The sequence below is a fragment of the Micromonospora sp. DT231 genome, assembly GCF_049847025.1.
Taxonomy (GTDB): Bacteria; Actinomycetota; Actinomycetes; order Mycobacteriales; family Micromonosporaceae; genus Micromonospora.
The window spans coordinates 553258-610928 of the sequence record NZ_JBNCNO010000005.1; the positions used below are offsets into that span (position 1 = coordinate 553258).

Below are 57671 nucleotides of genomic sequence, written 5' to 3' on the forward strand. Positions count from 1 at the left end.
GCCCAGTCCGCTCACCGTGGACCAGGAGCGGATCTGGCTGATTCACCAGTTCGACAGTGACGACCCGGCGTACAACGTCTTCTTCGCCTGGCGCCTGCGCGGTGACCTGCGGCTGGACGCGCTGCGCTGGGCCCTCGGCGCGCTCGTCGCCCGACACGAGGCGCTGCGGACCACGTTCCGGCTCGACGGTCTGCGGCCGGTGCAGGTGGTGCACGACGAGCTGGCGTACGAATACCGCGAGTTCGACCTGACGGACGAGCCTGCCGAGGCCCGGGAACAACGGATGTGGGAGCTCGGCGCCGGCGAGGTGCGCCGGCCGTTCGACATCGTCGCCGGACCGCTGGTACGCATCTCGGTGCTCCGGCTGGCCGCGGACCACACCGTCATGATCGCCACGATCGACCACCTGGTCTGGGACCGGCGGTCGCTCGGCGTCTTCGGCGCCGAGGTCGCCGAGTTCTACAACGCGAAGCTGGCCGGCCGGGAGCCCGAGCTGGGCGCCCTGCCGGTCCAGTACGCCGACTACGCCGAGTGGCAGCCGCGCTGGGTGGACAAGCGGATCAAGGCGCGTGAGGTGCCGTACTGGCGGGAGCGGCTCGGCGGGGCGTCGATGGTGCTGGAGCTACCGGCCGACCGGCCCCGGCCGCCGGTGCAGACGTTCAACGGCGCCCGCTACGAGTTCCACCTGCCGGTCGCGCTCACCGAGGCGGTCCGGGAGTTGGCCCGCCGCGAGGGCACGACCGTGTACGTCGTCGTGCTGGCGGCGTGGCAGTTGCTGCTGCACCGACTCACCGGGCAGCAGGACATCATCGTCGGCACCACCTCGTCGACCCGCAGCCGGTCCGAGCTGGAGGCGCTGATCGGCTATTTCCTGACCATGCTGCCGCTGCGGACGGTCATCCGTCCGGAGATGACGTTCCGGGAGCTGCTGCACTCGGTGCGGCGCACCGTGGTGGACGCGTTCGACCACAAGGACATCCCGTTCGGGACGCTGCTCGACGAGCTGGACGTCGACCGGGATCCGAGCCGCAACCCGGTCTACCAGACGTCGTTCATGTTCGTCGACTTCCACGAGGACCCGGTGCCGTTGTCCGGGCTGCGGCTGGAAGCGCTGATCTTCGACAACCACACGGCCAAGGACGAGTGCATGCTCTGCGTCTTCGACGACGCGGTGCTGGCCGACCACCTGTTCGGGCTCTTCGAGTACAACACCGACCTGTTCGACACCGAGACGATCGCACGGTTGGCCCGCTACCTGCGCCGGCTGCTGGAGCAGGGGGTGACCGACGCCGGCCGGCCGGTCGGCCGCCTGTCGCTTGCCGACGACGCCGAGCTCGCCACGATGCTGACGGCATGGAACAGCACGGCCGTCCCCCGGGAGGCCGGGCTCACCCTGGACGGGCTGATCCGGCGGCAGGCCGCGGCGAGCCCGGCGGCGGTCGCGGTGTCGTCCGGCGACGAGCGGATCACGTACGCCGAACTCGTCGAGCGGGCCGGCGCCCTGGCGACGTACCTGCGCGAGCGCGGCGCCGGGCCGGAGCGCGTGGTCGGCGTCTGCCTGGAGCGGTCCGTCGACCTGGTGGTGGGTCTGCTCGGCGTGCTGATGTCCGGCGCGGCGTATCTCCCCCTGGACCCCGGCCATCCGCCGCAGCGGCTCGCCACCATGTGCGCCGACGCGGGCGCGATGGCGCTGCTGACCGAGGCGGAGCTGCGCCCGGTGCTCGCGGAGTGTGCCGGCGAGGTGGTCTGCCTGGATCTCGACCGGGACGCGATCGCCACCTGCGGGCCGCTCGGGGCCGGTCCGGCGCTGTCCGACGAGCGGCTCGCGTACGTCATCTACACGTCCGGGTCGACCGGGCGGCCGAAGGGCGTCGAGGTCACCCACCGCAACCTGGTGAACCTGGTGCTGGGCATGGCCGACGAGATCGAACTGACCGCCGGCGACGTCCTGGCCGCGGTCACCTCCGTCTCGTTCGACATCGCCGGTCTGGAGCTGTACACACCGCTGGCGCGTGGCGCCGAGGTCGTGGTCGTGCCTCGCGCGGTCGGCCAGGACGGTGTCGCCCTGCGCGATCTGCTCACCGACCGCGGCGTCACCGTCATGCAGGCGACCCCGGCCACCTGGCACCTGCTGACCGGGTCGGGCTGGCGCAACACCGGCGCGCTGCGGGTGCTGGTCGGCGGTGAGGCGCTGCCGCCGGTGCTGGCCGGGGTCCTCGCCGACGGTCCCGCTCCGGTGTGGAACGTGTACGGCCCGACCGAGACGACGATCTGGTCCACCTGCTGGCGGGTCGAGCCGGGCGCGGGTCAGATCTCCATCGGCCGCCCGATCGCGAACACCGAGGTGTACGTCCTGGACGAGCACCTGGAACCGGTGAGTGCCGGGCTGCCCGGCGAGCTGTACATCGGCGGCGCCGGGGTGGCCCGCGGCTACCACGACCGGCCCGGGCTCACCGCCGGACGGTTCGTGCCCGACCACCTCAGCGGTCGCCCCGGCGCCCGGCTGTACCGCACCGGCGACCAGGTCCGCTACCGCCCGGACGGCACCCTGCTCTTCCTCGGCCGCGACGACGGCCAGGTGAAACTGCGCGGCTACCGGATCGAGCTGGGCGAGATCGAGACCCGGCTGGCCGGGCATCCGGAGGTGGCCCGCGCGGTCGCCATGGTGCGCGAGGACCGGCCCGGCGATCGCCGCCTGGTCGCCTATGTCCAGCCGAGCGGTGAGGCGTTCCGGCCCGAGGACCTGCGCGAGCATCTGCGCGCGTTCGTGCCCGACTACATGGTGCCCGCTGCCCTGGTCGCGATGGCCGACTTCCCGCTGACCACCAGCGGCAAGATCGACCGCCGAGCGTTGCCGCCACCACCTGCCGAACGACAGGGCGCGGGGTTCGTCGCGCCCCGCGACCCGGTGGAACTCGCCGTGGCCGCGATCTGGGAGGACGTGCTCGGCACCCGCCCGGTCGGCCTGCACGACAGGTTCTTCGACCTGGGCGGCCACTCGCTGCTGGTGCTGAAGCTGATGACCGAGATCGAGAGCAGGTTCGGCCGGCAGTTGCCGATGGCGGCGATCTTCCAGGGCGCGACCGTGGAACGGTTCGCCCACCTGCTGCGCGACGGCTACGCGCCGGAGCAGGAGGCGCACCTGGTGGAGATCCGGTTCGGGACCGCCGGGCGGCCGATCTTCTTCGCGCACCCGGCCGGCAGCGAGGTGGTCTGCTACATGCCGTTCGCCCGGCTGACCGAGCCACTGCACCGTCCCATGTACGCGATCGCACCCCCACCGCTTGTCGACGGCGAGTTGCCGTACGCGACGTTCGAGCAGCGGGCCGCCGCGTACGTCGAGCTGATCCGCCGGCAGCAGCCGGCCGGCCCGTACACGGTCGCCGGGTGGTGCTACGGCGGCGTCAACGCGTTCGCCATCGCCGCCGAGTTGGAGAGCCAGGGCGAGCAGGTCGAGCTGACGTTGTTCGACTCGCACCCGCCGGTCTACGTCACCGCGGACCAGGAGCCCGACCGGTCGGACATCGTGGCGGCCCTCGCGCAGAACCTGCAGTGGGACTACGGCGACGGTCTGCTCGGCCTCGACCAGCTGCGCGAGATGACCGACGACGAGCACCTGGACTACCTGCTCGACATCGCGCGCAAGGGCGACTACCTGCCGCCGGACGCCGGCCGTGACCGGATGGCGCTGGTGCTCGACCTGTGGGTCGCGAACCTGCACCTGGTGTGGAAGTACCGGCCGCGGCCGCTGACCACGCCGTACACGCTGGTGCTGGCCCGCGACGAGGACCCGGCGCTGTACGCCCGCTGGACCGAGCTGGCCGGCGGCGGGCTCACCGTCCGGACGGTCGACGGCAACCACTACACGATGATGCGCGAGCCGCTGGTGGCCGCGGTCGCAGCCGTACTGAACGAGCCGAGGGAGGACGCCTGATGAGCGTCGAGATCCTGCCCGCGTCCGCGGCACAGCAGCGGCTGTGGTTCATGGCGGAGATGCGGCCGGGCGACCCGTTCTACAACGTGCCGTTCGAGGTGCGGTTCGACGGGCCGCTCGACCCGGCGGCGCTGCGCCGCGCGCTGACCGAACTGGCCCGGCGGCAACCCGCGCTGCGGACCGGGCTGCGCGCCGTCGACGGCCACGTCGAGCAGGTCGTGGCGGCGCCCGGACCGGTGCAGGTGGCGACGGGGCAGGACGACGACGTCGCGGCCTTCCTCGACCGGGGCTTCGACCTCGCCGCCGAGCCGCTCGCCCGGTTCCTGCTGGTCCGGGTGTCCGAGACGGAGCACCGGCTGGTCGGCTGCGTGCACCACGTCGTCTTCGACGGCGTCTCGCTGGACCTCTTCCGCACCGAGCTGATCAGCCTGTACGCGACGTACGCCGCGGGCGCCGAGCCGGCGCCGCGGGAGCCCGCCGACTACGCCGGTTACTCTCGTCGCCGTGCGGCGGCGGCCGGTGACGGCGCGGCGGCGTTCTGGACCAAACACCTGACCGGCGCTCCGGAGGTGATGGACCTGCCGCTGGACCGCTCCCGCCCGGCGGTGACGCGGCACCGGATGGCGTACCTGAGCCGGACGATCGCCCCGGCCGTGGCCGACCGGCTCGCCGGTGTGGCCCGACGGTTCCGGGCGAGCGAGTACATGCTCACCAAGGCGGCCTGCGACGTGCTGCTCCGCCAGCACGGCGTCACCGACGTGGTGACCGCGCTCGCGCTCGCCGGCCGCGACGATCCGGCGACGGCCGAGCTGATCGGCTATCTCGCCCGGCCGGTCGTGGTGCGCACCGAGTTCGGCGACGACCCGTCGTTCGGCGACCTGCTGGGCCGCGTGCGGGGCAGCCTGCTGGACGCGATGGAGCAGCCGGACCTGCCGTTCGAGACGGTGCTGGGGGCGCTCGGCGTCGCCCACGACCCCAGCTACTACCCGTTCTACCAGGTCATGTTCGGTTACGAGGAGGTGCCCGCGCCGGCCAGCGCGGGTGAGCTGACCGTCCGCGTGTCCTATCCGCTGCTCCCGACGGCCAAGGTGGAGCTGGACTTCGCGCTCACCCGTACGGAGCAGGGTCTGCGGTTCCGGATCGGCTACCGCGAGGACCTGTTCGACGCGGTGACCGTGCAACGCATGCTGGAGCGGCTGGAGACGATCCTCGGCCGGATCGTCGAGGATCCGGCGCAGCCGGTCTCCGACCTGATCGCGGCCACCGACGCGGACGTCCGGCTCGTTCTGCACGACTGGAACGACACCACGGGTGAGGTGCCCGACCTGCTCATCCACCAGTTGCTCGAACGCCAGGCGGCGGTCACCCCGGACGCCGTCGCGGCCCGCTCCGGGGACCGGCGGTGGAGCTACCGCGAGCTCGACGCCGCCGCGAACCGCGCCGGTCACCTGCTGCTGGATCTCGGCGTCGTCCCCGAGGCCCGGGTCGGCGTGTGTCTGCCCCGCTCGCTGGAGATGCTCGCCGTCATGCTCGGCATCTTCAAGGCCGGTGGCGTGTGGGTGCCGCTGGACCCGGCACTCCCGCAGCGACGGCTCGACCAGATCGTCGCGGATGCCGGCCTGGCCGTGATCGTCGCGGCGCCGCGGTACGCCGAGCGGGTGGCCGGGTATCCCGCCCGCCACGTCGAGCTGACCGAGGACGATCCGCGGCTGCGCACCGGCCCGGACGGCCCGGTCGACTCGCCGGTACGGCCGGCCAACGCCGCGTACATCCTGTTCACCTCCGGCTCGACCGGCGGCCCGAAGGGGGTGGTGCTGGAGCACCGCAACCTGATCAACATCATCACCTGGGCGCACCGTGAGCTGGGCCCGGAGACCTTCACCTCGGTGCCGCTGATCAGCTCGATGACCTTCGACGTGTGCATGTGGGAGATCTTCACCGCGCTGGCCGGCGGTGGCACGGTGGTGATCGCCGAGGACGCGCTCGCGCTGCCGCGTACACCGGGCACCGACACGTTGTCGCTTGTGACAGCGGTGCCGTCGATCTGGAGCGAGCTGCTGAAGATGGGTGGCCCGCCCGGCTCCCCGCCCACCGTCGTCTCCAACGGCGAGGTGCTGGCCCCGTCGGTGCTGCGAGGGCTCGCCGAACTGCCCGGCGTCGAGCGGATCTACAACATGTACGCCCCGACCGAGACCACCACGTTCTCACTGTTCAACATCGTGCGCCCGGGGGAAGCGATCCCGATCGGGCGGCCGATGCTCAACACCAAGGCGTACATCCTGGATCCGCGCAAGCGTCCGGTGCCGCCGGGGGTGGTCGGCGAGCTGCACCTCGGCGGCGCCGGGGTCACCCGCGGCTACCTGAACCGGCCGGCGCTCACCGCCGAGCGGTTCATCCCCGACCCGTTCTCCACCACCGGCGGCGAGCGGCTGTACGCCACCGGCGACCTCGTCCGGTACGCCTCGGACGGGCGCATCCTCTACGTCGGCCGGGTCGACCACCAGGTCAAACTGCGCGGAGCGCGGATCGAGCTGGGCGAGGTCGAGGCGATCATCCTCACCCATCCGGCGGTCGGCGAGGCCTGTGCGATGGTGCGCCGCGCGGCGTCCGGCGACGAACTGGTGGCGGCGGCCGCACCCCGACCGGGCGCTGCGGTGAGCGATGCCGAGCTGCGCGGTTTCCTGGCCGACCGGCTGCCCGCGTACATGGTGCCCGCGGTGCTGCGGGTGACCGACAGCCTGCCGCTGCTGCCGAGCGGCAAGCTGGACCGTAAGGCGGTGCTGGCCCTGCTCGCGGCCGGTTCCGCCGACCGGCCCAAGGAGGCCACCGTCGGCGAGGCCGAGGAGCGGGTGGCCGCCTGCTGGGCGGAGGTGCTCGGCGGCGCGGCCGGCGCGACCGACAACTTCTTCGACGCGGGCGGCAACTCGCTGCTGATCATCCGGCTGCGGGAGGCCCTGCGCGCCGCGTTCGGTCGTGACGTCCACGTCATCGACCTGTTCCGGCATCCGACCATCCGTGCCATGGCGACGTTCCTCACCGGTGCGGCCGCGCCCGAGTCCGTGTCCACCGGCAGCGAGCGCGGTTCGGCGCGCCGGACCGCCCAGCTCTCCGCCGCCCGCCGGTCGCGGACCACCACCTGATTCCGTCTCGTTCCGTCTTCGGCGCACGGTCATCGATGCACTCGACGAATTCCGTACGCCGTTCGCTCCCGGGGGAAACCGCATGCCGACAACCAGGACCGTCCCGCCCGACCTCGCCGACATTCGAGCGCGCACGCTCGCCGGGCTCCGCGACGCGCTGTCCGCCGAGGACGTCGCGGGCGCCGAGAACTGCGCGCAGCGGCTGTACGCGGCGCTGCCGGTCCGGGAGCGGCCCGGCGACAACGTCGTCCTCGTCGCGTACGGCGGCGGCAAGGACAGCACGTACACGCTGGCGTTCGTCCGGATGGTGCAACTGCTGTTGCACGACCGGTACGGCAGCACGTTCCGGCTCCGCTCGGCCACCAACCGACAGGCGGGCATGCCGCAGGCGGTGATGGACAACATCGACCGGGCGTACCAGGCGCTGGGTTTCGCGGAGGACCCGGACTGCACCGCGATAATGATCGAGGACGACGAGGTGCGCCCGTTCCGCCGCGACGAGCCGGCGTCGCCCCGGGTGCTCGCCCGCAACCGCCTGGACATGCTGATGACCGGGCACCGGACGATGGCCGAGGGCCGGCCCACGTTCTGCAACTCGTGCAACCTCAGCATGGTCAACTCGTTCGGCATCGCGACCGCGTACGACGGCGGGGTCGACCTCGTCATCACCGGCGACTCACCTGCCGAGCAGCGGTCCTACTACCTCTGGGTGAACCGGCTGGCGCGTAACCACGGCCGGCAGCCGCGCCAGACGGGGGACGCCGGTTTCGGCAGCTTCCTGCGCTCCGCCGACGCGATCGCGGGTGTGTACTTCACCGAGATCTTCGGCGCCGACGCGAAAGACGAGGTGGCCGCCCGGGGCGTGGCCTCGGACGTGCCGAAGGAGCTGCGGTTCTTCTCCATCTTCGAGGACACCGGATACTCCTCGTTGCACCACTGGCCGCTGCTGACCGGCTTCCTCGGCTTCGCGTTCGACGAGCTGGCGTTCAGCTTCACCGAGTCCGACTGCGCCAACCCGACGCTGATGGCGCACCTGCGCGGGCTCAAGTGCGAGCGGCTGTACGGCCGGGACTACGGCGAGGGCCTCGACGAGTACGTCGCCTTCGCCACCCGGCTGATGCACACCAAGGAGTTCCCCGACTGGCTTGTCGACCGGGTGCGGCAGCGGTACGACGGCCCGGACGCCGCCGCGCGGATGCGGGAGCGGGCCAACGGCTTCGCCGCCGAAGCGTACGGGCTCGGCGAGGAGCAGTTGATCTGCATGGTCTACTCCCCCTTCGCGGGCAAGGGCGAGCGGCTCGGCGACTATCTGACCCGGGAGCGACCGCATCTGCTGGACCGCCTGGACGAGATCCACGATTTCCTCGCCGGCGGCCCCGATTCGGACGTCGCCGCCGAGCTGAGCGCGGCCAGCGGCCTGGAGCCGCGTCAGTTGCGCACCCTCTACGGTGGCGCGACGCTGCTGGGCGTGAGCGAGGGCCGAAGCAACATCCTGCAGGCGATGCTCGACGGCGACCCGCACAAGGAAGTGATCATGACGCGCCGCTCCCCCGAAGGCCCACTGGAACCCGAGCTGCTCAGCGGCCGCTAGGTCAGCGCCTCGATCAGCTCCCGTTCCCGTTGCGGGCTCAGGCCAGCGCCCCGCTCCCGGTCCAGCCCCTGGTCGCGTTCCCAGGCCAAAATGTCCGCGACCAGGTCCGCGCGGGAGCGGTGGCGCAGCCCGGCCCGGGTCGCCGCCGCACCGTCCCGGGTGGACCAGCCCTCCCAACCGGGCTCGACGAGCCACATGGCCAGCGAGTCGGTGCCGGCCCACTGCGCGACCTTCTGCTCGATCAGCGCGGCGGCCGGCACCCGCCGGACCGGGCCGTCGTGGCCGCCCGTGGTCCGGCACAGCTCCACCCACTCACCGAACGGGACGGTCGGGCCGACCGCGTTGAACGTGCCGGTGAGGCCGTCCTCGGCCGTGGTCACCAGCCACACCGCCAGATCGCGGACGTCGATCACCTGGGTGGGCACCTCGGGGGTGTCGGGCACCAGCATCGGCTCCTGCGGGGCCCGCGCCGCCCGGGCGACCCAGTAGCCGGTGCGGCCACTGTCGTCGCCGGGACCGCCGATCAACCCCGGCCGCACGATCAGCAGCCGGTCGCCGCACGCGGCCGTGGACGCCTGCTCGCACGCGACCTTGGCCGGGCCGTACTGCTCGCCGTCCGCCTCGTCCCCGGTCAGCGGCTCGGCCACGCGGGCGGACTCGTCGGCGCCGGGCACGTCGGTGTCCGCGTACGCGTTCACCGAGGACACGTACGACCAGTGGCGGGCCTTTCCGGCCAGCGCGTCGAGTGCCGCCCGCACCATGCCGGGCTGCCACGAGACCTCCAGCACCGCGTCCCAATCCCGATCGGCTACCTGCGCGTACGCGTCCGCTCCGAGCCGATCGGCGCGCACCAGCTCGGCACCGTCGGCCACCGGACCGCTGTCACCACGGGCCAGACAGGTGACGCGGTGCCCGCGGTCGAGCGCCTGCCGCGCGATCTCACGTCCCAGCCATGCCGTTCCACCGAGAATCAGCAAGTCCATGCCGACCATCACATCACGGCCTACCGCGGATCTCCGGCTCGCAGCACCGATCAGGCGGCCGTCCACCCGAAATGCGGCACGGCGGCCACGGCGAGGACGAGGAACACGGCGGGAAACGCGATGGTGTGGAACACCCGCGCCCGGACGTGAGCCAGGAGCGCGCCGACGAAGAACAGGACGAGACCGACGGCCGCGGCCAGCCCGATGAGACGCACGCCCAGGAGGCCGAGCACCAGCCCCACGACGCCGGCTCCCTCGAGCAACGCGAGGTACGGGATCCACCGCGTGGACAGCCCGACCTCGGCGCAGTTGCGCAGCACGAAATCGGCCCTGATCGCCTTCGCCACCACCTCGAAGCCGTTGGCGAGGGCGCAGAGGATCGTCGCACCGAGCAGCACGCCTTCGAGTACGGCGATCATGACGCGCGCCGGCGTGGTCGAGGGATCGGTAAGCTCATCAGTGCCTCCCATGTGCGCAGGGTCGTCAGGTTCTGGTTTCCCGCCCCTCCTGACGCCCGGCACGCGGGAAAGGTGACCAGACGTGGAACTGATCGATCACTTCGAGGCGTCGCGGGCACGACTGATGTCGTTGGCCTATCGCATCGTCGGCTCGCACCACGACGCCGAGGACGCGGTGCAGGCCGCCTGGCTGCGCGCGCGTTCAGCCGACCCCGCGCAACTGGTAAACCTCGACGGCTGGCTCACCACGGTGACCGCACGCCTGTGCCTGGACCAGCTCCGCGCCCGCCACCGCAGGGGAGAGCTCCCGCTCCGGGCCGACGACATCCCCGGCGCGCACCTCGCGACCGACGAGGAGTTCATCCGCCGTGAGAACATCTCCCGCGCGCTGCTCGTCGTCCTCGGCGAACTCTCTCCCCCGCAGCGGGTGGCCTACGTGCTCCACGACCTCTTCGGTGTCCCGTTCGACCAGGTCGCGTCCGTGCTCGACACGACGACGGTCGCGGCGAAGAAACTCGCGAGTCGGGCGCGGATCCGACTCCGGGCGGCCGGTCCGGTCGACCGACCGCGGCCCGCACGCCAGCTCGAGGTCATCGACGCCTTCCTCGACGCCGCGCGTGGTGGCGACATCGCGCGGCTCGTCACGCTCCTGGCACCCGACGTCGTCCGCACGGCCGACCTCGGGTTCCTCGCCGACGGCGCCGAGCCCGTCGTCCGAGGCGCGCGGGCGGTCGCGGAGGAGACAAGGGCATTCGTGGACCGCATCGCCGTCGCCGTCCCAGTCCTCGTCGACGGCCGCCCCGGCGCGGTCGTCGCTCCCGGCGGGCACCCGCTCGCGCTGATCCGGATCAGCGTCCACGACGGACTCGTCACGAACATCACCATCGCACCCTACGAGCGCCGCGTCGTGTCCCTCCCCGCTGCCGAGTGACGGCGCGCGGGCGGACCCGGCCGATGTCGACGCAGGCGGCGGCGGCGGTCCGACAGATGGTGTCACCCCACGTCGAGGGGTACCCGTCGAGCGCGGGAGTCGGGACGGCCCGCGAGGATGCCGGCGAGGATCTCCGCGCCGTCGACGACCCTCGGGCCGGGGCGGTTGAAGTAGGCAGGCCCGTCGACCACCCACACCTGTCCCTGACGCACCGCGGGCAGGTCCGCCCAACCGGGTTGCGCCGCCGCCACCGACAACTCGTCGAAGGTGCGCTCGGGCGTGAACCCGCACGGCCCGAACACCACGACCTCGGGAGCCAGGTCGGCGACCACCGACCACAGGTGCGGGGTGCTGTGCGCGCCCGGCCCGAGCAGCAGGGACCGCCCACCCGCATGGGCGATCTGCTCCGGCACCCAGTGCCCGCCGGGCATCAACGGGTCGAGCCACTCGACGAACAACACCGTCGGCGCGCCGGTCACCGATCCGGGCAGCGCGGCGAGGCGACGTCCGGCGTCGGCTCGGATCTCCGCCGCCCGGCCCTCGGCGCCGGTCAGCGCGGCCACGGCATCGACGGTGTCCAGGATCCCGTCGATGGTCCGCGCCTCCAGGGACACCACAGTGGTGTCGAGATCGATCAGACGAACCGCGTCGTTGACCCGCTCGTACGAGACCGCACACATGTCGCACAGATCCTGGGTCAGGATCAGATCCGGCTTCAGGTCCTCCAGCAAGGCGACGTCGAGCTGGTACAGCGATGATCCCCGGTGCGCGTCACCGGCGATCGCCGCCGAGATCTCCCGGCTGGTCAGGGCCTCCGGCAGGGACGTCGCAGTCACCGCCGGGACCTCGGCCAGGGCCCCCGGCGGCCAGTCACACTCATGGGTACGCCCGACCAGGTGCCCGGTCAGGCCAAGCATTGCCACGATGTCGGTGGCCGCCGGCAGTAACGAAAGGATCCGCACGCTCTGTGCCTACCAGGCACAACCGGGCACGTCCACTCCCGCGCAGGTGCCCGGTCAGCGTGGATAGGCTCTCCCCATCCTGTCGCGCGCGGGTTGCGCCTCCCTCCCCGCCCGGCACGCGGGATGCCCACGGAAGGAGTGCGATGACGGAACGAGAGCTTCCCGCGCTGACCCGCGCCGAGCAGGAACTCGTGGACCGCTACCTGCGCATCATCGACCTGGTGGCTCGACTCAACCCGGCTCGGGACAGCGGCCACTTCGACGCGCGGGGTTGCGTCCTTGCCGCGCAGGCGCTGGCGGCGGAGGCCAGGGCGATCGGCGTGGCGGCGGAGACCATGCTCGAACGCGGCGAGGACGAGCTGCACGCCGCGACGCTGGCCCGGGCGATGCGCGCCCTGGACGGCGAGCGCCGCATCGGGCGGCTGCGGCTGCCCAAGAACTGAACGTCGCGCATCCGGAGTTGCCGCCCTCCGGGCGACTCTGAAGCGTGCCACGGCGTGCGCCCGGCCGCACCACGCCGGAGCACCCGGGCAGCACGTGCCCGATCACGCGTCCGACTCGTACGGCAGGGGCGTGAGCCCGTCCTCGCCTTGCCACCAGCGCGAGTCCTTGCCGTAGTAGATGGTACGAGCCCATTCGTCAGGCGATTCGTGGAAGATCAGGTCCTTGTCGCCGATGTGGTCGAGGTGTCCCCACGCCTGGTTCACCCGGCCCACCGCCTCGTCCCGGGTGATCGGGAATCGCACCAGCATCTCGTGCAGGATCTGCTCGACGAAATCTCGCGCCCTGTCGGACATGCGCAGTCGCAGCTCCACGGCGTACCCCCTCGCTTCGGCGCACCGCATGCCTGTCCATCATGCCCAACCGCGCCGCGGACCGACCGACCCGAGGACGTCGTCAGCCGGTGGCTCGGCCGGGCATCGTCGCGTGCTGAGTCATCGGCCGATCGGATGGCCGACGGCGATGGACGGCTATTTCCATGTGCGATCGACACCCTGGGACGCCTAGGAAGGAGGCATGACCAACGAACGGACCGTTCCTCTGCTGCCGTGCGCATCAATTGACGACATCGAGACCTTCTACGGAGTTCTCGGCTTCCACACCACGTACAAGCAACGCAAGCCCAACGCGTGCGTGGGGGTGCAGCGGGAAGACCTGCATCTGCAGTTCTTCGAGATCCCCGGATTCGACCCGGAGCAGTCCTACGGCTCCTGCCTCGTGATCACCGCGGACATCGAGGGACTACATCGGGCATTCGCAGCCGGCATGCGCGCCGCGTACGGCAAGGTGCTGGTGTCCGGCACGCCGCGGATGACCCGGCCCAGGGCGCGGAAGAACGCCGACGGGTTGGGCGGATTCAGCGTCATCGACCCGGGCGGCAACTGGATCCGCGTCTTTCGGGACGCCGCCGCGCCCATGCCGGCCGCCACACCCGCCGGGCGGCTGGCCAAGGCCCTGGCGAATGCTGTCGTGCAGGCCGACTCCAGGGGAAGCGTCGGACAGGCCGTACGGATCCTCGACAGCGCGTTGGCCCGCCCACACGCCGACGACGATCCGGTCGAGCAGGTGGAGGTCCTCGTCTACCGCGCCGAACTCGCGATGGTGCTGCACGATCCACAGACTGCGGCCGAGATGCTGACCCGCGCCCGGTCCGTCACGCTCACGGACGACGAATCGGCAAGGGCGGCATCCGCGTACGACAACGCCGCCGAACTCGCGGCGGCGTTGCGGTAACTCGCGGTACGACCCCTGTGCCGTCTCCGCCTACGGCGCCGGTTCCAGGACGACGACGGGGATCTGGCGGGTGGTCTTCCGCTCGTAGTCGGCGAAGCCTGGATACGCGGCCTTCTGCGCGCTCCAGATCCGTTCCCGCTCGTCCCCGGTGGCGACTCTGGCGACCAACTCGACCTTGTCCGTGCCGATCTCCGCTTGAGCCTTGGGGTGAGCCAGCAGGTTGTGGTACCAGTCAGGATTGGTGGGCGCACCGCCCTTGGACGCGAACACGGCGTAGCCGCCGTCCACCTCCTGGTACATCATCGGGTGCACGCGGGGCTGGCCGCTCTTGGCGCCGACACTGTGCAACAGCAACAGCGGCGCCCCGGCGAACTGGCCGCCGACCTGGCCACCGTTGGCGCGGAACTCAGCGATGATCTTGTCGTTCCAGTCGCTCACGTCTTCTCCCTGCCTTCGCACACCGGCTCCGTCGACACAATTCTGACAGCCCCGACGGGGCGCGGCACTGTCAGCACCCACCAATGGGCCGACGACCACAGCCGTCGGAGCAACACGAGGCCACCAGATCGGGCATCACCTCGAAACGAGGCCCAATCCCGGGGTGAGTCGCCGGGGCTAGGGTGTCCACTGTGAACCTCGTGGACCTGCTGACCGACGCGGCGGACAAGGGCTTCGGTGGCCTGGACGCAGCCATGCTGCCGGAGTTACGGGCGATCCGCCGAGATGGTCCCGCGCCGGCCCGGCGGCCCGCGCTGCTCGCTCTGCTGCACCTCGGCGGCGAACTGGCGCTCGACCCCGCGGACCTGGCCGTGCTGAGACGGCTCATCGCGATCAAACTTCCCCACGACCGGCCGTACTCGATCGATGGCTGCTTCAACTCGTGGCTGACCGTGCGTGGCGGTGACCAGCAGGAGATCATGCGGGTGCTCGGTCTGACCAGGTCCGCGCCCGCCACCTACGGCCTCGGCGAGACGCTCGTCGCCCACCTCGGTCACGGCGGGCCCGACCGATCGCGTACGTGGCGACACGTCTTCATCTCACCGATGCTCAACGGCTGGACGGTGGTCTCCGGCCCGAGTTGCGGTCCCGACGACGATCCTCAGGTGGAAGGCTGGGTCCAGGAGCTGAGTTCCCGGTACGGCGACGCGCAGGCCTACTTCTACGGCAGCCAGGGCGACGGCGACGCGTGGCTGGTCGGCTCGCGTGGTCAGATCGTGCGCCGCTTCAGCAGTGCGAAGCCGGAGACGTCGAAGGGTAAGCCGCTGCCGATCGAGCAGCGCGCCTTGGCCCGTCTCGGTCGCACCGGGCCGCCCGAACGGCTTGACGCCGACGAGCTGTGGGACTTCGTCGGCGAGTGCGCGGCACCGCAGGTCGCGGCCGAGCTGAGCATCGACCCGGTGTTCACCGGCTGGCCCGACGACCTCGACGTGCACGGTCAGCCGCTTGTCGCCTGGCCCGAGTCGGACGACGACGTCAGCATCCTCCGTGACTGCTACGTCTTCCTCATCTGAGTCGATCAGCAAAGCTCGGTACGGGTAGCACCGTGTCCGTGGCCGCCCACGCCTGACCGTCCGTCGCCCGATCCCTCACCACGAGAGGAGATCCAGCCGCCGCCTACACCAAGTGTCATCGCACCGTGCCGAGCTGCTTGACGTTTCGTAGCAGCGGTTCCGACTCGACCCGCTCCACGCCTTCCAGCGAGCTCAGCTTCTCGGTCAGGTACCGGTAGAACGCCGGCATGTCCCGGCAGAGCACCAAGGCCTGCACGTTCGTCGGCCCGGTGGTGGCCGCCGCGAAGACGATCTCCTCGTGCTCGCGAAGCGCCGCACCGACCGCCGCCAGCCGGGACGGACTCACCGCCAGCCAGAGCAGGACCGCGGCGCGGAACCCGTACAGCTCCGGCTCGACCTCCACGTCGGTGTAGAGCGACCCGGACTCGAACAGCTCCTGCATCCGGCGGCGGGCGCTCGACTCCGGCCAGCCGGTGGAGGCCGCCAGCTGCGCATAACTGAGCCGCCCGTCCCAGGCGAGCGCCTCCAGCAGCGGCGCGTCGGCGGAGGTGAGGTGCGCCGCCGACCGGCCACCGCCCGGTGCCGCCCAGACCGGGGTCAGCGCGGCGATCTGCTCGGCGGTCAGCGCGTCGTCATGAAGGTCCGGGCCGACCGCCCCGCCGACGAACTGGTGAACCACGCAGTGCGCGCTGACCGAGGTCACCCGCGGGGTCCGGGGCAGCTTCTGCAGCAGCAGGGTCTCCCGGTCGACCGAGGCCGGCACCCGCACGTTGCAGACAATCTCGGTACCACCCGAGGTGATCGACACCCAGCCGGTATCCGGGCGGCGGGCCAATGCGCCAGCGATCGGCAACGCCGAGTCCGGGGCGGCGCGCAGGCGGATCAACCAGGTCTCGTACCCCAGCTCGATGGGGTTGGGCATGCCGACCACCCGCAGCCCCGCCTCGGCGCGCAACCGACGGTAACGCCGGGCGACCGTCTGGTCGGAGACACCGAGCACTGTGCCGATCTCCCGGTACCCGGCCCGGCCGTTGATCCGCAGGGCGTGCGTCACCTGCCGGTCCAGATCGTCGATTTCCACCGCCTTATCTTATCGAACGTCGAGATCCGCAGGAATGGTGACTCCGACTAGGGATAATTGTGCGAGAGTCGGCATCCTGCAGTGCATGCGCAAATGGTCACCACTGATCGCCGTCTGCCTCGGCACCTTCCTCCTGCTGGTGGACGTCCTCATCGTCGTCGTCGCCCTACCGGCGATCTCCGACGACTTCCACGCGGACTACACCGACCTCCAGTGGGTCATCGACGGGTACGCCCTGTCCCTGGCCGCCCTGGTGCTCGGCGCCGGCTCGCTCGCGGACCGGTTCGGCCGCCGCCGCACCTACCTGAGCGGCATCGGCATCTTCGCGATCTCCTCGCTGCTCTGCGCGCTCGCCCCGAACGAGCAGGCCCTGATCGCCGGCCGGATCCTGCAGGGCTTCGGCGGCGCGGCCATGTTCGCGTGCACCGCCGCCCTGCTCAACTTCACCTACCACGGCCACGACCGGGGCGTCGCGTTCGGCATCTGGGGTGCGGTCAACGGCGTCGCCGCCGCGGCCGGCCCGCTCGCCGGCGGCCTGCTCACCGAGCACTTCAGTTGGCGCTCGGTGTTCCTGATCAACCTGCCGATCTGCCTGGTCGCGGTCTGGTTCACGATCCGCGGGGTGAGCGAGTCCCGGGCGCCGTGGGGTGGCCGCTTCGACCTGCCCGGCACGATCAGCTTCACCGTGGCGGCAGCCGCCCTGACGTACGGTCTGATCCGCGCCGGTGAAGCCGGCTGGACCGACGGCGTAACCCTGGCCGCGTTCGCCGCCGGCCTGCTCGCCCTGGTCCTGTTCCTCGCCGAAACCCGCTCGGACCACCCGATGCTCGACCTGACCCTGTTCCGCCGGGTGCCGTTCACCGTGCTGATCGTCGCCGCGTTCCTCGCCCACGCAGCCGCGTTCAGCTACCTGCCGTTCAGCATGATCTGGCTGCAGCGGGTACTCGGCGATGGCCCCGTCGACGCCGGCCTGTACGGCGCCCTTCCGATGGCCGCCGCTGCCCTGGTCGTCGGCGCGTCCGCCGGCCGGTTCCTGCAGCGGATCGCCGCGCGCTGGACCGTCGGCCTCGGGCTGCTCCTGATCGCCGTCGGAAACCTGCTGCAGGCCAGGATCGACACGGACAGCACCGGCGCGGCCCTGATCCCCGGACTGATCGTGGCCGGTCTCGGCGTCGGCTGCGTGCTGCCCACGAACGCCTCGGCGGTGATGGCCGAAGTGCCACGCGAGCGCAGCGGGATGGCCGGCGGGGCGCTCAACACGTTCCGCCAGCTCGGGCTCGCGTTCGGCGTCGCGGTCTTCGGGACCGTCTTCACCAACCGGATCGCCGACGGGCACGGCTCGCCGGACGGGTTCGCTGACGGACTGAACGCGACCCTGCTGATCGCCTCCGGAACCGCCCTGGCCGGCGGGGTCCTGGTGCTCGTCCTGGTCCGCAAGCACGCCGCCGCGCCGGCCGCGGCACCGGCGGAACCCTCGGCCCATCGATAAAGGTGCTCGTCCCCCGGGGTGCGGCGCACCGAGTGTGACGCCGTTCACCCGGGCATGTGCACCTACCTCGACCTCCCGGCAGATGTGGACTATCCGCGACGGTCAGGCCGCCGCTGTCCCGGCGATCCGCTCGGAGAACTCGACGAGGCGGTTGGAGAACCCCCACTCGTTGTCGTACCAGCCGCGCACCTTCACCTGGTTGCCGACGGTCTCGGTCAGCGGCGCGTCGAAGATGGACGAGTACGGGTTGCCGACGATGTCCGCCGAGACCAGCGGCGCCTCGGAGTACTGCAGGTAGTGTCGCAGCCGCGGGGAGCTGGCCGCCTCGCGGAACGCCGCGTTGACCTCCTCGGCATCGGCAGGTCGCCGCAGGACCACGGTGAGGTCGGTGATCGACCCCGCCGGGATGGGGACGCGTAGAGCGGAGCCGGTGAGACGGCCGTCGAGTTCCGGGATGACCTTGCCGATCGCCTTCGCCGCGCCCGACGACGTGGGAATGATCGACAGGGCTGCCGCGCGCGCCCGGCGCAGATCGGAGTGCGGGGCGTCGTGGAGCCGCTGGTCGCTCGTGTAGGCGTGGACAGTCGTCATCAGTCCGGATTCGACGCCGAACGAGTCGTTGAGCACCTTCGCCAGCGGCGCCAGCGAGTTCGTGGTGCACGAGCCGTTGGAGAAGACGTCGTGGCTGTCCGGGTCGAGCCTGTCGTCGTTCACCCCGAGCACGAACGTGGGGACGTCCCCCTTGGCCGGCGCCGAGATGACGACCTTCCTCGCGCCACCCTTGAGGTGGGCCGCCGCGGCAGGGCCGTCCGTGAAGTGGCCGGTGGACTCGATGACGACATCGGCGCCTACCTCACCCCAGGGAATGACGGCCGGATCGGACTGCGCGAAAACCTTGATGCGCGTGCCCTGGACGACGATTGCGTCGCCGTCGAAGGCGACACCGTCGAGGTGGCCGGAGACCGAGTCCCACTCGAGCAGGGTAGCCAGCGTGCGGGCGTCGGTGAGGTCGTTGACCGCGACCACCTCGACGTCGGCGTTGTTCGCCAGGGCCGCGCGCAGGTAGCTACGCCCGATCCGTCCGAACCCGTTGATGCCGATGCGTACCGTCATGGCTTCAGTTCCTCCTGTTGTGTGGTGAGTACGGGCGCCGCCGCCCGGAGCAGGTCGAGTGCGCCGGCGCGGGCGTCGTCGAACGGGCCCGGATCCTGCTGGGCGATCGCGAGCACGTAGCCGCCCTGCAGGACGGCCATCAGGGTGTGGGCAAGACGCTCGGGGTCGAGGTCGTCCCGCAGCTCGCCCGCGGCGATGGCTTCCCGAAGCACCCTGACCCAGCTGACGTGGACCTGAGCGAACGCGCGCGCCACCGGGGCAAGTAACACCGGGTCCTCCCGGACCTGCGGGTCCTGGGTCATCCGGCCGACCTTGCAGCCCTTGAGGGCGTCGCGCGTGCGCATCAGGTACGCCTCGATGCGGGCCATGGGGTCGCCCGGGCTGTCCAGTTCGGACACGGCCGGCAGCAGGTCGCCGACGTTGCGCTCCAGCGCGGCGAGCGCCAGGTCGCGTTTGGACGGGAAGTGGTGGTACATGCTCCCCTGGCCGACACCCGAGCGTTCGCGCACGTCACGCGGGCTGGTGTCGGCGTAGCCGCGCTCCCACATGAGCTCGCTCATCGTGTCGACAAGGAGTTTCCGCGAATCCATTCCCGCAGTGTACCTACTGGTATGTACAGCGCGCCCCGGGAGCGCCCACTGCGGTCACCACGTGGCGATCGCGACCTCCTCGGCCAACCGGTCGTGACAGGAGTCCCGGCCGGACCGCCGGTTACAGCCAGTCGTGTTCGCGGGCGTAGCGGGCCGCTTCGTGGCGGGTCCGGGTCTGGGTCTTGCGCATCGCGTTGGAGAGGTAGTTGCGGACGGTGCCCGGGGCGAGGTGGAGCCGCGCGGCGATGTCGGCGACCGAGTAACCCTCGCCGGTGACCCGCAGGACGTCGGCCTCACGATCGGTGAGGGGGCAGTCCTCGGTGACGGCGAGCGCGGACACGTCCGGGTCGATCCAGCGTTTCCCCGCGTGCAGGGTGGCGATGACCGAGGTGATGTGGCCTGGCTCGGCGGACTTGCTGACGAATCCCTGGACGCCCAGCTTCAGCGCCTTGCGCAGCACGCCGGGGCGGGCGTGCCGGGTCAGCATGAGGATCACCTGCTCCGGACGCTCGCGGCGGATCTCGGCGACCGCGCCCAGGCCGTCCACGCCCGGCATCTCCAGGTCGATGACAAGCACGTCGGGCCGGTGGCGCAGGGTGGCGTCGATCGCCGCCTGGCCGTCCTGGGCCTCGGCCAGCACAGTGATGTCGCCCTCCATCGGCAGCAGCGCGGCCAGGGCGGTGCGCAGCAGCGCCTCGTCGTCGGCGAGCACGATCGTGGTCATCGGCCGTCACTCCGCTCGGCGTCGGCACGCTCGGCGGGGAACGTCGCCGCTGTCTGGAACCGTCCCTGCTGCTGTTCCACTGTCAGCTCGCCTCCGTCGCCGGCCACCCGTTGCCGAAGTGCCGCCAGTCCCCTGAGTTCGGGGGGCGTGGTGTCGGTTGCCCCGTCGTTGACGATGGTGATGCCCGAGCCGGTGAGCGTGATCTGCACGTGGGTGGCCTGCGCGTGCCGCAGGATGTTCGTGGTCGTCTCCCGCAGCACCTGCCCGAGCAGTTCGCTGGCGCGGGCATCGACCTCGGCCTCCCGGGTCACCCGGACCCGGATGCCGGCGGCCTCGAACAGGTTCTTCGCGTTCTCGATCTCCGCGGTCAGGTTGAGCCGCCGTTGCGCGTACGCGAGTTCCTTGGTCTGCGCGATGGTGTCGCTGACCAGCGCGTACGTCTCGCGCAGTTCCTTCTCCGCCCGAGCGGAGTCGCGAAGCAGCAGTCGCTGGGCCAGGGCGATCTTCAGCTTGACCACGTGCAGGGTGTGGCCCTGGATGTCGTGCAGGTCGCTGGCGAACCGCACGCGCTCCCGGACCACGGCCAGCTCCGCCTCGCGTTCCCGGGTCTGTTCGAGCTCCCGGATGAGGTCGTAGAACCGCTCGCCCACCACCGTGAAGACCGTCACGACGACGGTGAGGACGGTCGGGATGAGGACGTACGTCAGCAGGACGTGACCGATGTCGTCCCGCTGCACCAGCAGCCGCGCCGTACCGACGGCGGCGACGTAGGTGAACAGCCCGGCCATCGTCCGGGCCCGGTGCCGTCGCACCTCGCGCAGGGCGAGCGAGCCGACGGCGCAGACACCCCAGTAGGCGTTGGGGCTGCCGGTCACCAGGACCCCGAGCGGCCAGACCGCTGCCGCCACGACCAGGCAGGGCAGCGCGACCCGGGCGAGGTCGTTGGCCGTCCACCGTTCGAACGCCACCACGGCCGCCGCGGCCCCGGGCGCGAGGACGACGAGGTGCCACCAGACACGCGCGTCGGTGTAGAGCAGGACCACCGCGGCGAACACCACGGGGGGCAGTGCCGTGGCGAGGTTGAGCCGGCGCAGCCTTCCCTGCGTCGACTCGGTGAAGCGCGGCGATCTCGCGGTCACCGTCCCAGTATCCGGCAGCCCGGGGCCACGACCAGTGACACCACGTCACATCCGGTGATGACGTGGTGCCACTGACGGGTCGGCCGTCCCCGCGCTGTCATGGGTGCATGTCCACCACACCCGTCATCGAAGTCGAACGGCTGAACCTCACCTACGGCGACTTCCACGCCGTGAAGGATCTTTCCTTCGAGGTACGGCCCGGAGAGCTCTACGCACTGCTGGGCACCAACGGAGCCGGGAAGACCTCGACACTGGAAGTTGTCGAGGGACACCGCCCGCCGACCTCGGGCACCGTACGCGTCTTCGGGCGCAGCCCCGACGACCGGCGGGCGGTACGTCCCCGGATGGGCGTCATGCTCCAGGAGAGCGGATTCTCCCCCGATCTCACCGTCCGTGAGTCCGTCGGTCTGGTCGGCCGGCTCACCCGACGCACCGACGACGTCGACCGGGTGCTCGACCTGGTCGACCTCACCGGCCGGGCCGGCCGCAAGGTGTCGCAGCTGTCCGGCGGGGAAAAACGGCGGCTGGACTTCGCCACCGCGGTCTACGGCAGCCCGGAGCTGATCTTTCTGGACGAGCCGACCACCGGCCTCGACATCCAGTCCCGCGACGCGGTCTGGGCGACGGTGGACCGGCTGCGGGAGAACGGCGCGACCGTCGTGCTCACCACGCACTACCTGGAGGAGGCGCAACAGCGCGCGGACCGGATCGGGCTGATGCACGAGGGCGCCCTCCACCGGGAGGGCACCGTCTCCGAGCTGACCCGCACCCTGCCCGCGGTCATCCGCTTCGCCCTCGCGGCGCCGACGCCGACGCTGCCGGTGCGGGCCGCCGTCGACGTGGACGGGAAGGTCGTGGTCGAGACCTTCGAGCTGCAGAAGGACCTGCACCTCCTGCTCGGCTGGGCGCAGGACCACGCCGTGGAGCTGCGGGACCTGGCGGCGGGGCCGACCCGGCTCGACGACGTCTTCCGCGCCATCAACAGTTGATTTCGTTCTTCCGACAGGAGCCTCACCGTGTTGTCCATCGCGTCCAGCGAACTGATCCAGATCTTCCGCAACCGGCTGGTACTGATCACCAGCCTCATCATCCCGGTGGTGGTCAGCGCGTTCTTCGTCCGCCAGCACGAGACCTACGCGGCCCTCGGCAGCCTCGGCTACATCGCCGCGATCGTCATGTTCACGATCGCCGCGTTCGGGCTCTACGCCACCGCCGTCACCACCCTGGCGTCCCGACGGCAGAACCTCTTCCTCAAGCGGCTGCGCTCCACCGCCGAAGGCGACGCCGGCATCCTCGCCGGCCTGCTGCTGCCCGTGGTTATCCTCGCCGTGGTGCAGGTGACCGCGATCCTGACCGCCCTGGCCGTGGTCGCCGGCGGACCGGCGAACGTCGCCCTGCTGGTCGTGGCGACCATCGCGGCCCTGGCCATGATGATCGGCCTGGCCCTGGCCACGGCCGGGCTCACGAACTCCCCCGAACACGCCCAGGTCACCACGCTCCCCGTTACCCTCGGGGTGATCGCGGTGGCCAGCTGGGTGGGCATCTCCGGCACCGAGAACCTGGCCTGGCTCAAGCGGCTGCTGCCCGGCGGCGCGGCCACCGAACTGACCATGAACGCCTGGAACGGCGGCGTCGCCGTGGCCGACTCACTGCTTCTGCTCGGGCCCACGCTCGGCTGGGTCGTCATCGCCGTCGCCCTCGCCACCCGCCTCTTCCGCTGGGAGCCCCGCCGATGACCACCGAACCCCGGTCGGACGCCCCGACCCTGGTGGAAGATCTCCTACTGCTTCTGTTCCAACCCAGCTCCGGGACCATCGCGGGTGAGAACACCCTCTTCTACGTCCTCGGCGGAGCCGTCCTCGCGGACCTCGCCCTCGGCGAGCACCTGACCACGGCGGACCGGGGGCGGCTCAGCAGCGTGGCGGGTCACCCACCGTCGGATGACCTCCTGCGCCCGGCATGGGACTACCTCGCCGAGAAACCGAGGGGGGTGCAGACGGCACTGGCCGCGATCGGTCCCGCCCTGCGCGAGCCGGTGTTGGAGCGGCTCATCGCACGAGGCGACATCGACCAGGAGCCCCGCAAGGTGCTCGGCCTGTTCCGGACGACGGCCCTACGGGACGGCAGGACCGAACGACGGCCCCGCCTGCTCGCCGACGTTCGGCGGGTCCTCGTGGACGGTGCGGAGCCGCAAGCCCGGGTCGCCGCGCTCGCGGCGCTGCTCTCGGCGAGCGGAACGCTCCCGCAGTTCGACCGCGAGATCCCGTGGACGTCACCGGTGATCAGCCGGGCCAAGGAACTCGAGCGGGGCGACTGGGGTGCCGACGCCGCGGCGGCAGCCGTGACCCGCACCGTGACGGCCACCGTCGTCAACAGCGCCATCGCGGCCATCACCGTGCTTCCTCGAAGCTAGGACCGGTGTCAGCGGCAGCCGCTCACCGCCTGGGGTTGGGCGGATGGGGCCGCTCGGGCGGTTTTCCCCTGGCGTGGATGGCGTCGGAGGCGGCGATGCCGGCGAGGACGACGACGGCGGTGACGGCCACGGCCAGCGGCGGCAGGAGAATCATGAACGGCGAGGCGCCGGCAAGCGTCAGAGCGCCGATGATCCGCGAGTGGGACACCCGGTCGAATACGGCGTATTCCACCAGGGCTCGCCCGATCAGGAAGAGCATCGGTCCGCCGAGGACGACGAGGATCCACCCCGCGTTTGTGTGCCCGAACGGATGTTCGATCACGATCTCGTATCCGACGGCGACGGCGACGATCCCCGCGACCATGAGGACGTGTGCCAGGAAAGCCTCCCGGATGAGGTGCGCGGGCTCGACGGAGGCTCTGATGGCTTCGGGCAACAACTGGCCCGCCCGGAAGAGGTAGACGCGGAACAACAGCACGGTGGTGATGAATGCGACCGCGAAGGCCGCCGCGGCTCCGCTGTGCCGAAACGACGTGTCGCTGTAGGCCGATCCCGTTGTGAGAATGAGTTCGCCGAGAGCGATGATGAAGAATTGCCGGTAGCGCTCGGACAGATATTCGGCCAGGACGGGCCACTGCTGTTGGGTGGGTCGGGACCACGGCGCGGGATAGAACAGCAGCAGTGCCGCGCAGTCGATGGCGATCGCGAGCGTCCACAACAGGCTGCGGGCCAGGTCCGTCGCGATCGCTCCGGCGATCCACGGCAGGGCCGACAGCGTGAACCAGAAGAACACTCCGGCCGCTCGACGCTGAGCCGGGTGGCCACGCAGCAGCGGGACGATGACCAGCCCACGAATGATGTGGACCGCGACGTACGCGCCGGCGAAGGCCAGACCCCGGTCACCGAACGCCTGCGGCACCGCGACCGCCATCACCAGCGCGCCGAGCATGGCCGTGTAGACAAGCAACTGGAGTTGCGGCCGCTGCGGATCGTAGAGGTCGGTGACCCACGCCGTGACGAACCACAACACCATGAAGGCCAGCAGCAACAGCAGCGTCTCGCCGGCCTCGACAAGGACGATCCGTTGCTCGGTGAGTTCCTCGACCAGCCGTTGTGAGACCCGATTGAGGGCGAAGACGAACACCAGGTCGAAGAAGAGTTCCAGCAGACTGGGTCGCTGCGGTTGCCCCGGCTTTCGAAGCAGCGCCGCTGCCCTTGTCGACATGGGCCGCCCGTTTCTGCCGGCTTCGTGTGCCTGGGTATTGGTACCACACGGGGCAGGCCGTCGAGTCGATACCCGAAGAATGCCGTCGGGGCATTCCGTCGCTTGTCGTCGTCAATTCCGCGCTGACGGCGGGGCGTTCCCGCCCACAACTCAGGGTTGTTTCCCCCTTCGTGGGGTACGCGCGGTCCGCCACGCGGGCGCCGTCGGATCAGCCGAGCGGGTCGGCGTCAGCCGCGTACACGCCAGGGGGCTGTTACCGGATGGATCGGCGAGAGGCGGGCGGACGCGCCAGGGCTGACGGCTTCGTGGAACTACGGGTGCACGGGGTGTCCGCCACCGGCCCGGAGGCCCTGCTGGATCGGCCGCACGCGCAGCAGGTGGCGGGTGACCACCGGGGCGGCTTCTACCGACCGCGGCCGGGAAACCAGGAGGGCGGCGTGGCGGACGGAGTGACGCTGGAGGCCTACCGCTGGAACAACCTGCCCGCGGGCAACGCGGTGCGAACGCTGGCGATGGTGATCCTGTTGCCGTTCATGCTGATCAACCTCGCCATCTGGATGCGTCCGGCCAGAGCCGGCTCCGATCCGGTGATCAAGGCCCTGTGCCGGTTGTTGGCGCTCACCCTGACCGGGATGTACGTGCTGAGCATGGTGGGGATCGCGCTGGATGTGATCGCGTGGAAGTGCATGTCCTCGCCCGAGTGTCTGGCCGGACGCAGTTGGCTCTCCTGGCTCGGGGGCCGTCCGGCGGGACTGCGCCTGGCGGTGCTCGCGCTTGCGCCAGTCGCGGCCATCAGCCTGGTGTGGGGGCTCAGCGCGCGGCCGGCGCTCCCCTTCCACGTCTTCCGCGCGGCCGGCCAGCCTCTCGCGGCGCACCGGCTCACCGCCGTCGGTCGGTGGGACAACGACCCGCTGGTCGGCCGACTGCGCTCGATTCACGTCGCGGCGGCGTTCGCCACGCTGGATCTCAGCCTGCTCGGCGCCCGAGCCGCACAGGGTTTGTCGACCGGCACCGTCGCGCTGACGGCGGCGGCCGGGCTTCTGCTCATCACGTGTGCGGTGCTGCTCTGCACTCCACCGCTGAGCGCGCCCACGGAGTGGCGGCTCGACCGGTTGGTCAGCGCCCTGTGTACGGTCGCCCTCGCGCTGACCGTGCTGGTCTGGATCCACGTCCTGACCAGTTCCGCCTCCTGGCCGGAGAGGAACGGGCTACCCGGCTACAACCTGACGGTTGTCGGGCTGTTCATCGGTCAGGCGGTGCTGCTGGCCGCCCTGGGGGCGGCGCTGTTCTGGCACCGGGACCGACAGCGGGACGGAGCGCCCTCGCTCGGGTTCGGCGCCCTGGCGGCCTCCGTCGCCGCGATCAGTCTGGCGCTGACGTTCTCCGCCGAACTGGCCTACCGTGTGTCCGACGTCCTGAACCGGGGTGCACCGACCGCGGAGGCGCTGATCACCAGCCCACCGCGTGCCTGCGTCTGGGCGATCTTCGGTTTCTCACTTGCGGTGCTGGTGACGCTTGCCGTCGCCGGCCTGGATTCGCTGGCGTCACGACCGGGACGGATCCGTGCCGCGTCGGCAATCCTCGCTCGTGACTTCCCGGACGCGCCGGCCGATGCCACGCCACGGCTGCGGCAGGTGCGCAGGACCATCGCCCATGCGCGGTTCACCGAGAGACTGGTGCCGCTCGCGGTGCTCTACGCCTGCCTTGCCGGAATCGGCATGACGATGGTCGCGCTCGCCCTGCTGCCGACGCCACCGGGCGAGTTGATCCAGCGCTACGTGGGGCTGCCGGCCAGCTTCGTCGACTTCGGCATCGGTGTCGGCAGCTACCTGATCGCCGCGATCATCGTCGGCCTGGTCATCGGCGGGATCTTCGCCTACCGCACCCCTGGGTTCCGCAGGTACGTGGGCGTGCTGTGGGACCTGGGCACCTTCTGGCCCCGAGCCGCCCACCCGTTCGCGCCGCCGTGCTACGCCGAACGGGCCGTTCCCGAACTGACCTGCCGGATCACCCACCTCGTCGACTCCGGCAACACGGTGGTGCTCACCGGCCACAGCCACGGCTCCGTCCTGATCGCCGCGACAGTGCTCCAACTGCCACCACGGATCACCGACCGGATCGCCCTGCTGACCCACGGCTCGCCGCTGCGACGGCTGTACGCCCGGCTGTTTCCCGCGTACCTCAACGACGAGGTGATCCACGAGATCGCCGACCGGGTCGACTGGCGGTGGGTGAACCTGTGGCGGGACACCGACCCCATCGGCGGCCGCGTCCTTCCACCGCAACGACCCGACGAGGTAACCGCGGCATCCGACCGGAAGGCGACGGTGGACCGACGGCTTCGCGACCCGCGCGGCGTCACCGCTCCGGCCGGCGACATCTTTCCGCCGCCGATCAAGGGACACAGCCCCTGCGAATCCGACAAGGCGTTCGACGAGGCGGTGCGTGAGCTCGCCGACCACCTTCGCTGAGCGAGCAGGGGCGGGCGGGCTCCCGCGCGTCGTCCACCCCAGCCCTCCGTACGCGGCCCGAGGGTCGCAGAGCGTTACGACCTTGGTATGGATCGGAAACAGTGCCCGGCAAGCATCGGACGGGTGAGCCCATCGTCCATGATCGATACGCACTGTCCCTACTGCGCCATGCAGTGCGGGATATCCCTGACGATCGGCAACGGGCCGCCTCAGCTGGCGCCCACCGAGTTCCCGGTCAACAGGGGCGGTCTGTGCGCCAAGGGATGGACTGCCGCCGACCTTCTCGACCACGGTGACCGGCTGCTGAGCCCGCTCGTCCGCAAGGATCCCGCCGACCGCACCAGCCCGTTGCGACAGGCAGGCTGGGACGAGGCCCTCGACCGTATCGTCGACGCCATCCGTACCAGCCAACACCGGTACGGCCCGGACAGCGTCGGGGCATTCGGTGGTGGCGGGCTGACAAACGAGAAGGCGTACGCGCTGGGCAAGTTCGTCCGGGTGGCGCTGCGGTCGGCGTCGATCGACTACAACGGCCGGTTCTGCATGTCGTCCGCGGCGACCGCCTCGAACCGCTCCCTCGGCATCGACCGTGGCCTGCCGTTCCCCCTGGCCGACATCGCCCAGGCGCAGGCCGTGCTGCTGGTCGGCGCGAATCCGGCCGACGCGTTGCCGCCCTCCATGCAGTACTTCGACGCCGGACGGGCCGCCGGCGCGCGGCACGTCGTCGTCGACCCCCGCCGTACGACCACCGCGGGGGGCGCTCACCTCCACCTGCAGCCACTGCCGGGCACGGATCTCGCACTGGCCAACGGAATGCTGCACGTCGCGATCCGCGAGGGCCTGGTCGACGAGACGTACGTGCGCGACCGCACGAGCGGCTTCGACGCGGTCCGGGCCACCGTGGCGGCGTACTGGCCGGACCGGGTGGAGCGGATGACCGGCGTACCGGAACGGGACCTGCGGGAGACGGTACGGCTGCTGGCGACCGCCACGTCGGCGATGGTGCTCACCGCTCGCGGCGCCGAGCAGCACAGCAACGGCACGGACACCGCGCAGGCGTACCTCAATCTGGCCCTCGCCCTGGGCCTGCCCGGACGGCCCTTCTCCGGCTACGGCACAATCACCGGGCAGGGCAACGGGCAGGGTGGCCGCGAGCACGGGCAGAAAGCCGACCAACTGCCCGGCTACCGGCGCCTGGACGACCCCGCGGCGCGCGCGCACGTCGCGGCCGTCTGGGGCATCGACCCGGACGAGCTGCCCCGGCCGGGCCGGTCGGCCTGGGAGATGCTCGACCGGCTCGGGACCGACGACGGAGTACGGGTGCTGCTCGTGCTCGCCAGCAACATCGCGGTGTCGGCCCCACACGCCAACCGGGTGATGGACCGGCTGCGGGCGCTGGACCTGCTTGTCGTCTCCGACATCTTCCTCTCCGAGACCGCAGCCGTGGCCGACGTGGTGCTGCCCACGGCCCAGTGGGCGGAGGAGGACGGCACGATGACGAATCTGGAGGGACGCGTCATCCGCCGTAAGCGGGCCCTGTCGCCACCGCCGCAGGTCCGCACCGACCTGCGGATGCTCGCCGACCTCGCCGGCCGGCTCGGGCGCGGCCAGTACTTCGACGACGATCCGCGCCGTGTCTTCGACGAGTTGCGGCGGGCCAGCGCCGGCGGGACGGCCGACTACGCCGGAATCACGTACGAGCGCATCGAGGCGGAGCAGGGGGTCTTCTGGCCGTGTCCGAGCGAGGACCATCCCGGTACGCCACGGCTGTTCATCGACCGATTCCCCACCGCCGACGGGCGGGCGACGTTCTTCCGGGTGGAGCACCGGGATCCGGCGGAACTGCCCGACGCCGACTATCCGTACGTGCTGACCACCGGCCGCAACATGCAGCAGTACCAGAGCGGCAACCAGACCCGCCGGGTCGGCGCCCTGACCATGGCGCTGCCCGACGCCCGGGCGGAGCTGCACCCGGACCTCGCCCGCCGGCACGGCATCGCCGACAACGACGTGGTGGAACTGCGCAGCCGACGCGGGCGCGCGCTCTTTCGGGCGCGTCTCACCAACGGCATCCGCCGCGACACCATCTTCGCACCGTTCCACTGGGCCGGCAGCTCCGCCGTGAACGCGCTGACCGACCCGACGCTGGACCGCCATTCGCGGATGCCTGCCTTCAAGGCCTGCGCGGTGTCGATCGCGCGCGCGGGCGGCCCGGACGACACCGACCTGTTGACCAACCCACCGCCAAATCCAGCATCTCTGTGAGCAAGGGAGCGTCGCTGTGCACACCACTCCCCGTTTCTTGCAAGGCGTCTACAGCTTCGAGGGCAAGGGCCTCGACCGGCCCGGCCTCGTCGACGGCACGCTCAGCTACGTGGTGCCGGGCGGTGTCGTCGCCCAGCCGGTCTACTTCCGGGGCGGCAATGCCAGTGACGAGCTGATCTGTGTCCTGCTGATGCGCGACGGCCAGCCGATGCGCTACTTCCCGATCGGCGCCAAGTCCGACGTCCACGTGCCGCTGCGGGTGGTCGAGGACCTCGACTCCGGCACCGGTCTCGAGGTGCACGTGGCGGCGCCCGCCGGGGTGTCCGGCACCGTGATCGTCGACCTGGGGCTGGTCGAGGTCTGATGGACGCCGTCGACAAGCGCCGGCGCCTCGTCGTGGTGGGCAACGGGATGGCCGGCGCCCGCACGGTCGAGGAGATCCTCGAACGCGGCGGGGGCGACCAGTTCGCCATCACGATGTTCGGCGAGGAGCCGTACGGCAACTACAACCGCATCCTGCTCTCCAACGTGCTCTCCGGGGTCGACGACGAGGCGGGCATCTTCCTCAACGACATGTCGTGGTACGCCGAGAACGACATCACCCTGCACGCCGGCACCCGGGTCACCCGCATCGACCGCTTCGCGCGACGGATCTACGCGGACGACGGCACCGAGACGCCGTACGACAAGCTGATCATCGCCACCGGCAGCCGGGCGTTCGTCCCGCCGATTCCCGGCATCCACCGCCCTGGGCGCGGCTACCACCAGGGGGTGTTCGCGTTCCGCACCATCGACGACACCCGCAACATGATCCGGTACGCCCGCGAGCACGAGCGCGCGGTGGTGATCGGCGGCGGCCTGCTCGGGCTGGAGGCCGCCCGCGGCCTGCAGAACCACCTGGCCCACGTGACCCTGGTACACGCCGCCGGCCATCTGATGAACGCCCAACTGGACGCTCAGGCGGGCGCGATCCTGCGGCGCAGCATCGAGCGACTCGGCATCGAGGTCGTCCTCGGCGCGCACACCACCGAGGTGCTCGGCAAGCACGCCGTGACGGGGGTCAAGCTCAAGGACGGTCGGACCATCGCCTGCGACGTCGTCGTCGTGGCCGCCGGCATCCGGGCGAACGCCGAGATGGCCGCGACCAGCGGGCTGCCGGTGGAGCGGGGCATCGTCGTCGACGACCAGATGCGCGTGCAGGACGAGGTCGACATCTACTCGGTCGGCGAGTGCGCCCAGCACCGCGGCGAGACGTACGGCCTGGTGGCTCCGCTGTGGGAGCAGGCGCGAGTGCTCGCCGACCACATCACCGGGACGAACCCGAACGCTGCGTACCACGGCTCTCGGCTGGCCACGAAGCTCAAGGTGGCGGGCGTGGACGTCGCCTCGATGGGCCTGAAGGAGGCGGAACGCGACGACGACGAGACGATCGTCTTCGCCGAGCCGCGCAAGGGCGTCTACAAGAGCCTCGTCATCCGCGACGACCGGCTCGTCGGCGCGACCCTCCTCGGCGACGTGCGGAAGGTCGCGTTCCTCATGCAGGCCTTCGACCGTGGGCTGGCCCTGCCGAAGGAGCGGGTCGAGATGTTGTTCGACCTCGGCGCGCCGTCGGCGGAGGTGAGTGCCGCGGAGCTGGGCGACGACGTGCAGGTGTGCAACTGCAACGGCGTCACCAAGCGGGCGCTCGTCGGCACCGTGCACGGCGGCGTGAAGACGCTCACCGGTGTCATGGACGCCACCCGTGCCGGCAAGGGCTGCGGGTCGTGCAAGGGCCTGGTCGCCCAGATCGTCGAGTGGGCCGCCGACGGCAAGGTCGAGGACGACCCGGCCGCGAGCTGGTACGTCCCCGGTGTGCCGATGCCCAAGGCGGAGCTGATGGCGGTGATCCGCGAACACGGCCTGAAATCCGTGTCCGCGGTGTTCGCCACCCTCGTGCCCGGCGGCGAGGAGGACGCGAAGAGCAAGATGGGCCTGGCCTCGCTACTGCGGATGATGTGGGGCGACGAGTACGTCGACGAACGCGACGCCCGCTTCATCAACGACCGGGTGCACGCCAACATCCAGCGAGACGGCACCTTCTCGGTCGTCCCCCAGATCAAGGGCGGCGTGACCACACCGGCGCAGCTCAAGCGGATCGCCGAGGTGGCCGAGAAGTACTCGGTGCCACTTGTGAAGATCACCGGCGGCCAGCGCATCGATCTGCTCGGCATCCGCAAGGAAGACCTGCCGAGGGTGTGGGCGGACCTCGACATGCCGTCCGGGTACGCGTACGGCAAGAGCTTCCGGACGGTCAAGACCTGTGTCGGCTCCGACTTCTGCCGCTTCGGCGTCGGCGACTCCACAGCTCTCGGCATCGCGATCGAGGACCGGTTCAAGGCCATCGAGGGCCCCGGCAAGATGAAGCTCGCCGTCACCGGCTGCCCCCGTAACTGCGCCGAGGCGTACGTGAAGGATCTCGGTGTGGTCGCCATCGACGGCGGCCGGTGGGAGATCTACGTCGGCGGGGCCGCCGGCGCCCACGTACGCAAGGGGGACCTCCTCGCCGTCGTCGACTCGGCCGACGAGGTGATCACGCTGACCGGCCGGTTCCTGCAGTACTACCGGGAGAGCGCGAACTGGTTGGAACGCACGTACGCGTGGGTGCCCCGGCTCGGCATCGACCACATCAGGGCGGTGGTCGTCGACGACAGCGACGGCATCGCGGAGCGGCTCGACGCGGCCATGGCCGCTTCCGTAGCCGCGTACCGGGACCCGTGGCTGGAACGGCGCGACCCGGTCACTCCGGGGCAGTTCCGCACCTCCCTGCCGTTGACGGTCCTGCCCCAGGTGCCGGTCCGCGAAGCCGTACCGGTCCCTCCGGCATCCCCGAGGCAGGCGTGATGGCCCGGCTCATCGCAGTGGAACACCGGCTCGGGCCGGTCGACGAGATCCCCCTCGGGGAGGGGCGCGCCTACGCCGTGGGTGACGACATGATCGCCATCTTCCGGCTGCGGGACGGCAGCCTGCGCGCGGTGTCGGCGGTCTGTCCGCACGCCGGCGGGCCGCTCGCGGACGGCCTGGTGGACATGACTGTCGTCGTCTGCCCCCTGCACCAGAACACCTTCGAGTTGGCGACCGGCTGTTCGACCACCGGACAGCCCCCACTCGCCGTGTACCCGGTCCGTGCCGACGCCGACGGACGCCTGGTGGTGGGTCTGCCGCCGGCCTGAGGAGCGCACCACGCACGGGGTCGAGCGGACCGAGGACTCACCTGGGAGGAACCATGACCACGGCCGTTCCCGGCAGCATCGAGCAGGACCGGCGCAGCCTGACCCTTCGCGGGCACTGGATCGACGACTGGCGGCCCGAGGACCCCATCTTCTGGGAACGCCGGGGATCCCGCATTGCCCGACGCAACCTGATCTTCTCCATCTACTCCGAGCACATCGGCTTCTCCATCTGGACGATGTGGTCGGTGCTGGTGCTGTTCCTCGGGCCGCAGTACGGCATCGATCCGGCCGGGAAATTCCTGCTCACCGCCGTGCCCGCGCTTGTCGGGTCGGTGCTGCGGATCCCGTACACCCTCGCCGTGGCCCGGTTCGGCGGCCGCAACTGGACGATCATCAGCGCGTCGCTGCTGCTGGTCCCGAGTCTGCTCGGCGCCTTCCTGATCCGGCCCGGCGTCTCGTACGCGACGCTTGTGCTCATCGCCGCGCTGGCCGGCGTCGGCGGCGGGAACTTCGCCTCCTCGATGGCGAACATCAACGCGTACTACCCCGACCGGCTCAAGGGCTGGGCGCTCGGCATCAACGCTGGCGGTGGCAACCTCGGCGTCGCCGCGGTCCAGCTCGTCGGCCTGTTCGTGCTGGTAGTCCTGGGGTCGGCCAGTCCCGGAATCGTCGCCGGCATCTACCTGCCGGCGATCGTGCTGGCCGCACTCTGTTCCGCGTTGTTCATGGACAACCTCAGCCATGCCCGCAACGAGAAGCGGGCCATGCGTGACGTCACCCGCGAACCGCACACCTGGATCATGTCCCTGCTCTACATCGGCACGTTCGGGTCGTTCATCGGCTTCGGGTTCGCCTTCGGCCAGGTGCTTCAGGTGCAGTTCGCCGACACCTTCGACACCCCGGTGAAGGCCGCGTACCTGACGTTCCTCGGACCGCTGCTCGGCTCGCTCATCCGTCCCGTTGGCGGTGTCCTGGCCGACCGGCTCGGCGGGGCCCGGGTCACCTTCGTGAACTTCGTGGCGATGGCGGCCGGCGCGTCGATCGTCCTGCTCGCCTCCCAGCACCGTTCGCTGCCGTTGTACCTGGTCGGCTTCATCGCGCTGTTCGTGTTCAGCGGCATCGGCAACGGCTCGACATACAAGATGATCCCGGCGATCTTCCGGGCCAGGTGCGGTGTGCGGGTGACCGCAGGCGGCGCGGCCGACCCGCACGACCGGGCGGCGGAGCACGAGGCCCGGCGCCTCTCCGGCGCGCTCATCGGCGTCGCCGGCGCCATCGGCGCGTTCGGCGGAGTCCTCGTCAATCTTGCCTTCCGGCAGTCGTTCCTGGCCTACCAGACGGCGGACGCGGCCTACGTCGCCTTCATCGCCTTCTACGCGATCTGCTTCGTCATCACCTGGTACGTGTACCTGCGCCCGTCGCCCAGGAGACTTGCGGGAGTCTGACCGCCGCGGCTCACACTCGTCGCGCCACCGTGGATGGTGAGATCAGAGGTTGAGGCGCAGCAGGTCGTCGAGACCGCTCTTGAGCGCGTCGGTGCCGAGGCCGCGCTCGCGCAGCTGGTAACTGATCAGGGTGGCCGAGACCGGCGCGAGCAGCGCGGCCGCGACGTAGTGCGGGTCGACGTCGGGGCGTGCCTCGCCGAGCAGACTGGCCAGGTGGGTGTGGTAGATCATGTACGGCCCGCTGCGATATCGCGCCACCGGCGAGCTGGCCTCGGTGACCAGCAGCATTTCCAGCTGCGCCTCCACCCGGTCCACCAGGGCATGCAGGAAGGCGCGGATCCGCTCCGCCGCCGGCGCGCCGGGGCCCAGCGGCGGCGGGCCCTGCAGGAAGGCGGCCTGGAAAACGGCCTCCTCCTCGTCGAGCAGCGCGAAGATCAGCCCGGCGCGGTCGCCGAAGCGCCGGTAGGCGGTGCCGGTGCCCACTCCCGCGGCCCGCGCCACCTCGTCGAGGGCCAGCGCCTTGACGCCCTCGGTGGCGACGATGCGCGCGGCGGCGTCGAGCATCTTGCGGCGGTTGCGGGCGGCGTCGGCTCGTTCGATTCCCGGTTGTCCCGCGATCGACAGTGTCACGGGGGCCGGCGTCGATGACGCCTCCGGCTCTCCCACCACCCGACGGTCCTCTCTCCCCCGGCCACATGTTCGGCAGCCGGTTGTGCCCTTCCGCCCATTCTGCCGTGACCTGCGCTGTCGCGGCAGTGTACGCAGCCCTTCACCGGGTCGGGGCCAGCGGTGCCGCAACCGTTGCAATCGGAAACCTTTCCGGATAGCCTTCCGATTAAGTGGAAGAGATTCCACTTAACTCGTCTTTCGCGAAGGGTCCCGTTACCTCTCTCCGCACGGGCCGGCCCGGATGGTCGGCTCGGAACCGCAGAAAGGCTCGTCACCATGAAGGCACTCGTCGCACCCTCGTACGGCCCGATCGACCAGCTCACCATCGCCGAGCTGGCCAAGCCGGCACCCGGGCCGGGCCAGATCCTGATCAAACTGCGGGCGGCAGCGCTCAACCCGCTCGACGTCAAGCTCGCCACCGGAGTGCTGCGCGAGATGATGCCGGTGTCGCATCCCTTCGTGCTGGGTCTGGACGCGGCCGGCACGGTCGAAGCGGTTGGCGAGGGCGTCACCCGATTCACCCCCGGTGACGAGGTGGTGGCGTTCACCCACCCGGTCGCCGGCGCGGTCGCGGAGTACACGCTGGCGCTGGACGGTCCCGAGGTGGTGGCCCGGCCGGAGACGCTGGACCCGGTGGACGCCGCCGCTCTGCCGGTGGCCGCGATGACCGCGGCCGGCATTGTCGAGCAGGCCGGACTGAACAGCGGTGACTCGCTACTGGTGGTCGGCGCGACCGGAGGTGTCGGCTCGTTCGTGGTGCAGCTCGCCGCCCAGGCCGGCGTCCGCGTGGTGGCGACCGCGCCACCGTCGGACGCCGACCACATGCGTGGCCTTGGTGCCGCCGCGACCGTCGACTACACCTCCGGTGACACGACCGAGGAGGCGCTGCGCCACGTTCCCGGCGGCGTCGACGTCGCCGTCGACCTGATCAATGCCGGTCTAGCGCTGGCCGCCACCGCAGCCGCCGTCAAGCCCGGCGGGCTGCTCATCTCTCCGGCCGGCGGTCCGCCGGTCTTCGACCGCGAGGTGCGCGCCTCGTACGCCCACATCGAGGCCACCGACGGCCTGCTGCAGCGGATCGTCGAGGCGACGGCGTCGGGTCGGCTGCGGGTCGAGGTGAGCGCCCGGTTCCCGTTTGCCGAGGCGCAGCGCGCGGTCGCCGAGTTCGCCGGCAAGCACACCCGCGGCAAGGTCGTCATCACCTTCTGACCGTCTCCCCCCACGACGCCCGAGAGGCGAGGTAACCCCGTCGATGCATGACCGCGTGCTCGGCCAGAATCTGACCACCTCAGCTCTCGGCCTCGGCTGCATGGGCATGAGTGATTTTTACGGTGACCGCGACGACGTCGAGTCGATCGCCACGATTCACCGGGCGCTGGAGCTCGGCGTCACCCTGCTCGACACCGCCGACATGTACGGCCCGTTCACCAACGAGGAACTGGTCGGCAAGGCCGTCGCCGGCCGCCGCGAGCACGCGGTGATCGCCACGAAGTTCGGCGTGGAACGCCGCCCCGAGGATGGCTATTTCGGCATCAACGGCCGCCCTGACTACGTGCGCCGGGCCTGCGACGCGTCGCTGCGCCGGCTCGGCGTGGACCACATCGACCTGTACTACCAGCACCGCGTCGATCCGCAGGTGCCCATTGAGGAGACCTGGGGCGCGCTGGCGGAGCTCGTCGCGGCCGGCAAGGTGCGTCACCTCGGCATTTCCGAGGCCCCGGCGGACCTGGTGCGCCGGGCGCACGCTGTGCACCCGGTGACCGCCGGACAGTATGAATACTCGCTGTTCAGCAGGGAGCCGGAGACCGAACTGCTGCCCACCCTGCTCGAGCTGGGCATCGGGCTGGTGGCGTACTGCCCGCTCGGGCGAGGGCTGCTGACCGGCGCGATCACCGACCTCACCCAGCTGGAAGCCGACGACTACCGGCGCGGTACGCCCCGTTTCCAGGGCGACAATCTGCGGCACAACATGGAGCTGGTGGCGCGGGTGCGCGAATTGGCCACCGCCAAGGGCGTCACCGCCGCCCAGCTGGCACTCGCCTGGGTGCTCAGCCGCGGCCCTGACGTGGTGCCGATCCCTGGCACCAAGCGACGTCGCTACCTGACGGAAAATGCCCAGGCAGTCGACGTCGAGCTGACGGAGGCCGAGCTGAACGCGATCGACGCGGCCACGCCGCCCGGCGCCGCGGCCGGCGGCCGCTATCCGGAGCAGCCACCGCTGGCGCGCCGCTGAATCGGATCGGCGGCAAGACGTGGGTTGGTTGCAGGCCGGAGCCCTCGCGACAGAGAACAAACGGTCAGGTCGAGTCCGAGTACGCGAGGTGACTGCCACAGTGCCGGCAACGGAAGAGATACGCGGTGACCGGACCGTCCTTGCTCAGCGCTCGTAGATACCAGTCCCTGTCCTCGGCCGACCAGCCAGACCCGGCCTGCTCCCGCCGAAGGTGTTCCAGCGCGTCCGGAAAGTCAGCCAACTCGTCCGCCCCGACCGAGCCATGAAACTCCGCCGCGTCTCGGCAATGGTGCAACCACCGCTCCTGCTGCCACCCCACAAAGCCGGGCGTCCGGCGGAGAACCACCTCGGTCACGTCGGCAGGCACATCGTTCGGAACCCGCCAGCTCGCGTCGGTGAACTGCGCGTCGAACATCGCCGCCGCCCGGCCGTCCGCGAGGCACCACGGACACAGCGCTCTGGCCAACTTTTCCACCGCGTAGACCGGGCCGACATACGTGAACGGCCGCCGCCGTCCGCAGCACGCGCACACCACCTCGGCGGCCACGATCGAACCCGTCCCGACCGGATCCGGGTGATAAGGGAACCGCGGAAGACCCTCCTCGTCAGCGAGCATCCGCCGATCCTAGGGCGTCACCAGGGCCACCTGGGGCTCGATCCTCGTCGGCCCATTAACTGCTCCCACCCGATCGACCGGGGCTGGTAGCGTGCGCCGAACATGAAGATCATGGGGGAAACATCGATGAACCGAGCTCGACTCGTCCTGAGTGGCCTGGCCGTCGCGGCGGCGATCGCGATGTCCGGCTGCGATCCGCAGCCCAAATCCGAGAGCACCGCGACCTCGCCGTCCCCGGTGGCCTCGAGCGCCGCCCCGACCGGCGGTGCGGCGGCCACCACCGCGACCAGCGCCGCGGCCAACGACGCGGTCACAGTGAAGGCCTGCGCCGACATCAAGAAGGACATCAAGGACAACGCGGCCAAGATCACTAAGGCAGAGAAGATCGGCCCGCCGGCCGGGCACTTCGCGGTCAGTGCCCAGTGGGCCGCCGGCTCGGTCGCGATCCTGGCGCACGCGATGGGTGCCAACCAGGCAGTCAGCGCCGCGTCCGAGAAGATTCAGAACGAGATGATGGGCCTGAGCGACGCGTACAACAAGGACGCCGACGCCAAGCCCAGCAAGAAGGCCCTGGAAGCTGCCATCAAGGAGCTGGACACCGCCTGCTCAGCCGCCTGACCGGTTCGACCACGCGATCGGCGGTGACCGTCACCCGGACGGTCACCGCCGATTCGCATGTCCACGCGGCCCGCGGCACCCGGGTCGGCGCCCTCTCGCCACCCGCCACTACCTGCCGGCTTGCTTCGCCGCCTCGCCGTCAGGTCCGGATCCGCTTTCCGGGGCGGGTTTGTAGATAGTCGCGGCGATCTCCGACATCCACGGTTCCGGCGTAACCGCGGCCGGCCCGATGACGCGGATCGACGCCATCACGGTGAGCAGCATCCCGGTGGCGAGGAACTCGCGAGTGTCCTCGGCGGTCGCCCCGGTCAGGTCCCGGACCAACTGGTAGATCCGGCCGAAGCAGGCGCGGACGGCGGATCCGATCGTCGGGTCGGAGCTGGCCGCGTACCCGTGCAGCAGCACGGCGAGCAGGTCGTGCTCGGTCAGTAGTTCCTCGTATGCGGTGGCCAGGCTCGTCAGGTCCGCCTGCCGTTCGGCCGCCCGCCGGAACGCCTGCTCGATCCGGCCGGCGGCGTGCTCGACCGTGGCAATGAACAGTCGCTGCTTGGAGCCGAACAACCGGACCACGTACGGCTGCGAGACGCCGGCCAGCCGAGCCACGTCATCGGTGGTGGTGCCGGCGTAACCGGCGGCGGCGAACGCCTTGACCGCCGCGGCCACCAGTTGTTCGCCGCGCTCGCTGGCGGTCAGCCGGGTCCTGGTCATCGGTGCTCCTTCAGAGGGACGTTGACATGTTATCAGTCGATAGCTACTTTCACAGGAACCTAGTTATCATCCGATAACAACAAGGAGTCCCTGATGCCCGGTGCAGACGCCGTCACCGAGAGCGCCGCCATGATTCCCCCCGGCCCGCCCGACCGGCCCGACGGCCCGTCCCTGGCTGCGGTGCTCGCCGCCGTCGGCGTGCCGATGTTCATGGTCACCCTGGACAATCTCGTCGTGACGACGGCACTGCCGGTGATCAGGACGGAACTCGGCGCCTCCCTGACCGACCTGCAGTGGTTCGTCAACGCGTACACGCTTCCCTTCGCCGCGTTGCTACTCACCGCCGCCGCGCTCGGCGATCGGATCGGCCGTCGTCGGCTCTTCCTCGCCGGCATCGGCCTGTTCACGTTGGCCTCCGCCACCTGCGCCCTGGCCACCGAACCGTGGATGCTCATCGCCGCCCGGGCAGTCCAGGGAGCGGCCGGAGCGGCCGTGCTGCCGCTGTCGCTCACCCTGCTCGCCGCCGCCGTCCCCGAGCGGCTCCGCAACGCCGCCATCGGAATCTGGGGCGGAATCAGCGGTCTCGGTGTCGCTGTCGGCCCACTGGTCGGCGGAGCGGTGGTCGAAGGGCTGGACTGGACGTGGATCTTTTGGCTCAACGTACCGGTCGGACTGCTCGCCATCGGACTGGCCGCGATCACCCTGCGCGAATCACGTGGCCCGTCGTCCCGGCTGGACCCGGCCGGCCTGGGCCTCTCCACCGGTGGCGTGCTGGCCCTGGTCTGGGCCGTGGTGCACGGCGAGGAGCACGGGTGGACCTCGCCCGGGGTGGTGGCGGCGCTGGTCGGAGGCACCGCGCTGATCTGCGGCTTCCTCTGGTGGGAGCGGCGAACCTCGACCCCGATGCTGCCGCTGCGGCTCTTCCGCTCCCGCACCTTCAGCCTCGTCAACGCGGTGGCGTTCACGTTCTCGGTCGGCGTCTTCGGCTCGGTGTTTCTGCTCGCCCAGTTCTTCCAGGTGGTGCAGGGACTGAGTCCACTGGAGGCAGGGATACGCACGATGCCATGGACCATGGCGCCGATGGTGGTTGCCCCGCTGGCCGGGCTCCTGGTGGGCAGGCTCGGCGTCCGCACCCTGATCGTCGCCGGTCAGGGCGCCCTCGCCATCGCACTTGGCTGGATCGCCCTGGTCAGTACGGCCGACGTCGCCTACGGAGTGCTCGCCGTGCCATTGGCCCTGGCTGGCATCGGGATGGGACTGACCTTCGCCCCGATCAGCACCGCGACCATGGCCAGTGTGCCGGAAGGCGCCCGCGGCGTCGCCTCCGGCACCAACAACTCGGTCCGCGAACTCGGCGTAGCCGTCGGAGTCGCCGTGCTCGCCTCGGTCTTCGCCGCCCACGGCGGGTACGCCACCGGCACAACCTTCGTGGACGGCCTGAGGCCGGCGGTCGCGGTGGGCGCGGCCGTGGTCGCCCTCGGTGCCGTACTCGCCCTTTGGCTACCCCGAACCACCCCGGTCGACGACGCAACACTGAGCGGAGAGCGCTGACGGACAACGGTGCGACGACACCGGCACACCGACCCGCCCGAAACCCACTGAGCCGGGCGCTCGGGCGAGGCGGATACGACTTTCGTGGTATGTCGACGGGTCCGGCGGTCCGTACAGTCTGGCGGTATGCGGCGTTGGGTCGTGGAGACGATGATCGTGGCGGCCGTGGGCGTGCTGACCGCGTACCGGCTCGCGACGACGCCGGTGGCGCTGGGTGACCGAGCGCCGGACCTGTGGGCGTACGGTGTCGCCGCCGCGATGGTGTTCGTGCTGCCCGTTCGACGGCGGTGGCCGGTCGGTGTGCTGATCATCGTGGGCGGGCTCTACCTGGCCTACCACATCTTCCACTACCCGGGTGGCGCGCCGGCGGTGCCCGCGTGGGTGGCGCTGTACGCCGTCGGTGCGGCGTCGCGGCAGCGCGTGGGTCTCGTCGTCGCGGCCCTGTTCGTGCTCCTGGATGCCCAGGGGCGGGTGGCGGTGACCGGCGCGAGGCCGTTCGACGCGTCGCTGGACAGCTCGACTGTGGTATTCGTGGCGGCGTTGCTGCTCGGCGAGGTGGTGCGCGGGCGCCGGACCCAGCTGGCGTTGCTGGCGGCCGACCAGAGTCGGGCCGCCGAGCAGCGGGTCGTCGAGGAGCGTATCCGCATCGCGCGGGAGCTCCACGACGTCACGGCGCACACCTTGGCCGTGGTGTCGGTGCAGGCGGGCGTCGCGGCCGACGTGCTGGACGAGGATCCCGCCCAGGCCCGAGCCGCGCTGCGCGAGGTACGCCGGGCCAGCCGCGAGGCGATGGTGGAGTTACGCGCGGCGGTGGGCGTGCTGCGCGACGGCACCCCGGCGGCCGGGCCGGAGCCGCCGACGCCCACGCTCGATCGGCTGCCCGCCCTCGCCGAGTCGACAGGTGCGGTCGTGACCTGCGACGGCGAGCCGCGCGCGTTGCCGCGGGCCGTGGAAACCACCGCCTACCGCATCGTCCAAGAGGCGGTGACGAACGCGTTGCGGCACGCCGGTGCGGCCCAGATCGAGGTACGCGTCGAATACCGTCCCGACGGACTGTCGGTGACGGTGCGCGACAACGGGCGGGGCGGCGTCCCGGTAGCCGGCAACGGGCTGCGTGGCATGGCCGAGCGCGCCGGCGGGCTGGGCGGGTGGCTTCGAGCGGGACCGGCCGACGGGGGAGGCTTCGAGGTGCGGGGATGGCTGCCGGTATGACGATCCGAGTCCTGCTGGCCGACGACCAGACCCTCGTCCGCGCGGGCTTCCGGGTCCTGCTGGAACGGGCGCCGGACATCGAGGTTGTCGCGGAGGCAACCGATGGTGAGGAGGCGATCGCTCTCACCCGGGCGCACCGGCCGGACGTCGTGTTGATGGACATCCGGATGCCGGGCACCGACGGATTGACGGCGGCCCGGCGCATCCTCGCCGATGCCAGGTTGCCCAACGTACGCGTTGTGCTGCTGACCACCTTCGAGTTGGACGAGTACGTCTTCGCGGCGCTGCAGGCCGGCGCGAGCGGGTTCCTGCTCAAGGATCTGGAGCCGGACGAACTGCGCCGAGCCGTACGCGTGGTCGCCGCCGGTGACGCGCTGCTGGCGCCCGCCGTGACCAGACGGCTCATCGCCGCCTTCGCCAGCGGTCCTCCAGTACCGGGCCTCGACAGCCTGACCTCGCGGGAGCGTGAGGTGGTCGGCCTCGTCGCCGACGGCCTGTCGACCGTGGAGGTGGCGGACCGGCTGCGGATGAGCCCGGCCACGGCGAAGACCCACACCAACCGGGCGATGACGAAGCTCGGGGCCCGCGATCGGGCACAGCTGGTCGTGTTCGCGTACCGCAGCGGGCTTGTCGGCCTACCGCGACCGCGGTAGGCCGGCGCCCACCGATGGCAGATCCGGTACGCGTACGCCGCTCGTAGCGTTCCGGTCATGTTTCTTATCTTGGGTCCGGCGTTGAATCTGCTCGCCGGCTTCTTCTGGCAGAACGACACTCAAGGCGTCACCGCCGGCACGATCATCGTGTTGTCGAGCGCGTGCTGGCTCATCGGGCTGATCGGGTTGTTCGAGCGGTTGCGGCCCACCACACCGAAGTACGTCGCGGTCGGGTTGCCGGCAACGGTGTTCGGCGCGATCGGCGGGGTGGCTTACGGCGTACAGAGTATTCACGAGGGACTGTTCGCCGTCTCCCACGCCGAAGCGGTCGAACGACTTGGTGAGCACCCCTTCGCCGCGTTCGCGGTGTACTGGACGTGCGGACCGCTGTTTCCCGTCAGCCTTTTCGTCCTGGGCCTCGTGCTGGCCAGGGTGCGCGCGGCGCCACTTCCGGTCGGCATCATGGTCAGCCTGGGCGCGGTCGTGTTCCCGCTGAGCCGCATCACCCGGGAGGCCTCCATCGCGCACCTGGCGGACCTGTTCCTGCTGTTGCCGTTCCTCTACCTGGGGCTGCGGTCGATGACGCGTGACTCGTCGGCCGGGGAGCAGGCTGTCGTTCCCCGGTAGCGGTCCGGCCGCTCGCCGCGCCACGTATATGCCCTCGGGTCGCAGCGCACCGCGTTGACCAGGCAGCACGCCGTAGTTAGCGTTATCGATTCCGTCTACGTTAGAGAGATCGCCACCACGATCGAGGAGGATCAGTTGAGACTGCGACAGCGAAGGCCACGTCTCGGGCTGAGTCGCAAGGGTAGAGGTGTCGCGGTCCTGGCACTGGGTGCGCTTCTGTCGGTCTCGTTCGCGGCGACGCCCTCGCACGCCGCCGAGGAGCAGCTCGACGAGGGTCTGGTGCACCACTTCGCCCTCGACGAGACCAGTGGGACGACGCTTGTCAACTCGGGTAGCGCGGGCGCGGCGGCGAACGCCACGCTCGTGCATCCCGAGAAGGCGGCCCTGACCGGCGAAGGAGTCCGGCTCAACCCCGACTCCTACGAGAGCGCCCTCGACGGCGCATACGTGGCACTGCCGAAGGACATCACCGCCGGCATGTCCAACCTCACCGTCGACTATGACGTGTGGGTCGACCCGGCAAACGTCGGCGAGCACCAGATGTGGGGCTTCGGCCGCAAGTCCGGCTCGTGCGACGTCGACACCGGCGCCGAGGGCTCCATCTTCGCGTCGAACACCCAGCGGTTCCGCGTCGCGGTGGGCCCGGCGAACATCCAACAGAACCGCGTCCGCATGCTCGAGGGAGCGTGGACTCATGTCACCTACACCCAGTCACTGAACCCGAACGGAACGAGCTGGACCGGCAGGCTCTACCTCGACGGCGTGCTGCACGCGACGTCGGCCGACCTGACCACGGCGCCGTCGGTGAACGCGGCGGGGACCAACTGCAACTTCCTCGGTCGCTCGCAGACGTCGGGCCACTACTCGTTCCGTGGAACGATCCGGGACTTCCGCGTGTACGACCGGGCGGTGGGTCTCGACGAGACACTCGTCCTGGCGGAGAAGACCGTCTCCGCTGGGGTCCGCGCCGACGCCGCGGCCATCGACCTCGGCCGGACCAGTGCGGTCGTACGCGATGTCGTTCTGCCCAAGGTCGGCTCCGTGGCGGGCTCGACCCTCACCTGGACGAGTTCGGACCCGTCGGTCGTCGAGGTCGACGCCCCGCCGGCCCTCCCCAGCGCCCGCAAGGTCGCGGTGACCGGCAGGATCACCCGGCCCGCGCGGGGACAGCCCGACGCGACAGCCACCCTCACGGCGACTGTTCGCAAGGGCGCCCAGGAGGTCACCACTCGGGAGATCCCCGTCGTGGTGAAGGCCGAGTTCGACGATGCGCAGGCGGTCGACCGGGACGCCTTCGACCTGACCCTGGACGCCACCGACGAGGTACGCGGAAACCTCGACCTCGCCGCCAGGGGCGAGTTCGGATCCACGATCACCTGGACGTCGACCACCGGTCTCGTCACCCCGACGGGTGCGGTCAGCCGCCCGGCCTTCGGCCACGAGGACGTCGCCGCTTCCCTGACGGCGACCATCACCAGGGGTACGGCCTCGCAGAAGAAGTCGTTCCCGGTGACCATCGCGGCCCTGCCGCGGTCCGAGGAGTACGAGCGGTACTTCATGGGGTACTTCAAGGGCGAGGGTATTGCCGACGGCGAGCAGATCATGTTCGCCACGTCCAACGGAAACACCGCCCTGGACTGGACCGGTCTGACCGGAGGTCGGCCGTCGCTCATCTCCCAACTGGGCGACCAGGGGCTTCGTGACCCGCACATCGTCCGCTCACCCGACGGCGACACCTTCTATATGATCGCCACCGACCTGAACTGGTACGACCAGGGCGGATACGCGATCAACGACACCCAGTACATCGAGGTGTTCGAGTCGCACGATCTGGTCAACTGGACCCCTCAGCGGCACGTGAAGGTCGCGCCCGACAACGCGGGCAACGCCTTCGCGCCAGAGTCGCTGTGGGTCGAGGAGATCGGCGCCTACGTCGTGTTCTGGGCGCAGTCGCTGTGGAGCGACCCCGTGAACCGCACCGGTCAGGGCAACGCGCAGATGTGGTACGCCACGACGCGAGACTTCCAGACGTTCTCCGCTCCCCAGGTCTGGCAGGATCCGGCCCCGTTGTCGCGGATCGACACGACCGCGATCCGGGTCGGCGACCACTACTACCGGGTGACCAAGAACGAGGCCGGCAACCAGGGCTCGGACATCTTCTCGGAGAAGCACACCGACTTCCTGGACAGCGACATCGACAACTGGACGTTGGTCGCGCCGGCTCTGGGTCGCACGACGTGGGTCGCCAACCAGGGGTACGAGGGACCTGTCATCTTCAAGGCGAACCCCGGTGACACCTCCTGCCCCGGCCAGTTCTACCTCTGGGGTGACCGGTACACGAACGGTGGTGGATACCAGGCCGCGTGTCACGAGAACATCGAGGCCCCGACCTGGAACGCCAAGGCGATCACGATGACAAACGCGGGTGTCGTCCGTCCGCGTCACGGCACCGTGATCCCGCTGACCGTTCGCGAGTGGAACGACATCCGCGGAATCCCGAACAGCGACGTCACGACCACCACCGAGGTGGCGGTCGAGCCGTACGCGAACGGTGCCCAGACGACCACGGCAACCGTGACAGTCACGGCGGCCGACGGGTTCGAGACCGGCGGTCAGGTGCGGCTCAGCATCGGCTCGTGGTCGACGCTCGTCCACCTGACCGACGGCGCAGCGACGGTCACGCTGCCGACAGGTCTGCCGGCGGGTGCCCGGACGGTAAAGGCCGAGTACCTCGGCTTCGACTACCTGTTGGCGTCGGCGGGTACGGCATCGTTCGGGGTGCCCTCCGGCCCGGCCGCCGTCAAGGTCCAGGCGAAGGCCGCGCCGGCATCGGTTGTCCGCGGGGACACGTTCAGATTGAACGTGACAGTTGAGCCGGGCGGGCGCAAGCACCACGCTCCGACCCCCACCGGCGAGGTCACCGTCACCTTCGGCGGCACCGTGCACGTCGTGCCACTGGCGAACGGCAGGGCCGTCGTCGAGCTGCCGACCGCCGATCTGCAGCCCGGGTCCTACCGGGTCCACGTTGCCTACTCCGGCAACCCGACCTACCAGCCCCACGCCGCCGATTCCCAGAAATTGACGGTACGGAAGCCACACCGGCACCCCTGATCCGGCACAGGTGGGAGCGGGCGAGATCTGGTGATCTCGCCCGCTCCTACCGCACGGCCCAGGGACCGGACTATCGAGTGAGCATGCCCTTCTCGACGGCCAGGTTGTAGTTCTCCCCGAAGACGTTCAGTTCGTGGACTCCGACCTTGACGTTCTCGGTCGTACCCAGGACCTTCAGTCGGACCGCGTTCGTGAGCACCCGGTCGAAGGTGACGTAGTCAGCCGTGTACGCGGTGGAGTTCGTACTCCTGTCGACCAGGGGCCGCCACGTGTTGGTGGGGATGTCCTTGTACTCCAGCGTGTACCGCACCGCGTTGTCCTTGGTGAACGCGCGTCCGAGTTCCTTCCACTGGATCTGTGCGGCGGAGATGTGGAAGACGGTCCCGAAGCCCCTGATGTACGTGGGCGCGGTGTCGCCGTCAGCCGGCTCCCACCAGGTGGAGAGGGAGCGGTCGCTTCCGTAGTACGGGTTGCGCCCGGGCGCATAGCTGCTTGCCCAGTACGCCTGGCTGTTGGTGGCGACATTGTAGAGTCCGGTGTCGTCCCTGCCCGAGATCTTCTTCCCCGGGGCCAGTTGCGGGGTGTTGGACAACTCGCAATCGATCGCTCCCCGTTTCGGACCGGCGGGATTCACGGTGCAGATGTCCATCCCCAGTCGCCGCTCGAAGAACTCCTCGTACGCGATGACATAGGTGTAGAAGAACACCAGGTTGCCGGACTTGTCGACGACGAAACTGCCGTGCCCGGCGTTCGGATATACCGCACTCGGGTGGTTGTTTCCGTAGCCGATCGGGTTCTGCTGGGTGACCTTGAACCCGGACAGTGGCTTCTTCGACGTCATCACACCTGTCGCGTACGTGGTGAACTCCGTGCCGCCGGACGCGACCGACAGGTAGTACGTGTCCCCCACCTTGAACAGCTGCGAACCCTCCACGTACCCATGGGTGTAGGTCGCCTTGTTGTCACCGATGTGCTGCCACTCCTGGCGCGGGTCGAAGGTCCACAGCACGACCGGGTCGCTGAGGAGTTGCCGAGGATTGTTCGGGTCGAGTTCGGCGCCCATGATCGGCGAGCCGATGTTGTACGTCAGGTACAGCCGACCGTCCGTGTCCGGGAAGAACTGCACGTCGCCGACGCTCAGGGTCTGGCCGTTCGGGCGCAGGAAACTTCCCATGCTGGTCCACGGCCCGGTGGGCGAGTCCGCCTGATAGACAGGCGTGTTGTTGCCGGCCATGTAGAACGTGTCGCCGAGCTGCACGACTGTTGGTGCGACCAGGCCGAGGTTCATCTGGTGGGGCGTCCACGTGAGGTAGTCGGTGGTGGACCAGACAGTGCGGTTGTTGTTCGGCGCGTTCTGCATGGCGCCTGATGCGTAGAGGTAGATGGTCCCGTCGACGTTCAGCGCGGACCAGTCCGCCCCGGTCCGTGCGGAGTTCTCGGAAATCCTGCTGAACCCGGCGGTGGATCGGCTCGCGAGAGTCCGCCCGGACGCCGCCGTCCACGTCTCCAGGTCCAGGCTGGCCGGGATCTGCGAAGTGTCTGCGACATTCTGGTCCGTAGGCGGCATCGTTCCGACGATGTTGCGCACGGCCATCCCGGGCAGATTGATCGGGTTGACGTACGTCTGAGACATGTCGACACCGGCCAGTGGCACCTTGGCGGACGGGGTGTGAGCCCCGGCGCCGGGTGCCGCCGGCGGCGCGGGTTTCTCCGCCGAGGCCGACACGATAGGCGTCAGTTGACCCACGCCCACTCCTACCACGAGAGCAAGGCCAATAGCCGCTAACCCTCGACGTCGATTGCCGGCGGCCCTCTCGATAACCATTAATTGCCACCTTCCGTCTGGGCGCATTTAGCGCTGACAACGGGCAGTCCGATTTACGAACAGCCCGACTGGCGTGGTTAATTGCTGGATGTGAGGCATCGTTCGACGCTGATCACGAAGGATGGGAGAAGGATTTCCGCTCGACCAGTTGGGCTTCCCGCGCACACGCCCATCGACTCGGTCTCGTCCGGCGCGAATCAGCGACCGGCGGCTGTTAGCGCTAACAACGTTTCGGTGATGTTAACGGTGCTATTTGGAGCATGTCAAGAGCATCAATGCGATGCGACAAGACTGATCATGGTGTCGAGCAGGGTGGTGCAGGACGGTTTGTGACACGCGTCGGAGCAGGTCGCCATGCCACGACGAGTCCGCTCTGGCAAGCTGTCCCAGTGATCGTCGGTGATCTGTTGGGCGACAGGTATCAGGTCGAGAGCCGCCTCGGCGCCGGTGGCATGTCGGTCGTCTGGCGGGCGTGGGACCGGGTCCTCGAACGCGCGGTGGCCGTCAAGGTCCTGGCCGGCGCGCAAGCTGCCGCCCAGGGCGCACGACAACGCATCCATGCGGAGGCCAGGGCCGCGGCGGGCCTCTGGCACCCCCACGTGACGAGCGTGTACGACTTCGGCGAACACACCGATGCCGCCGGGCGTCAGGTGTCGTACGTGGTGATGGAACTGTTGCCCGGCCAGACCCTGTCTCAGCGACTTGCCGCCGGTCCCCTGCCGCCGCCCGCCGCGATGCGGACGTGCGCGCAGGTCGCCGAGGCGCTGGCCGCCGCGCATGATCGTAATCTGGTGCACCGGGACATCAAACCGTCAAACGTGATGCTGACACCCGCTGGCGTGAAGGTTGTCGACTTCGGTCTGGCCGCCACCGTCGGCCGGCCGGAGCTGGAGGCGGACGGGAAACTGTTGGGCACCGCGGCCTACCTCGCGCCGGAACGCCTCACCGGGGGCACCGTCCTGCCTGCCTCCGACGTGTACGCGCTCGGACTGTTGCTGTACCGAGCGCTCACCAATGAGCTGCCCTGGTCGGCGGAGACCCCCACGCAGATGTTGGATGCGCACGTGTACGTCGATCCGGCGCCGCTGCCGGACATTGCGGGAGTGTCAGCCGAGGTTCATCGTCTCCTCGACCGTTGCCTCGCCCGGGATCCCGCTGACCGGCCGGACGCCAGGGAGGTGGCGACGGCCCTGCACGGTCTGAGCGACGACGCCGAGCGGCAGGTGGCACGAACAGCGCAGCGGGTGCCCGCCCCGCTCGTACCGGCCTCGGCCACCGCCAGTTCCTCCACCGGCCGGCGTCGCCGCCTCCTCGCCTCGTTGTCGATCCCCGCTCTGATGGTGACGGCAGGGATCACCTGGCTCCTCCTCCCCCAGTTCTCGGCTGTCGACCGCAGGTCGGACGGGGCCGCCTCTCGACACGGTGCCACCCCACCGGGCGCCGCCGATGCGCCTGCCACTGAGGCACCCACTCCCCGGCAGACCTCCGCGGAGCCCGCACCACCTTCACGGCCAAGCCGAACGTTCGCCGCTCCGGCTGGGCCGGCTGCACCTGTCGGAGCCGGGTCGTCGGCCACTCCCCCTACCGCGCCATCGAGCGGCGAGCAGGTGACGGCCCCTGCCGCACCGGCACCGGCGGCCGCGAAGCCGGGCAGCCCCGTTCGGGCACTCGGTGGCTTGGTGACCGTGCTCTGCACCGGCGGCCAGGCTCACGTTGCGAACGTCGCTCCTGCCTCCGGCTACCGAGTCACGGAGTACGAATCGGGTCCTACCAAGGAGATCCGCGTGGTGCTGCTGTCCACGGACAACAAGAGCGAGATCAAGGCGCGGTGCGACGGCGGCACGCCGTTGCCGAAGATCAAGGAGAGCCGCCAGTGAACGCGCCCGGTGCGGCCTTTCATCCTACCTTTGTTGAGGCTTTTGTCGGGATTGATGTAATTTCAGGCTCCGCCGTAAGATAGATCAGTCTAAATCCTTGACTCAGTGCCCATGTTGCCGGTTAATCACATCTACGTGTCGGCCATGTTCGCCCTCCCGGGTGACCGACGATGCTGGCGCGCCGTCGAATCGATTCGACGACCGCCGGCAGCGAAGCCTTGACCCGAAGTCGTCAGGCTGCCGGGTGAGCCACAGGAGGTTGCCGTGCATCGTAGGAACGTCCGCTGGGGTGGCCGTTTGTCGGCGTCGGTCAGCGGGCTGGCCGCGACCGTGGGGCTCGGCCTCCCCCTGACGCTGGATGGCCTGACCCTGGCAACTCCCGGGTCGGCCCCGGCCGTGCCGGTCGCGACGCGAAGTGTCGCGGCCGCGGGACTTGACGACGTGACGGCCGGCAACGCCGCGATCGATACGCCGCGGCAACCAGTGACGGCGCGCGGTATCGAGAGGAACTTCTGATGACAGACCTGCCCGTGAGCCGGAGGCACCTGCTCGCCACCGCCGCGCTGACCGCCGGCTCGGCGGCCCTGATCCCGGCCGTGGGCGCCGGACGGGCCGCCGCCGCCGCGCCTCAGGCCACGCTGCCCGAGCGCGGGATCTACGACGCGTCGGCGGCGACAACCTGGACGGACGGGTTCCTCACCGGCAACGGCGAGTACGGCGCCGTCCTGTACGGAACCCCGACCCTCGAGAAGGTGATCTTCAATCACCACCGCTTCGTGCTGCCCAACGGCAGCCGCGGCGTGACCCCGCCGGTAATCTCCGGGCGGCTGGCCGGCGTACGAGACAAGGCACTGGCCGGGAACTACGCCGGAGCCAACACGGACTTCGCGGCCGGCTGGAGCCTGCGCTGGACCCAGACCTACCACCCCGGCTTCGAGTTGCAGATCAGTACTCCCGGCATGACCACCGCCAACGGGTACGCCCGCAGCACCGACTTCCGGACCGGGGAGGTCACCTCCACCTGGACCGACAGCTACGGCACCTGGACCCGCCGCGCCTTCGCCTCCCGAGCCGACAACGTCGTCGTACACGAACTGACCCCGGCGTCCGGCCGCTCGATCGACGCGACGCTCAGCGTCAACACCTCCCTCGCGGGCGTCCCCGGCTCGGTCCGTTTCACCACCCTGGCCAGCGTCATCGACGGTTCCGGTTACCTGAACCTGCGCGGCACCTACCCGTCCGGGCAGGGCGCGTTCGGCTTCGAGGGCGTCACCCGGGTCGTCGCCACCGGCGGCACGGTAGCCGCGAACGGGTCGAGCATCGTCGTCACCGCGGCGACCAAGCTCGTCCTGCTGACCAAACTCGACCGGTACGAGTCACCCACCGCCTGGGACAGCAGGCCGTTGCACGCGGCGCTGGCCGCGGTGCGCGCCGACTATGCCGAGCTGCGGACCCGGCACGTCACCCTGCACTCCGCGATGTTCGACCGCTCCCGCCTGGACCTGAACGTCTCCGCCGCCGACCGGCAGCTGTCGACCACCCAGCTGATCGCCCGGCAGAACGCCAACCGCAACACCATCGATCTGGCCCTGCTGGAGCGCCTCTACGACAGCGGCCGGTACCTGTTCATCAGCTCCAGCGGCGTACTGCCGCCGCGGTTGACCGGAATCTGGGCCGGCACCTGGAATGGCGCCTGGGCCGACGATTTCACCACCGATGCCAACATCAACCTGCAGGTCGCGGGCGGCAACATTCTCGACCTCAGCGACGCCATGCAGGGCTACTTCAACCTGATCCTCGGTCAGCTCGCGCACTGGCGCACCAACGCTCGCAACCTGTACGGCGCCCGCGGCTTCCTGGCCCCATCGCGCACCGACGGCGAGTACGGGTACATGCTGCACTTCGACCCCGGCTTCCCCGGCCAGTGCTGGACCGGCGGCGCGGACTGGCTGCTCTACCCGCTGCTGGAGTATTACCAGGTCACCGGGGACCGGACGTTCCTGGCTGAGAAGCTGGGACCGGCGCTGATGGAGCTGGCGCTGTTCTACGAGGACTTCCTGACCCGCACCGACTCGGCCGGCCGTGTGGTGTTCGTGCCGTCGTTCTCGATGGAGAACTCGCCAGCCAGCACGAACGTCCTGCTGGCGATAAACGCCACCGGCGACATCCAGGCCGGCAGACACGCCCTGCGGGCGGCCGTCGAGGCCGCCAACACGCTCGGTGTCGAGCAGGGTGCCGGTCAGGGTGTCGCACGCTGGACGGCCCTGCTGGCGAAGCTCCCGCCCTACACGGTCAACGGCAGCGGCGCCCTCGCCGAATGGTCCTGGCCGGGGCTCACGGACCGCTACAACCATCGGCACGTCCATCACCTGTACGGCGCGTGGCCCCTGCACGAGATCAATCCCGAGGAGGCGCCCGGGCTGGTCACCGCCGCGCTCAGGGCGCTGGCGCTGCGGGGTGACGAGAACACCTCGGCGCACGGCAGCCTGCATCGAGCCCTCGCCTCCGCTCGGCTGAAGGACGCCGCGGGCGTCTACAGCAACCTCCGGAAGATCATCGGCAACAACATGATCTTCCGGTCGCTGATGACAGCACACAACCCGAACCTGGAGACCTACAACGCCGATGCGGCCAACACGCTGCCGGCCGTACTCAGCGAGGCGCTTGTCTACACCAGGCCGGGCATCATCGAGCTGCTGCCCGCCGTGCCCGGCCAGCTCGCCAGGGGCACCATCACCGGCGTCCGCGGACGCAACCAGGTCCGCATCCACAGCCTCTCCTGGGACCTGCCCGGTCGCTCGGTAACCGTGGCACTCACCTCGACGATCACCCAGGCGATCACCCTGATCAGCCGGCGCGGGATGGCATCCATCACCACGTCCGCGACTGTCACCTCCTCGCCGCTCGGCCCGCACGCCCGGGTGATCTCGTTGACGGCCGGGCAACAGATACAGGTCGTCGTCGGCCTGCCGGCCGCCGCCGCGAGCGGCGTCGTTCGACTTGTCAACCGGCGCAGCGCGAAGGTGCTGGACGTCAACGGCGGCTCCACCACGGACGGGGCAACCGTCATCCAGTGGCCGTGGACTGGCGCGGCCAACCAGCAGTGGCGGCTGCTGCCCAACAGCGACGGCTCATTCCGGCTGTCCGGTGTCAAGAGCGGGAAGGTCCTGGACAGTCCAGGTGGCTCGGGCCAGGGCGCGGCGCTCGTGCAATGGGCCGACAACGGCGGACGTAACCAGTGGTGGAATCTCGTCCCGGCGACGACAAGCGGATACCACCGGCTCGTCAATGTGAGCAATGGCTGGTGTGTCGGGGTCGAAGGCGGCTCCACCGCGGACGGCGCCAGAGTGATCCAGCAACCGGTCAGCTCCGAGATCAGCCAGGAATGGCAGATCGTTGATGTCTAGGAGGCAACATGTCCGAAGTGACACGAAGGAAACTTCTCGGCGCCGGGGCGGCGGGGGCTGGTGTCATGCTGCTGCCGGCGGGTTGGACCGCAGCCGCTCGGGCCGGGTCGACCGCACCCCCAAGCGTGCTGGCAGCCAACGACCTGGCGTTGTGGTACGACGAGGCGGCGGGTACGGATTGGCTACGGGCTCTGCCGATCGGCAACGGCCGGTTGGGCGCGATGGTGTTCGGGAATGTCGACACCGAGCGGCTGCAGCTTAACGAGGACACCGTGTGGGCCGGTGGCCCGTACGACTCGGCCAACACCCGTGGTGCGGCCAACCTGGCGGAGATTCGGCGGCGGGTCTTCGCCGATCAGTGGACGCAGGCGCAGGATCTGATCAACCAGACCATGCTGGGCAGTCCGGTCGGGCAGTTGGCCTACCAGCCGGTCGGCGACCTGCGGCTGGCTTTTGGCAGTGCCAGCGGGGCGTCGCAGTACCAGCGGACCCTCGATCTGACCACGGCCACCACGACCACCAGCTACGTGCTCAACGGGGTGCGGTTTCAGCGTGAGGTCTTCGCCAGCGCACCGGACCAGGTGATCGTGATCCGCCTGACCGCCGACCGGGCAAACGCGATCACGTTCACCGCCACGTTCAGCAGCCCGCAACGGACGACCGTGTCCAGCCCGGACGCCGCCACGATCGGCCTCGACGGTGTCTCCGGCAACATGGAGGGCATCAACGGGCAGGTCCGGTTCCTTGCCCTGGCCAATGCCGCCGTGAGCGGCGGCACGGTCAGCAGCTCCGGTGGCACGCTGCGGGTCTCCGGCGCGACAAGCGTCACCCTGTTGGTGTCGATCGGTTCCAGTTACGTCAACTACCGGACCGTCAACGGCGACTACCAGGGCATCGCGCGGCGGCACCTCGACGCGGCCCGTACCATCGGCTTCGACCAGTTGCGCACTCGCCATGTGGCCGACTACCAGGCGCTGTTCAACCGGGTGTCGATCGATCTGGGACGCACGACGGCGGCCGACCAAACCACCGACGTACGGATCGCGCAGCACGCGAGCGTCAACGATCCGCAATTCTCCGCGCTGCTGTTCCAGTACGGTCGCTACCTGCTGATCTCCTCCTCACGGCCGGGCAGCCAGCCGGCGAACCTGCAGGGGATCTGGAATGACCAGATGGCGCCCTCCTGGGACTCGAAGTTCACCATCAACGCGAACCTGCCGATGAACTACTGGCCGGCCGACACCACCAACCTGGCCGAGTGTTACCTGCCGGTCTTCGACCTGATCAAAGATTTGACGGTGACCGGCGCCCGTACTGCTCAGGTGCAGTACAACGCGGGGGGTTGGGTCACCCACCACAACACCGACGCGTGGCGCGGCTCGTCGGTGGTCGACGAAGCCCTGTGGGGGATGTGGCAGACCGGCGGCGCCTGGCTGGCCACCATGATCTGGGACCACTACCAGTTCACCGGAGACGTCGAGTTCCTGCGCGCCAACTACCCGGCCATGAAGGGCGCCGCCCAGTTCTTCCTCGACACGCTGGTCAGCCACCCGACGCTCGGCTACCTCGTCACCAACCCGTCGAACTCGCCCGAGCTGCGTCATCACACGAACGCCAGCGTCTGCGCGGGGCCGACGATGGACAACCAGATCCTGCGTGACCTGTTCAATGGCGTCGCACGGGCCGCCGAGGTCCTCAATGTGGATGCCACCTACCGCGCCCAGGTACTGACCGCCCGGGACCGGCTGCCGCCGACGCGTGTCGGGTCCCGCGGCAACGTCCAGGAATGGCTCGCCGACTGGGTGGAGACCGAGCGGACCCACCGGCACGTCTCCCACCTGTACGGGCTGCACCCCAGCAACCAGATCACCAAACGCGGAACCCCACAACTGCACCAGGCCGCACGACAGACCCTGGAACTGCGCGGCGACGACGGCACCGGCTGGTCCCTCGCCTGGAAGATCAACTATTGGGCACGACTCGAAGACGCCACCCGCGCCCACAAGCTCCTCCGCGACCTGGTGCGCACCGACCGGCTCGCGCCGAACATGTTCGACCTGCACCCGCCCTTCCAGATCGACGGCAACTTCGGCGCCACCTCCGGCATCGCCGAAATGCTGCTCCACAGCCACGCGGGCGAACTACACCTCCTGCCCGCACTACCATCCGCCTGGCCAACCGGGCAGGTCACCGGGCTCCGGGGCCGCGGCGGATACACCGTTGGCGCCTCGTGGAGCAGCAGCCGAACCGAACTCGTCGTCGTTCCCGACCGCGCCGGACCCATCCGCGTTCGCAACCGGATCTTCGCCGGCACCTTCGAACTGCGCGACGAGACGAGCGGCAGCGCCGTCCAGCCGACGCGGATCGAGGCCGACCTCGTGGAGTTCACCGGCCAGGCCGGCCACACCTACCGCGCGTCCGGGGTCAACTCGGGGCCGGTCGAGGCTGGTGCGTACTACCGGCTCGTGGCCCAGCACAGCGGCAAGGCCGCCGACATCAACGGTGCGTCCACCGCCGCCGGCGGGTTGCTGATCCAGTGGCAGAGCTCCAGCGGACAGAACCAGCAGTTCGAGTTCGTGTCGGCGGACGGGGGCCACTTCCGGATCAGGGCGCGGCACAGCGGCCTGTTCCTGCAGGCCGCCAGCAACAGCACCGGCGCCGACATCACCCAGCAACCCGATGCATCCAACGCCGCCAGCCAGCAATGGCGGGTCGACGACCAGGGCGGCGGGGTGGTCAGACTCATCAACCGGCAAAGCGGCCTGGCAATGGACGTGTGGCAGGCTTCGACCGCCGACGGTGCCCGCATCTCCCAGTGGACCCCCGGCGCCGGCGCCAACCAGCGATTCAAACTTCAACGAATCTAGCCGGCTGGCTCACCGCTGCAGGCCGCGCACGGGCCGGTTGACCCACCGCGCGTCGGTGTATCGGGTGTGTTGTCAGCGCCGCCGCAATCGCGGCGTTCCACGGTGATTGGATCGCGGCCGACTCGGGAGCACAAACCGTGCCCCCGAGTCGGCGCGACTATCGGCAGCCGGTTACCGGCGGCCGAACGTGACGCTCACCCCTGCCACTGGTCAGGCGGGTACGAACTGCCACTGCTGGTTGGTCCCGCCGTTGGCGGCCCACTGCACGACCTGCGCCCCGTCGCTGGTCGAGGCACCGGAGACATCGGCTACCAGTCCGCTGCTGCGGGCGACGATTGTGTAGTAGCCGTCACCGGTGGGCCGCAGGTACCACGACTGGTTCGCGCCGCCATTGGCCGACCACTGCTGTAGTTGCAGGCCCTGGGTGGTGCTGCCGGCGTTGACGTCGAGCATCTTTCCGGAGGCGGTGTAGCGCAGGGTGTACGTGTCCTGCGTGGCGCTGACGGTCCACGTGGGGGTGCCGCTCTGCTGGACCGCCTTGGCGCCGTCGGCGGTGGAGTTACCGGCTATGGCGAGGGGCTTGCCGCTGTTGCGGTTGACGATGCGGTAGGTGCCTGCTGCCGGCCCGGTTCCGCCGCCGCTTCCACTGAGGTTGAGGTACTCGACCGCGTCGGTGAAGACGGTGCTGCCGGACTTGGCGGTCGACAGCTGCAGGTACACGCGGCTGCCGGTGGCGGGAGCGGTGAAGGACACCGGCTGGGTGACCCGTGAGCCGAGCGGGACGGTCAGGGTGGTGCTGCCGGACGCGACGACCGCGCCGGTGGGGCTGTCGAGCCGAGCGGTCCAGGTGAAGCCCACCGAGGTGTTGGTGAGGTCGTCGTTGAACACGGTGATGTTGCGGGTCACCGTGGCGTTGCGGGCGTAGGTGGGCACGGCCTGCGCCAGCGGGAAGTTGCCGTTGGAGTCGGAATTGCCGGAGGCGGACCAGTAGGGAAGGTCGATCGCGGCCACCGGGTTGAACGCCGCCTGCACGCGCTGGATCTGCGGGTTGCTCCACGGGTCGGGCAGGTTGTCGACGCCGTAGATGGGGTGACCGCCCTCCTCCGGGGTGAAGTCGGTGGACCGCACGCCGGGCACGACGCTGGCCCAGGCGGACAGCAGCGTGTACGGGCGCAGGTCGGTGGCGCCCTTGCCGCGCTTGGCAGCAGTTGCGGTGGCGAACCACTCGAAGCCCTGCTTGTTGTTGCATGCCGGCCAGATGAACTCGCCCTCGCCGTCGGGCCGCCCGT

At 70.0% G+C, this 57671-nt stretch carries 44 protein-coding genes (2 of these 44 only partly in view); 28 read left to right on the forward strand and 16 right to left on the reverse strand.

Translation table 11 applies throughout. From position 1 onward, the window contains the following. The 3 genes from ACPXBU_RS16630 to ACPXBU_RS16640 form a co-directional block, all read left to right on the forward strand. Window positions 1-3934, forward strand: the 3' portion of a protein-coding gene (locus tag ACPXBU_RS16630) for an amino acid adenylation domain-containing protein (RefSeq protein WP_425758709.1). The gene continues 128 nt to the left of window position 1, outside the view; the window shows 3934 of its 4062 coding nt (coding positions 129-4062); the start codon falls outside the window, past its left edge; the stop codon is at window positions 3932-3934. After that, on the forward strand, window positions 3934-7074 hold the full coding sequence (locus tag ACPXBU_RS16635; RefSeq protein ID WP_425758710.1) for a non-ribosomal peptide synthetase: 3141 nt from the start codon (window positions 3934-3936) through the stop codon (window positions 7072-7074). Before ACPXBU_RS16630 ends, ACPXBU_RS16635 begins: the two co-directional genes overlap by 1 nt. An 82-nt stretch (window positions 7075-7156) precedes the next feature. Then, window positions 7157-8665: a hypothetical protein gene (locus tag ACPXBU_RS16640; RefSeq protein ID WP_425758711.1), complete on the forward strand. Its 1509-nt coding sequence runs from the start codon at window positions 7157-7159 to the stop codon at window positions 8663-8665. Here the strand turns inward: ACPXBU_RS16640 and ACPXBU_RS16645 are convergent. Together ACPXBU_RS16645 and ACPXBU_RS16650 are read right to left on the reverse strand one after the other, a co-directional pair. After that, a complete protein-coding gene (locus ACPXBU_RS16645; RefSeq protein ID WP_425758712.1) occupies window positions 8662-9648 on the reverse strand; it encodes an NAD-dependent epimerase/dehydratase family protein in 987 nt (328 codons plus the stop codon). The two genes, ACPXBU_RS16640 and ACPXBU_RS16645, sit on opposite strands and share 4 nt — an antisense overlap. Window positions 9649-9698: 50 nt before the next feature. After that, a complete protein-coding gene (locus ACPXBU_RS16650) occupies window positions 9699-10118 on the reverse strand; it encodes a DoxX family protein (protein ID WP_425758713.1) in 420 nt (139 codons plus the stop codon). Window positions 10119-10188: 70 nt separating this feature from the next. Here ACPXBU_RS16650 and ACPXBU_RS16655 point away from each other — a divergent pair, with 70 nt between their 5' ends. Then, entirely contained in the window at window positions 10189-11037 is an 849-nt protein-coding gene (locus tag ACPXBU_RS16655) for a sigma-70 family RNA polymerase sigma factor (RefSeq protein WP_425758714.1), read from the forward strand. A 62-nt stretch (window positions 11038-11099) separates the two neighbouring features. Here the strand turns inward: ACPXBU_RS16655 and ACPXBU_RS16660 are convergent, their stop codons facing one another. Then, complete coding sequence (locus tag ACPXBU_RS16660) at window positions 11100-11999, reverse strand: ABC transporter substrate-binding protein (protein WP_425758715.1); 900 nt, start codon at window positions 11997-11999, stop codon at window positions 11100-11102. 143 nt (window positions 12000-12142) lie between these two features. On the opposite strand from ACPXBU_RS16660, the gene ACPXBU_RS16665 reads away from it, so the two are divergent. After that, window positions 12143-12442, forward strand: coding sequence for a hypothetical protein (locus ACPXBU_RS16665; RefSeq protein ID WP_425758716.1), 300 nt, complete (start codon window positions 12143-12145; stop codon window positions 12440-12442). 102 nt (window positions 12443-12544) lie between these two features. Here the strand turns inward: ACPXBU_RS16665 and ACPXBU_RS16670 are convergent, their stop codons facing one another. Continuing rightward, the gene (locus ACPXBU_RS16670) at window positions 12545-12814 is read right to left on the reverse strand and encodes a hypothetical protein (RefSeq protein ID WP_425758717.1); all 270 of its coding nucleotides are present in this window, start codon (window positions 12812-12814) and stop codon (window positions 12545-12547) included. 202 nt (window positions 12815-13016) lie between these two features. Between ACPXBU_RS16670 and ACPXBU_RS16675 the strand changes: the two genes are divergently transcribed. Next, complete coding sequence (locus ACPXBU_RS16675) at window positions 13017-13733, forward strand: VOC family protein (RefSeq protein WP_425758718.1); 717 nt, start codon at window positions 13017-13019, stop codon at window positions 13731-13733. 30 nt (window positions 13734-13763) lie between these two features. On the opposite strand, the gene ACPXBU_RS16680 is transcribed toward ACPXBU_RS16675, so the two are convergent. Continuing rightward, window positions 13764-14171 (reverse strand): nitroreductase family deazaflavin-dependent oxidoreductase, encoded by a 408-nt coding sequence (locus ACPXBU_RS16680; protein ID WP_425758719.1) that lies wholly within the window; start codon window positions 14169-14171, stop codon window positions 13764-13766. Window positions 14172-14362: 191 nt separating this feature from the next. On the opposite strand from ACPXBU_RS16680, the gene ACPXBU_RS16685 reads away from it, so the two are divergent. Further along, entirely contained in the window at window positions 14363-15244 is an 882-nt protein-coding gene (locus tag ACPXBU_RS16685; RefSeq protein ID WP_425758720.1) for a hypothetical protein, read from the forward strand. A 115-nt stretch (window positions 15245-15359) separates the two neighbouring features. Here the strand turns inward: ACPXBU_RS16685 and ACPXBU_RS16690 are convergent, their stop codons facing one another. Beyond that, window positions 15360-16325 carry an Lrp/AsnC family transcriptional regulator gene (locus tag ACPXBU_RS16690; RefSeq protein WP_425758721.1) on the reverse strand — a complete coding sequence of 322 codons (966 nt, stop codon included), beginning with the start codon at window positions 16323-16325 and terminating at the stop codon, window positions 15360-15362. Window positions 16326-16410: 85 nt separating this feature from the next. Here ACPXBU_RS16690 and ACPXBU_RS16695 point away from each other — a divergent pair, with 85 nt between their 5' ends. Next, entirely contained in the window at window positions 16411-17814 is a 1404-nt protein-coding gene (locus tag ACPXBU_RS16695) for an MFS transporter (protein WP_425758722.1), read from the forward strand. Window positions 17815-17916: 102 nt separating this feature from the next. Here ACPXBU_RS16695 and gap read toward each other — a convergent pair whose 3' ends face one another. The 4 genes from gap to ACPXBU_RS16715 all read right to left on the reverse strand — a co-directional run bounded on the left by gap (window position 17917) and on the right by ACPXBU_RS16715 (window position 21380). Beyond that, a complete protein-coding gene (gene gap, locus ACPXBU_RS16700) occupies window positions 17917-18927 on the reverse strand; it encodes a type I glyceraldehyde-3-phosphate dehydrogenase (protein ID WP_425758723.1) in 1011 nt (336 codons plus the stop codon). Beyond that, on the reverse strand, window positions 18924-19517 hold the full coding sequence (locus ACPXBU_RS16705) for a TetR/AcrR family transcriptional regulator (RefSeq protein ID WP_425758724.1): 594 nt from the start codon (window positions 19515-19517) through the stop codon (window positions 18924-18926). Before ACPXBU_RS16705 ends, gap begins: the two co-directional genes overlap by 4 nt. 121 nt (window positions 19518-19638) lie before the next feature. After that, window positions 19639-20241 carry a response regulator transcription factor gene (locus ACPXBU_RS16710; RefSeq protein WP_425758725.1) on the reverse strand — a complete coding sequence of 201 codons (603 nt, stop codon included), beginning with the start codon at window positions 20239-20241 and terminating at the stop codon, window positions 19639-19641. Further along, entirely contained in the window at window positions 20238-21380 is a 1143-nt protein-coding gene (locus ACPXBU_RS16715) for a sensor histidine kinase (protein WP_425758726.1), read from the reverse strand. Before ACPXBU_RS16715 ends, ACPXBU_RS16710 begins: the two co-directional genes overlap by 4 nt. A 107-nt stretch (window positions 21381-21487) precedes the next feature. Between ACPXBU_RS16715 and ACPXBU_RS16720 the strand changes: the two genes are divergently transcribed. Genes ACPXBU_RS16720 through ACPXBU_RS16730 form a run of 3 tightly spaced genes read left to right on the forward strand, consistent with a single transcriptional unit; the run spans window position 21488 to window position 23793 of the window. Next, complete coding sequence (locus ACPXBU_RS16720) at window positions 21488-22369, forward strand: ABC transporter ATP-binding protein (RefSeq protein ID WP_425758727.1); 882 nt, start codon at window positions 21488-21490, stop codon at window positions 22367-22369. A 27-nt stretch (window positions 22370-22396) separates the two neighbouring features. Further along, window positions 22397-23116 (forward strand): ABC transporter permease, encoded by a 720-nt coding sequence (locus tag ACPXBU_RS16725; RefSeq protein ID WP_425758728.1) that lies wholly within the window; start codon window positions 22397-22399, stop codon window positions 23114-23116. Next, window positions 23113-23793: a GOLPH3/VPS74 family protein gene (locus ACPXBU_RS16730; RefSeq protein ID WP_425758729.1), complete on the forward strand. Its 681-nt coding sequence runs from the start codon at window positions 23113-23115 to the stop codon at window positions 23791-23793. Before ACPXBU_RS16725 ends, ACPXBU_RS16730 begins: the two co-directional genes overlap by 4 nt. A 22-nt stretch (window positions 23794-23815) precedes the next feature. On the opposite strand, the gene ACPXBU_RS16735 is transcribed toward ACPXBU_RS16730, so the two are convergent. Further along, window positions 23816-25018: a low temperature requirement protein A gene (locus tag ACPXBU_RS16735; RefSeq protein ID WP_393362199.1), complete on the reverse strand. Its 1203-nt coding sequence runs from the start codon at window positions 25016-25018 to the stop codon at window positions 23816-23818. 260 nt (window positions 25019-25278) lie between these two features. On the opposite strand from ACPXBU_RS16735, the gene ACPXBU_RS16740 reads away from it, so the two are divergent. The 6 genes from ACPXBU_RS16740 to ACPXBU_RS16765 all read left to right on the forward strand — a co-directional run bounded on the left by ACPXBU_RS16740 (window position 25279) and on the right by ACPXBU_RS16765 (window position 34408). After that, window positions 25279-27489, forward strand: a complete 2211-nt coding sequence (locus ACPXBU_RS16740; protein WP_425758730.1) for a hypothetical protein — start codon at window positions 25279-25281, stop codon at window positions 27487-27489. Window positions 27490-27627: 138 nt separating this feature from the next. Further along, on the forward strand, window positions 27628-29754 hold the full coding sequence (locus tag ACPXBU_RS16745) for a molybdopterin oxidoreductase family protein (protein ID WP_393364431.1): 2127 nt from the start codon (window positions 27628-27630) through the stop codon (window positions 29752-29754). A gap of 16 nt (window positions 29755-29770) precedes the next feature. Further along, the gene (locus ACPXBU_RS16750; RefSeq protein WP_007462233.1) at window positions 29771-30118 is read left to right on the forward strand and encodes a hypothetical protein; all 348 of its coding nucleotides are present in this window, start codon (window positions 29771-29773) and stop codon (window positions 30116-30118) included. Continuing rightward, window positions 30118-32634 (forward strand): nitrite reductase large subunit NirB, encoded by a 2517-nt coding sequence (gene nirB, locus ACPXBU_RS16755; protein WP_425758731.1) that lies wholly within the window; start codon window positions 30118-30120, stop codon window positions 32632-32634. The genes ACPXBU_RS16750 and nirB overlap by 1 nt, the downstream gene beginning before the upstream one ends. Further along, window positions 32634-32963 (forward strand): Rieske (2Fe-2S) protein, encoded by a 330-nt coding sequence (locus ACPXBU_RS16760; protein WP_425758732.1) that lies wholly within the window; start codon window positions 32634-32636, stop codon window positions 32961-32963. Before nirB ends, ACPXBU_RS16760 begins: the two co-directional genes overlap by 1 nt. Window positions 32964-33016: 53 nt before the next feature. After that, entirely contained in the window at window positions 33017-34408 is a 1392-nt protein-coding gene (locus ACPXBU_RS16765; RefSeq protein ID WP_425758733.1) for a nitrate/nitrite transporter, read from the forward strand. Window positions 34409-34450: 42 nt separating this feature from the next. Here the strand turns inward: ACPXBU_RS16765 and ACPXBU_RS16770 are convergent, their stop codons facing one another. Next, complete coding sequence (locus ACPXBU_RS16770) at window positions 34451-35038, reverse strand: TetR/AcrR family transcriptional regulator (protein WP_425758734.1); 588 nt, start codon at window positions 35036-35038, stop codon at window positions 34451-34453. Between the two features lie 315 nt (window positions 35039-35353). On the opposite strand from ACPXBU_RS16770, the gene ACPXBU_RS16775 reads away from it, so the two are divergent. After that, entirely contained in the window at window positions 35354-36286 is a 933-nt protein-coding gene (locus ACPXBU_RS16775; protein ID WP_425758735.1) for an NADP-dependent oxidoreductase, read from the forward strand. A gap of 43 nt (window positions 36287-36329) precedes the next feature. Next, complete coding sequence (locus ACPXBU_RS16780; RefSeq protein WP_425758736.1) at window positions 36330-37310, forward strand: aldo/keto reductase; 981 nt, start codon at window positions 36330-36332, stop codon at window positions 37308-37310. 64 nt (window positions 37311-37374) lie between these two features. On the opposite strand, the gene ACPXBU_RS16785 is transcribed toward ACPXBU_RS16780, so the two are convergent. After that, a complete protein-coding gene (locus ACPXBU_RS16785) occupies window positions 37375-37926 on the reverse strand; it encodes a CbrC family protein (protein WP_425758737.1) in 552 nt (183 codons plus the stop codon). Window positions 37927-38028: 102 nt separating this feature from the next. On the opposite strand from ACPXBU_RS16785, the gene ACPXBU_RS16790 reads away from it, so the two are divergent. Beyond that, the gene (locus ACPXBU_RS16790; RefSeq protein WP_425758739.1) at window positions 38029-38544 is read left to right on the forward strand and encodes a hypothetical protein; all 516 of its coding nucleotides are present in this window, start codon (window positions 38029-38031) and stop codon (window positions 38542-38544) included. Between the two features lie 108 nt (window positions 38545-38652). Here ACPXBU_RS16790 and ACPXBU_RS16795 read toward each other — a convergent pair whose 3' ends face one another. After that, window positions 38653-39252 (reverse strand): TetR/AcrR family transcriptional regulator, encoded by a 600-nt coding sequence (locus tag ACPXBU_RS16795; RefSeq protein WP_425758740.1) that lies wholly within the window; start codon window positions 39250-39252, stop codon window positions 38653-38655. Between the two features lie 93 nt (window positions 39253-39345). Between ACPXBU_RS16795 and ACPXBU_RS16800 the strand changes: the two genes are divergently transcribed. From ACPXBU_RS16800 to ACPXBU_RS16820, 5 genes are all read left to right on the forward strand, one after another. Continuing rightward, complete coding sequence (locus tag ACPXBU_RS16800; RefSeq protein ID WP_425758741.1) at window positions 39346-40803, forward strand: DHA2 family efflux MFS transporter permease subunit; 1458 nt, start codon at window positions 39346-39348, stop codon at window positions 40801-40803. Window positions 40804-40929: 126 nt separating this feature from the next. Beyond that, entirely contained in the window at window positions 40930-42015 is a 1086-nt protein-coding gene (locus ACPXBU_RS16805; protein WP_425758742.1) for a sensor histidine kinase, read from the forward strand. After that, window positions 42012-42668, forward strand: coding sequence for a response regulator (locus ACPXBU_RS16810; RefSeq protein ID WP_393362263.1), 657 nt, complete (start codon window positions 42012-42014; stop codon window positions 42666-42668). The genes ACPXBU_RS16805 and ACPXBU_RS16810 overlap by 4 nt, the downstream gene beginning before the upstream one ends. Before the next feature lie 81 nt (window positions 42669-42749). Continuing rightward, complete coding sequence (locus ACPXBU_RS16815) at window positions 42750-43295, forward strand: hypothetical protein (RefSeq protein ID WP_425758743.1); 546 nt, start codon at window positions 42750-42752, stop codon at window positions 43293-43295. A 135-nt stretch (window positions 43296-43430) separates the two neighbouring features. Continuing rightward, complete coding sequence (locus ACPXBU_RS16820; RefSeq protein ID WP_425758744.1) at window positions 43431-46406, forward strand: immunoglobulin-like domain-containing protein; 2976 nt, start codon at window positions 43431-43433, stop codon at window positions 46404-46406. Between the two features lie 70 nt (window positions 46407-46476). Here the strand turns inward: ACPXBU_RS16820 and ACPXBU_RS16825 are convergent, their stop codons facing one another. Then, window positions 46477-48153, reverse strand: a complete 1677-nt coding sequence (locus ACPXBU_RS16825; protein WP_425758745.1) for a family 43 glycosylhydrolase — start codon at window positions 48151-48153, stop codon at window positions 46477-46479. 353 nt (window positions 48154-48506) lie between these two features. Here ACPXBU_RS16825 and ACPXBU_RS16830 point away from each other — a divergent pair, with 353 nt between their 5' ends. The 3 genes from ACPXBU_RS16830 (at window position 48507) to ACPXBU_RS16840 (ending at window position 56382) form a co-directional block, all read left to right on the forward strand. Beyond that, window positions 48507-50108 (forward strand): serine/threonine-protein kinase, encoded by a 1602-nt coding sequence (locus ACPXBU_RS16830; protein ID WP_425758746.1) that lies wholly within the window; start codon window positions 48507-48509, stop codon window positions 50106-50108. Window positions 50109-50623: 515 nt separating this feature from the next. Then, complete coding sequence (locus ACPXBU_RS16835) at window positions 50624-53515, forward strand: glycosyl hydrolase family 95 catalytic domain-containing protein (RefSeq protein WP_425758747.1); 2892 nt, start codon at window positions 50624-50626, stop codon at window positions 53513-53515. 8 nt (window positions 53516-53523) lie between these two features. Beyond that, window positions 53524-56382, forward strand: a complete 2859-nt coding sequence (locus ACPXBU_RS16840; RefSeq protein ID WP_425758748.1) for a glycosyl hydrolase family 95 catalytic domain-containing protein — start codon at window positions 53524-53526, stop codon at window positions 56380-56382. Between the two features lie 210 nt (window positions 56383-56592). Here the strand turns inward: ACPXBU_RS16840 and ACPXBU_RS16845 are convergent, their stop codons facing one another. Continuing rightward, window positions 56593-57671 carry the final stretch of an RICIN domain-containing protein gene (locus tag ACPXBU_RS16845; protein WP_425758749.1) on the reverse strand. Its footprint extends 1633 nt past the window's final position, so the window shows 1079 of its 2712 coding nt (coding positions 1634-2712); its start codon lies beyond the right edge, outside the window; it ends in the stop codon at window positions 56593-56595.

Excerpts from the sequence above, each read along its gene's own strand:
- ACPXBU_RS16635 (WP_425758710.1), top strand. The coding sequence starts at position 3,934 with ATGAGCGTCGAGATCCTGCCCGCGTCCGCGGCACAGCAGCGGCTGTGG.
- ACPXBU_RS16640 (WP_425758711.1), top strand. The coding sequence starts at position 7,157 with ATGCCGACAACCAGGACCGTCCCGCCCGACCTCGCCGACATTCGAGCG.
- ACPXBU_RS16645 (WP_425758712.1), bottom strand. The coding sequence starts at position 9,648 with ATGGACTTGCTGATTCTCGGTGGAACGGCATGGCTGGGACGTGAGATC.
- ACPXBU_RS16650 (WP_425758713.1), bottom strand. The coding sequence starts at position 10,118 with ATGGGAGGCACTGATGAGCTTACCGATCCCTCGACCACGCCGGCGCGC.
- ACPXBU_RS16665 (WP_425758716.1), top strand. The coding sequence starts at position 12,143 with ATGACGGAACGAGAGCTTCCCGCGCTGACCCGCGCCGAGCAGGAACTC.
- ACPXBU_RS16675 (WP_425758718.1), top strand. The coding sequence starts at position 13,017 with ATGACCAACGAACGGACCGTTCCTCTGCTGCCGTGCGCATCAATTGAC.
- ACPXBU_RS16695 (WP_425758722.1), top strand. The coding sequence starts at position 16,411 with ATGCGCAAATGGTCACCACTGATCGCCGTCTGCCTCGGCACCTTCCTC.
- gap (WP_425758723.1), bottom strand. The coding sequence starts at position 18,927 with ATGACGGTACGCATCGGCATCAACGGGTTCGGACGGATCGGGCGTAGC.
- ACPXBU_RS16705 (WP_425758724.1), bottom strand. The coding sequence starts at position 19,517 with ATGGATTCGCGGAAACTCCTTGTCGACACGATGAGCGAGCTCATGTGG.
- ACPXBU_RS16710 (WP_425758725.1), bottom strand. The coding sequence starts at position 20,241 with ATGACCACGATCGTGCTCGCCGACGACGAGGCGCTGCTGCGCACCGCC.
- ACPXBU_RS16720 (WP_425758727.1), top strand. The coding sequence starts at position 21,488 with ATGTCCACCACACCCGTCATCGAAGTCGAACGGCTGAACCTCACCTAC.
- ACPXBU_RS16730 (WP_425758729.1), top strand. The coding sequence starts at position 23,113 with ATGACCACCGAACCCCGGTCGGACGCCCCGACCCTGGTGGAAGATCTC.
- ACPXBU_RS16735 (WP_393362199.1), bottom strand. The coding sequence starts at position 25,018 with ATGTCGACAAGGGCAGCGGCGCTGCTTCGAAAGCCGGGGCAACCGCAG.
- ACPXBU_RS16740 (WP_425758730.1), top strand. The coding sequence starts at position 25,279 with ATGGATCGGCGAGAGGCGGGCGGACGCGCCAGGGCTGACGGCTTCGTG.
- ACPXBU_RS16745 (WP_393364431.1), top strand. The coding sequence starts at position 27,628 with ATGATCGATACGCACTGTCCCTACTGCGCCATGCAGTGCGGGATATCC.
- nirB (WP_425758731.1), top strand. The coding sequence starts at position 30,118 with ATGGACGCCGTCGACAAGCGCCGGCGCCTCGTCGTGGTGGGCAACGGG.
- ACPXBU_RS16760 (WP_425758732.1), top strand. The coding sequence starts at position 32,634 with ATGGCCCGGCTCATCGCAGTGGAACACCGGCTCGGGCCGGTCGACGAG.
- ACPXBU_RS16765 (WP_425758733.1), top strand. The coding sequence starts at position 33,017 with ATGACCACGGCCGTTCCCGGCAGCATCGAGCAGGACCGGCGCAGCCTG.
- ACPXBU_RS16775 (WP_425758735.1), top strand. The coding sequence starts at position 35,354 with ATGAAGGCACTCGTCGCACCCTCGTACGGCCCGATCGACCAGCTCACC.
- ACPXBU_RS16780 (WP_425758736.1), top strand. The coding sequence starts at position 36,330 with ATGCATGACCGCGTGCTCGGCCAGAATCTGACCACCTCAGCTCTCGGC.
- ACPXBU_RS16785 (WP_425758737.1), bottom strand. The coding sequence starts at position 37,926 with ATGCTCGCTGACGAGGAGGGTCTTCCGCGGTTCCCTTATCACCCGGAT.
- ACPXBU_RS16790 (WP_425758739.1), top strand. The coding sequence starts at position 38,029 with ATGAAGATCATGGGGGAAACATCGATGAACCGAGCTCGACTCGTCCTG.
- ACPXBU_RS16795 (WP_425758740.1), bottom strand. The coding sequence starts at position 39,252 with ATGACCAGGACCCGGCTGACCGCCAGCGAGCGCGGCGAACAACTGGTG.
- ACPXBU_RS16800 (WP_425758741.1), top strand. The coding sequence starts at position 39,346 with ATGCCCGGTGCAGACGCCGTCACCGAGAGCGCCGCCATGATTCCCCCC.
- ACPXBU_RS16805 (WP_425758742.1), top strand. The coding sequence starts at position 40,930 with ATGCGGCGTTGGGTCGTGGAGACGATGATCGTGGCGGCCGTGGGCGTG.
- ACPXBU_RS16810 (WP_393362263.1), top strand. The coding sequence starts at position 42,012 with ATGACGATCCGAGTCCTGCTGGCCGACGACCAGACCCTCGTCCGCGCG.
- ACPXBU_RS16830 (WP_425758746.1), top strand. The coding sequence starts at position 48,507 with ATGCGATGCGACAAGACTGATCATGGTGTCGAGCAGGGTGGTGCAGGA.
- ACPXBU_RS16835 (WP_425758747.1), top strand. The coding sequence starts at position 50,624 with ATGACAGACCTGCCCGTGAGCCGGAGGCACCTGCTCGCCACCGCCGCG.
- ACPXBU_RS16840 (WP_425758748.1), top strand. The coding sequence starts at position 53,524 with ATGTCCGAAGTGACACGAAGGAAACTTCTCGGCGCCGGGGCGGCGGGG.